Origin of the sequence: Pseudoprimorskyibacter insulae, from assembly GCF_900302505.1 — a bacterium.
In the GTDB taxonomy this organism is placed as follows: domain Bacteria; phylum Pseudomonadota; class Alphaproteobacteria; order Rhodobacterales; family Rhodobacteraceae; genus Pseudoprimorskyibacter; species Pseudoprimorskyibacter insulae.
The window spans coordinates 1-57,671 of the sequence record NZ_OMOJ01000015.1 but is presented as its reverse complement, the minus strand read 5'-3'; the positions used below and the strand labels follow the sequence as shown (position 1 = coordinate 57,671).

Below are 57,671 nucleotides of genomic sequence, written 5' to 3'. Positions count from 1 at the left end.
TGGATCGCGTGGGTTCCGGGCGGGTTGGCCGTTTCGACCGTCTTCGCCACGGCGGGCTTTGCGGCGGTGTCGGGCGCTTCGGTGGCCACGGCGGCGGTGTTCGCCCGTGTCGCCATCCCTGAGATGCTGAAGATCGGCTATGACAAACGCTTTGCGGCGGGGGTCGTGGCGGCGGGCGGTACGCTTGCCTCGCTGATCCCGCCTTCGGCCATTCTGGTGATCTACGCCATCATCGTTGAACAGGACGTGGGCAAGCTGCTGTTGGCCGGGTTCATTCCGGGCGCATTCTCGGCGGTGATCTACGGTTTGCTGATCATCGGTCTGGCGCTGACGATCAAAGGCTTTGGCCCGCCGGTGCGCGGCTTTACGTGGAAGCAGCGCTTTGCCTCGCTGCCGCCAGCGCTGCCCATCGTGGCGGTGGTCGTGATCATCATCTTCTTCGTCTACAACCCGTTTGGCGGCGACGCTTGGGGCACCCCGACAGAAGGCGGTGCGATCGGCGCGTTCATCGTTTTTGTCATGGCGGTCGCACGCGGCATGCGTTGGGCCGAGTTCAAAGACGCCATCGTTGAAACCGCGCGTCTGTCGGCGATGATCTTCACGATCATCTGGGGCGTGCTGATCTATGTGCGCTTCCTTGGCTTCGCCGATCTGCCCCATGCCTTTGCCAACTGGATCACCTCGCTGCACTATTCGCCGATGCTGATCTTGGTGTGCATCCTGCTGGCCTATGCGGTGCTTGGGATGTTCATGGATGCAATCGGCATGCTGCTTCTGACCCTGCCGGTGGTCTATCCCGCCGTCATGGCCCTGAATGGCGGCGAGATGGTCAGCGCCGCCGACAGCACCTTTGGCATGTCAGGGCCAATGTGCGCGATCTGGTTCGGGATCTTAGTGGTGAAGATGGCCGAGTTCTGCCTGATCACGCCGCCAATTGGCCTCAACTGCTTTGTTGTGGCGGGGGTGCGCGATGATCTGAGCGTTCAGGACGTGTTCCGCGGCGTGACGCCGTTCTTCATCGCCGATGCGGTGACAATTGCCCTGCTGGTGGCGTTTCCGTCCATCGTGCTCTGGCTGCCGTCACTGGCGTAAAACAATGGCCCGCGCTGCGTTTTGCGGCGCGGGCCCTGCCTTGGGCGCACCCCAAGGCTTGCGCTTGGCCGCGCGGGCTGGTCTGCTGGTGAGAGAAATGTCTCGGAGCGATAGCCATGGCCGATCTCGATAGCCGTATTTCACAGGGGCGCGGCGATGCGCCTGCCGATCTTGTTCTGCGGGGCGGGCGCGTGTTCGACCTGATCACCGGCGAGATGCTGACCGGCGACGTGGCGATCTGCGGCGACACCATCGTGGGCATCTGTGATGATTATGTCGGGCGCGAGGTGATCGACGTCACCGGCAAGATCCTTGTGCCGGGGTTCATCGACACGCATCTGCACATCGAAAGTTCCTGCATCACGCCCTATGAGTTTGACCGCTGCGTCGCCCCGCGCGGCGTGACCACGGCGATTTGCGATCCGCATGAGATTGCCAATGTGATCGGCGCGGCGGGCATCCGCTATTTCCAGAAGGCGAGCGAGCATACGCTGATGGATATCCGTGTGCAGCTATCGTCCTGCGTGCCCTCGACCCATATGGAGACGGCGGGTGCCGAATTGCTGGCCGAGGATCTGGCCGAATTGCGCGGGCATCCCTCGGGCATCGGGCTGGCCGAGTTCATGAATTACCCCGGTGTGATCTATCGCGACCCTGAGGTGATGCGCAAGCTGGCGCTGTTCGAAGGTGGGCATATCGACGGGCACTGCCCATTGCTGTCGGGCAAGGATCTGAACGCCTATATCGCCGCCGGGATCCGCACCGAACATGAGGCGACCAGCGCAGACGAGGCGCTTGAAAAGCTGCGCAAGGGAATGCGGGTGCTGATCCGCGAAGGCTCGGTCTCGAAGGATTTGCACGCGTTGCAGCCGCTGCTGACCGAACGCACCGCGCCCTATTTGTGCCTGTGCACCGATGACCGGAACCCGCTGGATATCGCCGAACATGGCCATCTGGACTATATGATCCGTACGCTGATTTCCTTGGGCTGCCCGCCCTTGGCGGTGTACCGCGCCGCCACGCTCAGCGCGGCCGAGGCGTTCGGGCTGAAGGATCGCGGTATGATCGCGCCCGGCAAGCGCGCCGATATCGTGGCGATTGACAGCCTTGAGGGCTGCCATGCCTCGACCGTGCTGTGCGGCGGTGTTGTTTTGACCGATGAGGCCTTTGCGGGGCGGCAGGTGATTGATCCGGTCGGGCGCGGCTCGGTCAAGGCGCCGCGCGTGACGGCGGATGCGTTCCGCACCACCGCCAACCGCGAAGATACGCCCGTCATCGGCATCATCGAAGGCAAGATCATCACCGAACATCTGTCGGAAACCATCGCGATTGAGAATGGTGACAAGCGGCCCGATATTGCCCGCGATCTGATCCGCATCGCGGTGGTCGAACGGCACGGCAAGAACGGCAACATCGCCACGGGCTTTGTGCGCGGGTTCGGGCTGCAACGGGGGGCGATTGCCTCGACCGTGTGCCACGACCATCACAACATCGCCTGCGTCGGTGTGGATTACGACGATATGGCCTTGGCCGCTAACCGGCTGGGCGAGATCGAGGGCGGGTTTGTCGTGGCCGCTGGGGGCAAGGTGTTGGCCGAACTGCCGCTGCCGGTGGCAGGGCTGATGAGCCTTGAGCCCTTTGAAGAGGTGCGCGACCGGCTGGTTGATCTGCGCGCGGCGGCGAAATCACTGGGCGTGGTGCTCGAAGAGCCGTTCTTGCAACTGGCCTTCCTTGCTCTGCCTGTGATCCCAGCGTTGAAGATCACCGATCGCGGCATGGTCGATGTGACCAAGTTCGAAATCATGAGCTAGACAATGCCCACGCTCGGGCGTCCCACCCGGACCCGCCCGAGCCCTCGCGCGGGCATGCGCCAAAGGCGCGGGTTTCGCCCTTGGCGGGGCGGGGCGCACTGGCTACAACAGCGGTCCGAGACCTTGAGGAGAGCCGCGCCATGGATTCGCAAGCCCGCATCACCCAGACCATCGCCACCGAGATCGGCGCCGCCGCGCGGCAGGTGCAGGCCGCCGTAGCGTTGTTGGATGAAGGGGCCACCGTGCCCTTCGTCGCGCGTTACCGCAAAGAGGTGACGGGCGGTTTGGATGACACGCAATTGCGCACGCTGGCCGACCGTCTGGAGTATCTGCGCGAGCTGGAAGCGCGCCGTCAGACAATCTTTGGCTCGATCACCGATCAGGGCAAGATGACCGACGATCTGGCCAAGGCGATTGCCAGCGCCGAGACCAAGGCCACGTTGGAAGACATCTATCTGCCCTATAAGCCCAAGCGCCGCACCAAGGCGATGATCGCCCGTGAAAACGGTTTGGAGCCGCTGTTGCGGGCCATCCAGTCTGACCGCCGCGCAGATCCTGAGGCGCTGGCTGGGGGCTATCTGTCTGAGGCGGTGACCGAGACGCGCGATGCGCTGAACGGTGCGCGCGATATCCTTGCCGAAGAGCTGACCGAAAACGCTGATCTGCTGGGCCGCCTGCGCGGGTTCATGCAGCGTGAGGCGACGGTCAAGGCAACGGTTGTGCCGGGCCAAGAACAGGCTGGCGCCAAATTCTCGGACTATTTCGACCATTCGGAAAAATGGGCCACCATCCCGTCGCACCGGGCGCTGGCCCTGCTGCGCGCCTCGAAAGAGGGCGTCGTGACGCTGGACATCGCCCCCGAGGGCGATGAAGGCGCAGCACGGGCCGAAGCGATTGTGGCCTCGGTGCTGGATGTTCCCGGCACCGCCCCCGGTGATCTGTGGCTGCGCAAGGTGGCGGGCTGGACGTGGCGGGTGAAGCTTTCGACCTCGATGATGCTGGACCTGCTGGGCGATATGCGCGCCATGGCCCATGAAGAAGCGATCAAGGTTTTCGCCCGTAACCTCAAAGACTTGCTACTGGCTGCCCCCGCAGGCCCCCGCGCGACGCTGGGCCTTGATCCGGGCATCCGTACCGGTGTGAAGGCCGCCGTGGTTGATAGCACCGGCAAGGTGCTGGCCACCGAAACGCTGTATCCATTCCAGCCGAAGAACGACGTGATCGGCGCGCAGCAATCCATTCTGGCCATTTGCGCCCGCCACAACATCGAACTGATCGCCATCGGCAACGGCACCGCCAGCCGTGAAACCGAACGGCTTGTGGCCGACACGTTCAAGCACATCCCCGGCACGCGCAAACCGACCAAGGTTGTGGTGTCCGAGGCGGGCGCGTCGGTCTATTCTGCGTCGGAACTGGCGGCGCGTGAATTCCCCGATCTTGACGTCAGCTTGCGCGGCGCGGTGTCCATCGCCCGCCGCCTGCAAGACCCGCTGGCCGAACTGGTCAAGATCGAGCCGAAGTCCATCGGCGTTGGTCAATACCAGCATGACGTGGACCAATCGCGCCTGACCAAAGCGCTGGAAGGCGTGGTTGAAGATGCGGTGAACGCGGTGGGCGTGGATCTGAACACCGCCTCGGCGGCGCTGCTGTCGCATGTTTCGGGACTGTCGTCATCACTGGCCGAGGCCATCGTGCTGCACCGCGATCTGAACGGGGCCTTCCGCAGCCGCAAACAATTGCTGGACGTGACCCGCCTTGGCCCCCGCGCGTTCGAACAATGCGCCGGTTTCCTGCGAATCCCCGAAGGTGATGAACCGCTGGATGCGTCATCGGTTCACCCCGAAGCGTACGGCGTTGCGCGCCAGATTGTCAAAGCCTGCGGGCGCGATCTGCGCAGTCTGATGGGCGACACCAAAGCGCTGCAATCGCTGCGGGCAGAACAGTTCGTGACCGATCAATTCGGCCTGCCAACGGTGCGCGATATCCTGTCCGAGCTGGAAAAACCCGGCCGCGACCCGCGCCCCAGCTTCAAAACCGCGACTTTCACCGACGGCGTTGAGGATATCAAAGACCTTAAACCCGGCATGGTGCTGGAAGGCACTGTAACCAACGTCGCCGCCTTCGGGGCCTTCGTCGATATCGGTGTGCATCAGGACGGGCTTGTGCACGTCAGCCAGTTGGCCGACCGTTTTGTCAAAGACCCGCATGAGGTGGTCAAAGCGGGCGATGTTGTCAAGGTGACGGTGACTGAGGTGGACGTGCCGCGCAAACGCATCGGCCTGACCATGCGCAAGGACGGCGGGGCCTCGGCCAAGGAGGAACGCAACGCGCGCGGCCCGCAGAACCGCCCGAACCAGCCGCGCGGTGGAAAAGATCAACCCCCGCGCGGAGGTGGCGGCGGTGGGCGTGGCGGCAAGCCGCAACAGCCCAAGTCCGATGCGCCGGGCGCGCTGGGGGCGGCGCTGCTGGATGCGATGCGCAAACGTTGAAACGAAAAACGCCGGGCACTGCCCGGCGTTTTTGTTTTGTTAGTACTTGGGGCGGCGGGGCGGGGCGTCACCGCCAAAGGGCCGTTTGCCACCGGGTTTGCCGCCCGGATTCCCGCCGGGTTTTCCACCTGCCGGGCCACGCTTTGCACCGCCGGGGCCGGAAGGTTTGCCGCCAAAGCCCGAAGGCTTACCGCCGGGGCCGGAAGGCTTGCCAAAGGATTTGCGCGGTTTGTCATCGTTGCCACGCGGCTTTCCCGGACGGTCGAACCCGCCATCGGTTTTGCCGAAAGTCTTGGGCGTGCGCGGCTTGCGCGGGGCGTCGCCCTTGGCGCCGGGGGCCGACATCCGCTTGGACGTATCCGAGGCCGAGGCGCGGGCCTTCATCGGGCGATGCACGGCGTCATCGCGTACCGGCATGCCATCGTTGAAATCGTCGCGCTTGGCCTTGGGTTTGAAATCACGGTCTTTTTTCGGCTTGGCCGGACGGTCATCGCGCGGGGCGAAATCACGGTCGGCTTTGGGCTTATACTCGCGCGGTTTGTCGTCCCGTGCCGGACGGTCTTCGCGCGCGGGGCGGTCGCCAAAGTCACGCTTGGGGCGGTCATCGCGGTCGCCCTTGGGCTTGAACGGACGGTCGCCCTTGGGTTTGTCGTCGCGGTCAAAGCGTTTGCCACCGCGCGGCGGCTTGCCGCCCTGACGCGGGCCGGGGGCGGGCGGGGCGTCTGCTTCGCGGGCGGTGATCCCGTCTTCCAACAGGCGCTCGGTGCCAATCGCGGTCAGGAAGCCTTGGACCGAAGGTTCGGCCAGTTCGACATAGGTTTCGGTATCGGTCACACGGATTGCGCCGATCGCGGTCTTGTCCAGATTGCCGGCGCGGCACAGCAGCGGCAGCAGCCAGCGGGCCTCGGCGCGGTCATTGCGACCGACCGACAGGGCGAACCACTTGCTGGGGCCAAATTCGCGGCGCGGTTCCCGGCGCGGTGCGGTGTCGGGATCAGCCAGATCCTCGGGGGCCGAGAAACGGGCGCGGTAAAGCTTGAGATAAGCCGTAGCCACCTTTTCCGCCGATTGCTGTTCCAGCAGACGGCCAGCGAAGGCTGCATCTTCTTCGGTGATCTCTTCGGTCCAGACCGGGTCGGCGAGCAGGCGTTCTTCGTCAAGGCGCAGAATGTCGTCGGCGCCGGGCGCGGTGGTCCATTCAGCGGTCAACTTGCCCCATTTCAGAAGGCGTTCGGCCTTTTTCAGCTCTTTGGGGGGAACGATCAGCGCCGACAGGCCCTTGCGGCCTGCGCGGCCCGTCCGGCCCGAACGGTGTAGAAGCGTTTCGGCATTGGTCGGCAGTTCGGCATGCACCACCAGATCAAGGTTCGGCAGGTCGATCCCGCGTGCGGCCACATCGGTGGCCACGCAAACGCGGGCGCGGCCATCGCGCATGGCTTGCAGGGCATGGCTACGCTCGGTCTGGCTCAGCTCACCGGATAGGGCCACAACCGCAAAGCCACGGTTGGCAAAACGGGCCGCCAGACGCGACACCGAGGCGCGGGTGTTGGCAAACACGATCGCGTTCTGCGCATCATGATAGCGCAGCACGTTCACAATCGCGGTTTCTGCGTCCTGCTGGGCCACGCGCAGCGCTTGATAGGTGATGTCGGTATGCTGACGCGCTTCGCCGACGGTCGAAATCCGCTGGGCATCGCGCTGGTAGTTCTTGGCCAGTTTGGCGATCATCGGCGGCACGGTGGCCGAGAACAGCAGCGTGCGGCGCTCTTCGGGCGCTTCGCTCAGCATGAATTCCAGATCTTCGCGGAAGCCCAGATCCAGCATTTCATCCGCTTCGTCCAAAACGACAGCGCGAATGGCGCTCAGATCCAAAGACCCGCGTTCGATATGGTCGCGCAGACGGCCGGGGGTGCCGACCACCAGATGCGCGCCTTGTTCCAGCGCGCGGCGTTCGGTGCGCATGTCCATCCCGCCCACACAGGCGGCAATGCGGGCATTGGCCTTGGCATACAGCCAGGTCAATTCGCGGCGCACCTGCATGGCCAGTTCGCGCGTCGGCGCTACGATCAGCGCCAGCGGCGATTCGGCGGGGCCAAAGGTGCCGTTTTCGTCCAGCAGGGTCGGGGCAATTGCCAGACCAAAGCCAACCGTCTTGCCGGACCCGGTCTGGGCCGACACCAACAGGTCGCTGCCAGCCAATTCCTCTTTGCTGACGGCTTCTTGTACGGGGGTAAGCGATGTATATCCACGCTCAGCGAGCGCATCGGACAGGGTCTGGATCATGAATGGAACCGAAATGCAGGTGCGCAAACCATGCGCACGGGGACGCCGCGACGGCGCGGGGTGAAGGCGACCGCATACAGCAGCTTGCCGCCGTTGTATACCTAAGATTTGCGGAATGACGCGGCTAAAAGGCGAATTGCGCCGCTTTGGCCTGTGTTTCGGCGTAAATATAGTCCGCCACCCGGCGAATGCGGGCCAGATCACGGTAATCCTCGGGATAAAGCAGCCAATAGGTGCGCCGGAACGTCACCGTATCGGGCAGCACTGGCACCAGCCCGGTGCCGCGCGCCATGAAACAGGGCAGCACGCCCAGCCCGACACCCGCGCGCACCGCATCAAGCTGCGCCTTGACCGTCGCCGCGCGGTACACCACCCGCAGCCCGCCAATCTTGCGGTTGAAGTCCAGCTCGTCCGTATAGAGCAAGTCATCCACATAGCCGACAAAGGGCAGGTGGCCCAGATCCTCGACCGCCTCGGGCGGGCCTGCGTGCAGGAATTCGGGCGATGCGTAAAGCCGCAGGTCATAGTCGATCAGCTTGCGCATCACCAAACGGCCAGAACTGGGTCGGTCAAGGCTGATGGCAATGTCCACGTCCCGTCGCCACAGCTTATGCGTCATCGGCACCGGCACCAAGGCCAGCTCCAACCCCGGTTCATCCTTCAGCAGATGTGGCAGGATGTGTGACAGCACCGCATTGCCGATCCCATCGGGCGCACCGACCCGCACCTTGCCCGCCACCGCGCCGCCACCGGTCAGTTGGTCCGACACTGCCAGCGCGGCCTGTTCCATGTCCTTGGCTTTCGGCAAAATGCGCAATCCGGTTTCTGTTAGAACCAGCCCGTCGCCTGTCCGCTCAAACAGCGGCGCACCCGCCGCCGCTTCAAGCCGGTCCAGATGGCGGGCCACAGTGGTATGGCTGACGCCCAGCCGCTTGGCCGCGCGGCTCAGACGGCCCGTGCGTTCGGTTTCCAGAAAAAAGCGCAGATCTTCCCATTGCATGGCGCCATCCTGACAGATCGGCGTGATGGGTGCACGAAAATGTTCGGCCATTGTGCAAAATCGTGCATTCCTTTTCGCCCGTCCCCTTGTCTTTAATGGGTTAACCGGCAGGAGGAGACGCGGCATGGAAGATCTTGGCACATTCGATTACGTCATCGTCGGCGCAGGCACGGCGGGCTGCGTTCTGGCCAACCGCCTTAGCGAAGATCCCTCTGTCTCGGTCCTGCTGCTGGAAGCTGGTGGCAAGGACAATTACCACTGGGTGCATGTGCCCGTGGGCTACCTCTATTGCATCGGCAACCCGCGCACCGACTGGGGCTTCAAAACTGCGCCATGCGAAGGGCTGGGCGGACGCGAGTTGCTGTACCCGCGCGGCAAGATCCTTGGTGGCTGTTCGTCGATCAACGGCATGCTTTACCTGCGCGGTCAGGCCGCCGATTATGACGGCTGGCGGCAACTTGGGAACTCTGGCTGGGGCTGGGACGATGTGCTGCCCTATTTCCGCAAATCCGAGGATTACTATGCCGGCGAAGACGAAATGCACGGCCAGGGTGGCGAATGGCGCGTCGAAGAACAGCGCCTGCGCTGGGAGATCCTTGACGCATGGCGCGATGCCGCTGTGGCCGCAGGCCTGCCCGCCACCGATGACTTCAACCGCGGCGACAACCACGGCGTCGGTTATTTCAAGGTCAACCAGCGCAAAGGCTGGCGGTGGAGCGCTTCGAAAGGCTTCCTCAAACCCGCGAAAAACCGCAAGAATCTTCGCGTTGTCACCTCGGCACAGGCTGAACGGCTGACCTTCGAAGGCCGCCGCGCCACCGGTGTGCGCCTGCTGCGCGATGGCCATCCCGCCATCGCTCGCGCGCGGAGCGAGGTGATCCTCAGCTCTGGTGCCATCGGTTCGCCGCAACTGCTGCAATTGTCGGGCATTGGCCCCGGCGCGCTGCTGCAAAAACACGGGATCGAGGTGCTGCACGACCAACCCGGCGTTGGTGCGAACCTGCAAGACCACCTGCAAATCCGCTGCGCTTATAAGGTGCATGGCGCCCTGACCCTGAACACGCTGGCCGCCACCATGTTCGGCAAGGGCAAGATCGGGCTGGAATATGTGCTGAAACGATCTGGGCCGATGTCCATGGCCCCCAGCCAACTTGGCGCTTTCGCCTATAGCTCGCCCGATGTGGCGACGCCGGATCTGGAATACCACGTCCAGCCCGTCACGCTCGAAGCCTTCGGCCAACCGCCGCATGATTTTCCGGCCATCACCGCCAGTGTTTGCAACCTGCGCCCCGAAAGCCGTGGCCATGTGCAGATCACCAGCCCCGAGGCCCGCCGCGCGCCCGAGATTCAGCCCAATTACCTCTCGACCGAGGGCGACCGTCTGGTCGCCGCCCGTGCCGTCCGCCTGACCCGCAAGATCATGGAGCAGGCTCCGCTGGCCCAGTACCGGCCCGAGGAATTCAAGCCCGGCCCGCAATTCCAGACCGACACAGAACTGGCGCAAGGCGCAGGCCAAATCGCCAGCACCATCTTCCACCCCGTCGGCACCACCCGCATGGGCAATGATCCGGCCTCAGTCGTGGATCCCGAATTGCGCCTACGCGGCATAGACGGGCTGCGCGTTGTCGATGCGGGCATCATGCCGCGCATCACTTCGGGCAACACCAATTCGCCGACGATCATGATCGCCGAAAAGGCCGCTGACATGATCAAAGCATCGGCCCGCGCCTACGCCTGACCCAAAAGGCCCGCCAAGACGCGTCCCACGCCTGATGGGGCAGGGCGCGTCCCCTGCTTCTTCTCTTTCTTAAATACGCAAAAAATCCCAAGGCCAGCCCAGCCCGCAACGCTCAACCCGTCAGGCGCGGCGTAGGCTATTGGCGATCATTTCCGGCACGCGGGGATGCAAGCCGATTGGATCGAGCCGCAGGCCCGCAAATCCCACCGCCTCCAGCGCTTCGGGCAGGTCATCCAAGACATGCCCGCGCCTTGCGGCAAAGAACGGCAGGGACACGGCCATCGCGCCAAGCCCCGCTGCAACATCCGCCAGATAGGGCGCTTCTTCGACAAAGCCGCAGCGGATTTCCTTCGCCGCAAACACCCCGCCCAAGGTGGCGGCAAAATCGCGTGTGACTTCTGCGGGGCGGGGGCTGCGGCCTGACCCGTGCCCCGAGACGAAGACCGACACATCCCGCGCCGCCCATCCTTTGGCGGCGACCTCCGCCATCAGCCAATCCGCCGCCAGTTGCGGCAGCCCGGCATCCAACCCAAAGGGCGGCAGCACCGCGCCTGCATGATCGCCCAATCGGCGCGGCAGGGCGGTTTGGGTGAACCAGCCATCCGCCATGAACATCGGGTAAACAATTGCCCCCGGCACCCGCTCCAATGCGGCCTCAAGCGCGCCATCGGCGGCCAGGGTCGCGCCCTCGATCTGCCATTCCGGCAAATGCGCGGCAACGGCGCGGGCCAAGGCGCGGATTTCGGCCTCTGCCACCTCTGGTTCCGAGGGTTGGCCATGGCTGACGATCAGCGCGTTTGTGGGCGTGCGGGTTTGGGTCATAGGCCAGAGCTAGCGCGGGATGCGTCTGCTGGCCAGAGGCCACATGAAACAAAAGGCGCACCCACCGGGATGCGCCTTGAAAACTTAGGCCTTAGCGCCCGATGCGATGGTTGGAGGGGCGGCGTTGAGCGCGTCAATCGCAAAACCGGCGGCCTTTTTATAGCCTGCCATGAACTCTGCCCGTTCCGCCGGGGGGATGACATCATCGATATTGTCAAACTCACCGCCGCAGCGTTCGTCCACAAGATTCAAAAGTCCAAACGGCCCAGCCCCGCGATTGCGCAGGATCAGCGCCGACACAGGGCCGCAGAGTTCTGCGTCATAGGCGGCCAGCGCCTCGGGCGTCACGCCATGGGCGACGATGTTCTTGCCCAGCACCCGCGCGTCAATCACTGCCTGCGAGGCCCCGTTCGAGCCGGTGGGATACATGGCATGGGCCGCATCCCCCATCAGCGCCACGCGCCCATCCACCCAAGTGGGGATCGGGTCGCGGTCGATCATCGGGTTTTCATAGGCCACATCGGCCCCGCGCAGCATGTCCGGCACATCCAGCCAGTCGTATTTGAACCCATCAAAGTGCTGGGCGAATTCTTCGATCTCAACCGGGCGGAACCAGCCCGACAGTTGCGAGCTGTCGGCCTCATCCAGCGTCATTTCCGCGATCCAGTTGATCGTGGCCATGCCGTCATTGTCTGGGGCCGAGATCGGGTAGATCACCATTCGGTGCTTATGCGTGCCAAGGCCGACAAAGCTCGATCCCGTGCGGATCGGTTTGGCCCGCGTGGTGCCGCGCCACATCAACGCGCCACCCCAATGGATCGGCGGCTGGTCGGGGTGCATCTGCGCACGCACGGCCGAATGAATGCCACCAGCGCCAATTAGCAAGGTGCCGGTTTCTTCGATCTTCGCGCCATCGGCGGTTTCGATCAACGCGGTGACAGAGCCATCGTCATTGTTGCGATAGCCGGTTATGCGGTGGCCAAGGCGGATGGCATCGGCCCCGGCACGCTCGGCAAAGCGGTCGGCCAGCATCATCTGAAGCTTGCCACGGTGCACGGCGTATTGCGGCCAGTTATAGCCCGCCTCCAGCCCGCGCGGTTCGGCATAGACATCATTGCCATTGAGGCCCACAAGCGCCCATTCCAGCGCCGGCACGCCAATTGCGTCCAGATCGTCTGAGGTGAAGCCCAGATCATAAAGTTCGCGCACCGCGTTCGGTTGCAGGTTGATCCCCACGCCCAAGGGCTTCAATTCGCGCACAGCTTCGAACACCGTGCAGCGCACGCCGATTTGGTTCAGCGTCAGGGCAACGGCAAATCCGCCGATGCCGCCACCGGCGATTAGGACATGGGGCTGAGACATGCTTTTCCTCCGCAAGCGAATGTTGAGCCTGCTTACCATCCTGACCGCCAAAGACAACAGGCCACCGGGCGCATTCCGCCCAGTGGCCTGCAGCCCGCCTGATGGGGAGGTCAGACTGTCAAGCGAACGCCGCCCGCATTGGCGCTTTCCGCGATGCGATGGATGACGGCCTCAAAATGCAGGGCGTCGGCAAAGTTCGGGCTGGGCTGGCGGTCTTCGGCGATGGCCCGTAGCAGGGCGTGGGCCTCCATCGTTTTCAGGTCAAGGAACCCAAGCTGATGCCCCGGCGCAGGCACGAACTGCCCATAGGGCGGATGCGCGGGACCGGTCAGAATGGTGCGAAAGCCCGCCTCGGCCTTGTCGCCTTCATTTACGTATAGCTGAAGCTCGTTCATGCGTTCTTGGGAAAAGGTGATCATGCCTTGGGTGCCGTGCACCTCCCAATCCAGCTTGTTCTTGCGCCCCCAAGCCGAGCGTGAGGTCGAGATTGACCCGCGTGCGCCATTGGCAAATGTCACCAGCGCGGTGGCCAGATCGTCGTTTTCGACCGTGGCGCGGCCTGATCCGTCGGGCAGGGGGCGGGTGTCGTGGATCACTTGCAGATCGCCCAGAACCGTGTCGATCGGGCCAAGCAAGCCCGTCGCCATCGACACCAGATGACAGCCCAGATCGCCAAGCGCCCCAAGGCCCGCATCCTTCAGCGTGGCCCGCCATGTCCAGGGCAGATCGGGGTCGGCCTGATAGTCTTCGTCCACCCAGCCACGAAAATGCACCGGCTTGCCGATCCGGCCCGCCGCAATCAGCCGTTTGGCATGGGTGAAGGCGGGGTTGTGGATGTAGTTATACCCCACCATCGTCGCCTTGCCCGAGGCCGTAGCGGCGGCCGCCATCGCCTCGGCATCGGCCAACGTCAGGGCCATCGGTTTTTCGCACCAGACGTGTTTGCCAGCGGCCAGCGCGGCCAGCGCCATATCGCGGTGCATGCCGTTGGGCGTGGTGATCGACACAATATCCACAGCCGGATCGTTGATCAGCGCCTGCCAATCATCCGTGACACGGTCAAAGCCGAACTGGTCGCCGCGCGTTTGCGCATTGGCCAGCGGCATATCGCACAGCAGTTCAAGCCGGACCTCGGGCACATCGCCCATAATGGCCCGCACCGATTTCATCGCCATGGCGTGGGTCTTGCCCATAAAGCCTGTTCCGATCAGGCCAAACCCCAAAGATGTCATATCATTCAATCCCTTGCAGGAAGGCGTCAAATTCGTCGTCCTTGATCGGGACCACATGTTCGGGGGCCGGATAAGCGCCGGTTTCAACATCGCGGCGGAATTCGCCAAAGGCGGCAACCCGGTCGCGTTGTAGGCGGTCATATTCGGCGGCGAAATTGCGGTAGGTCTTGGCGTGGCGCGGTTTATGTCCGCGTGTGCAGCCCAACACGTCCTCGGCGAACAGGTACTGCGCATCCGCGCCAGATCCCGCGCCCATGCCCAGCATGATCAGCGGCGTGCGGCGCGAAATCTCGGCGGCGACGCGGTCCGGCACGACCTCCAACTCGGCCCCGAAAGCCCCGACCTGTTCCAGCGCCTGTACGTGTCGCCAGACGTCCAGCGCCGACGCGGCGGTCTTGCCCACGGCCTTGAACCCGCCGGTCCAGGTGGCCTTGGACGGGATCAGGCCCACATGGCTGACCACGGGGATGCCGTCTTCGGCAAGCTGCCGGATGGTGGTCAGCGACGAGGCGCAATAGACGCAATCCCCGCCGATCTGCATCGCGCGGTGTGCGGCACGCAGGTAATCTTCGGAGGTGACAAGCTGGCCGTACAGCAACCCGACCTGCACAAAGCAATCCCCCGCCGCCTCGCGCATTTCGGGGGTCCAGAGCGGATCAATGATCGACAGCATATCGATCCCGGCCTCAGCCGCCGCTGCGGTCTCTTGCGGGGTTTCGACATAGAGCATGGTCAACTGGCGCTGGCCTTTCAGCGCGCGGATATCGGCGACGGTGGGGCGGGCCATGGTCAGACCTCGATCAGAACGCGGTCGCCTTCGACCTTGGTTTTATAGGTGTTCAGGTTGACGCAAGCCGGGGCGCGCATCGCTTCGCCGGTGCGGTAATCGAAGGTGGCGTTGTGCTTGGGGCATTCGATTTCGTACTCCATCACCAGCCCGTCTTCCAAATGCACCTCTTCGTGGGTGCATAGCCCATCGGTGCAGAAAAACGCGTCATCGGGGCTGCGGTAGATCGCGTAGGTCTTACCGCCGTGGTCAAAGCGGATCAGGTCTTCGGCGTCGATGTCGTCGGTGGCGCAGGCGTCAATCCATGGCATGTCTGAGTGTCCTCCTCACAATCAGGCGCGGGCAGGGCTGCCACGCAGTTGAGGGACGCTACCCCGGAGTGCGCACCGCGCCTATCTCTGGGCCAAAACTTTGCCTCAAAATACATCATTTCCTGAGGGCGTGATTGAGGGAAAAACATCACTCAAATGATGTGTGCAATGCGTCGTGCCATTCAGTCAGCGCGATAGCGACGCCCGACCGGTTTACAACCTGCGTGACATCTATAGGTTGATCAAAAGCCATTTTCGAAACAGATTTCAAATCGGACCTGCCATGATCCCCGCACCATCCACAGATCTTTCGGACTATTTTGAATATTATACCCTTCTTCGCACCGGCAGGGTCATTCCAGACAATTTGTCGGACTGGGACACCAGTGCCGTCACTGACATGAACCGTATGTTCAGGGGGGCAAAGGACTTTAATCAGGACATTGGCCGCTGGGACACCAGCAATGTGCAAGACATGAGTTTCAAGTTTAATGCGGCGCATTCGTTCAATCAGGACATTGGCGGCTGGGACACCAGTGGCGTGACGAACCTTAGGTATATGTTTAATAGTGCAAGTTCATTCAATCAGGATATCGGTGATTGGATCGTCAGCAATGTGAATAGCGTGGAATCTACTTTTATGGCTGCGTCATTCAATCAAGATATTTCCCGTTGGGACACGTCGAATGTTGAAACTATGCAATCAACGTTTTCGTATAACCCTAGTTTCAATCAGCCAATTGGAACTTGGGATACGAGCGCCGTAAAAAATATGTCGAATACGTTTAATGATGCTCGTGCGTTCAATCAAGACATCAGCGATTGGGACACAAGCGCGGTTACCACAATGCAGTCGATGTTCAGGGGTGCCTCGGCCTTTAACCAAGATATCGGTGATTGGGACACCAGCCAAGTGACCACGATGGCCTATATGTTTGACGGCGATAATACCCATTATTATTCCGACCCTGCCCCGACCTCGTTCAATCAGGACATCGGCCGCTGGAATACAGAGAATGTCACGAACATGTTCGGAATGTTCCGAAGTAATCCCGTCTTCAACCAAGACCTGTCAGATTGGGATACAAGCCAAGTTCAGAACATGGCGTTTATGTTCCACGGGGCCAGTTCCTTTGATCACGATCTGGGAAGCTGGGATTTGTCCTCGATCGGCCTTGGTGATCAAAGCGCGAATTATGCACACTTAAGCATGGACCACATGTTGACCAATTCGGGCATGAGCCCGGAAAATTTCGACAAAACGTTGGAGGGCTGGGCGCGGCTGGATCCCGGCGAAACGCGCATTCCGACGGATATTGTGCTGAACGCCACCGATTTAATGTATTCCAATGTCGCGGCCTACACCACCTTGACCGAAACCTACGGCTGGGACATCGGCGCAACCTACAACGCGTTTGGCGTGACCAGCGGTGATGATGTGATCCAATTGCCGGGCATCCAGGCGCATGGGCTTTGGCTGCGCGCGTTTGCAGGCAATGACGACGTGACCGGCAGTGCCTTTCAAGACCAGCTGTTCGGCGATGCGGGCAATGACGCGCTGCGCGGCGGGCAGGGCCAAGACACGATCCACGGCGGTACTGGCGATGACGTCTTGCTGGGCGGGTTGCAGAACTCCGCGCTGGTCGATCTGGGCGACTGGATCTTTGGCGGCGACGGTCATGACAGCATCGACGGCCAAGGTGGCAACGACCATCTGCGCGGCGAGTATGGCAACGACACGATCCTTGTCGGGCTGGGCGTGGATACGGTGATCGGCGGTGCAGGGAATGACGTTCTGTCAGGCGGCGCTTGGTCTGATGCGATCTTTGGCAGTTTCGGCGATGATTACCTGAACGGCGGCTTTGGCTTTGACCGGCTGAACGGCGGCGCGGGCGCGGACCGGTTCTATCACGCGGGCCAAGCCGGGCATGGCACCGATTGGATTCAGGATTATGCGGCGGATGCAGGCGACGTGCTGGTCTGGGGCGGAACGGGCGCCGCCGGTGATTTTCTAGTCCAGCGGGCCGAGACGGCGAATGCCGGCACCGCAGGCGTGCAAGAGGTGTTTATCACACACAAACCCAGCGGGATCATGGCCTGGGCCTTGGTGGATGGCAGCGATCAGACCAGCCTGATGGTGCAGGTCGTCGACGCGACCTTCGACCTGCTGGCCTGACCCGCTTACCGCGTCAGGGTCAGCATCTGCCCGCCCAGATCGCGAAACGCCCGTTGGCGGCAGGTCAGCACCAGGATCTGAAGATCGCTGGCCTGCCGGTGCAGGGCCACGAACATCCGCTCGATCCGGTCGTCATCGGTATAGACCAGTGCGTCATCCAGAATGATCGGCGCGGCGCGGCCTGCATCCGCCAGCATTCGCGCAAAGGCCAGCCGGACCAACAGCGCGATCTGTTCCTGTGTGCCGCCAGACAGGATATCGAGCGGTTCCTTCTGTCCGTCGCGGATAAGCCCGTCTGGCAGAAGCGAGTCCTCGGACCAATCGAGTTCCGCCTCGGGCCAAAGCAGCGACAACAGCGGTTTCAGCGCTTGTGCCACGGGGGCGAAATAGCGTTCACGGGCTTGGGCGCGGGCCTCGGACAGGGCGGTTTGCAGCCGGGTCAGAACGCGCACTTCGTGTTCAATACGTGCCAGATCCTCGGCGGCAAGGGTCAGCTTTTCTTCTGTCTCGGCAAGGCGTTCTTCGACGGCATCGCCTGCGGCATGGCTGATCCGTTCGTCCAATTGGACAAGGGTCTTTTCCAATTGGCTGATCTGGGCATTGGCGCTGTCCACGACCGATTGGGCATGGTCCAGCGCGGCCTTGGCCCCGGCCAGATCCGGCGCGGCGGCTTTGATGGATGAAAGCGTTTCTTTCCACGTTTGCAAATCCTTGCGGTCGATTTCTGATGTATCAAGCAAGGCCGCTTCGTCGTCGCCTGTCGCGGCTAGGGTCGCCGCCGCCTTGGCCTGCGCTTGTGTCGCTTGGGTCAGGTGAGTCTCGGCGCGGACCAAGTCGTTGCGGGCTTCGGCGGTCGTGTCCTTTGCGACCGAGAACGCAGTCTGGGCCGATTTTTCGGCCTTGCGCGCCCGATCGGCGTCGGATGCTGCGGTCTCAAGATCCGGGGCATCCTCGGCATCCACCTGCGCAGGCAGATCCGCCAGTTTGACGCGCAGCGCCTCGATCCCGTCGGGGGCAAGGCCCGAGAGTTTGGCCGCAGCCTCGGCGTGCCGACGCTCTGCTGTGTTGCGGGCGGCGGCTTGTGCTCGCGCGGCGTCCAAGGTGGCCACGCCAGCCTCACTCAGTGCGTTGCGCAGGGCTTGCTGCGCGGCTTCCACCGGGTCCGCCCGATCCGAGGCAGGCGGGCGAATGTCGATCTGACCAACCCCGGCAATGTCGATCTGCATGGGCCGGATGATCGGGATGGCAGCGCCTTCGGCCAAGTCCCCGCCACTGACTTGCATGCGCCGATCGCCCGTATAGGTCACACGTAGCTGCGCAGCCCCGGCATCGCGGGCCATTTGCGCGGCGGCGTGATTGGCCGAAAGCCTTTCCAGCTTGGTCAATCGGTCATCGGTCAGCCCGCGAACGCCCGCCTTGGCGGCTTCCATGTCTTTGCGGGCGGTTTCGGCCTGTTCGATCTGCTTGGTCAATTCTTCGCGCCGTGCGGCGCTGTCCTTGGCGGCTTTGGCGGCCTGAGCGCGGGCAAGCGCGGCCTCGCAGGCCTCAAGCGTTGCGCTGGCTTTGGCCAAAGTGTCCTGAGCCGCGTCCTGCGCTTTGGTCTTGTCGTCCAACGCCTTACGGGCCTGTTCTGCGGCCCGCGTTTTCTCAGCCACCTGCTGCTGGGCAGTTGCGGCCTCTTTCGTGGCTTTGCGCAGATCATCCAGCCGCGTGCGCGAGGCTTCGGCCTTCAACTCGGCCATTTCGACCGCGCGGGTGTGTTTTTCGACGTCTTCGGCGTGGCGCGTGGCCTCCGCATGGGCCTTTTGCGCGGCCTCCAGCCGTTTGGACCGCGTCGCGACCGCATCGGCGTCGGTCAGATCTTTCAACGTCCGACGCTGCGCGTTCCGGGCTTTCAGCGCCTCATGCAGATCGGCGGTTTTGGCGGTCAACTGGTTGCGCTTGGTTGTCAGCGCCTCAACCAGATCAAGCGCGTCTTTCCAGGCGCCGCCCGCCTTGGGCCTGCCGGTCGAGGTGGTGTATTCGGCCAGTTCATCCTTGCAACGACGCAGCGCGGCATCCATGCGCCGCCCGCCGGTCATCGCCTCGACCTCTTCCCCGACCGAGGACATCAGATCGCGCCGGGCCTCAAGCGCGTCGGACTGTTCCGACTTTGACCCATCCGACAGCGCGGTCATGCCCTGCCGCACCCAGATCAGACCGGCGGGGCCGTCGATGGACTGTCCAAGGCTGCGGGCAATCCAATCTTCGGCGGCGTCGGACTGGGCGATCAGCCGGTCGCCCTGATGCACCGTCGCTGCGGGTTTCTGGAACCAGCGTTTTGAGATCTTGAAGTGCCCATCGCTGGTTTCCACCTCGACCGAGATTTCCGGCGCGCCGCCCGCATGGGGGCGCAGGGCCTTCATCACCTTGTCCGAACTGCCATGGGCCTTGAAAAACACCGCTTGCAGCGCGTCGAAGATGGTGGATTTGCCGGTCTCATTCGGCTCGCTCAGCACATTGAGGCCATCGGTGATCCCGTCAATGCGGACGGTGCCGGTGAAGCGCCGGACGTTGGTCAGCTCAATCGCGCGCAGTTTCATTCCACGTCCTCCCGCACATAGGAGAACAGCCGCGCCAGCGCATCGGCGGCAGCGGCGCGGTCCTCGGGCGGGGCGCTGTCATCGCCCGACGCCTCGGCCAGCGTTTCCGCCGCAATCCGCAAGGCCCCGCCGCTGCGGTCGATCTGGTCCAGATCGGCGGCGTCGTGCTGGGTGTTCAACGCATCGGTGCGCAGCTCAAAATGGGCAAACTCGGGCGCAACACCCGTTGCCGCTGCCCGCAGATCCGCCTGATCGGCAAGACCGGCCCAGCCCGATACAGTCAGCCGCAGCAGGATATCCCGCCGCCCGGTTGCGGGCAGGCGCGCGGCCAGCGCCTCGGCGGCGTTCTGGCCGGGGTGCAGGGGCAAAGTGACCTCGGTCCACAGGAACTGGCCGATCTCGACCTCCTCGACCTGTGGGGGCTGGCCGGGGGCGTCCAGCGTGACCGACAGGCAAACCCCGCGCCGGTCGTGCTTGAACTGATCCTGTTCGGGGCTGCCGCAATAGCGGGTGCGGTCGGACACGGTCATACACCCGTGCCAATCGCCAAGCGCCAGATAATCCAGCCGGGCGGACCGGTCGCGGTCGGGCGCGATGCTATTGCCGCTTTCGGTAAAGTCGGTGACGCCGCCATGGGCCAGCCCGATGCGCAAATGCCCGTCCGGCGATGGCATGTTGGGCAGTGCCTCGGTCGGGTCGGTGCCAGCGGTGCGATAGAAGGCGGGGCAGGGCAGCAGGGTCGCGCCATCCGCGATATGGACCGGCGCAGCCTCAGCCAAAACATGGACATTGGCCGGGGCCTTGGCGCGGATCAGATCCCAGAGCGGTTCGGCATCGCGCAGATTGTCGTGGTTGCCCGGCAGCAGCCACCAGATCACCGGGGCGGCATCCTCCATCACCCTCAGCGCCTGCAAGACGATGCTGTGCGACGGGGTGGCGGTGTCGAACGTGTCGCCCGCCAGCAGGATATGGCCCGCGCCTTTGTCTTTGGCGGCGGCGGCCAGCCGGTCCAGCGCGGTGTGGCGCGCCTCCATCAGGCGGCCACGAATGTTGCCGTCATGGGCCTGCGGGATGCTGGCGAATTTCCGGCCTAGGTGCAGGTCGGACGAATGAAGAAATGTGAACGACATAGACACCCTTTAAACCGTCTTGCGCAGGCCGCCAAGATTGCGCCGCAACCGCTGCGTGTGCGCACCCTGACACGGCCTGCCGGGACTGTCACGCGGGCAATTGGCAATTCACCCGGCAGGCAATCGCCCAATTCCGCAAACCTGCCCCAAATGGGTATACGCATAGCAATTGCGCCGCTAAACTGAGGGCAATTCATTTTCAATCGCGTATAGAGGTGACCCATGGCCGAGATTACCGGGACCAGCGGCAATGACAACGGCATCGACAATCCAATTCTGGAAGGCACCGACGGGGATGACGTCATCTCGGGCGCGGAAGGGGATGATATCCTGCGCGGGCTGGGGGGCAATGACGTTCTGTCGGGCGGCACTGGCCAGTCCACGGTTGAGGGCGGCGACGGCGATGACCGTATCCTGCACGGTGTCCAGTTCGCTGTGGCGGATACCAGCCGAACAGACGTTCTGGACGGCGGCGATGGGTTCGATTGGCTGGTCTTGGATGCAGAGGCCTTGGGCGCGTTCAACGCCAACCTGCGCGATATGACGATCCGCAATATCGAGGCGATTGATCTGAGCGGCAAACACGCGGCCTTCGGCGACAATCAGTTGGACAATATCCAACACATTTCGGGTTTCGGCGAAAGTGCAACGCTGCAATACTTTGGGTCTGCCGATCTGTCGCTTGGGCATATTCAAGTGGTGAGACCAATAGCGGCACCGCCCGAGTTTATTCCACTGAGAATACAGCCAAGACATATGACCTGACTGGCGCTTCCGCAAATTGGGTGATGTCTATTCATGGCACTGGTGCGGACACTCTGATCGGCGGGGCTGGCAATGACACGATTATTGGTGGTTCTGGTGATGTGGTCCAAGCAGGCGCGGGAAATGATACTCTTCGCGCTTCTATACCCGCTTATAGTTCTAACTATAACTTAATAACCTTTGCGGGCGGCGAAGGGCGCGATACATTCGAATCCCTAGGAACCAATTATTACTACGTTCAGGTTGCCTTTGATTCAGTCGAAGTTCTGAGAGGCAACGGTGCTTTTACGGTTGCTCAGCTGAACTCTTTTGAAGAGATCCAAGTTGTTTCCAGCATTAGATTGCTTGATTCAGGACGGGTCGATCTGACGAACAAGGTCACCAGCGCCACGAACACGCGCGATTCAGGGGCCAAGTACTTTATTCTGAATGGGACCAATGGTCCGGATGAGTTGATAAAGTTGGATGCCAAAACGCAAATTTCTCTTTACGGCGGAAACGGGAATGACACACTGATCACCGGCGTTGGGAATGACTATATCGACGACAATGGCGGGTGGGTTGGCCAAAACAATGACAGCATCAATAGCGGCGATGGCAACGACACGATCTATGGCCAGGTAGATGACGATATCATCATCGCCTGGGGCTCTGAGGCCGATGGCAATGATCTTGCGGTTGGCGGCGGTGGGAACGATTATATCGAAGGAGGCGCGGGGAATGACCATCTCTATGGGCATGAAAGTGGGTCTCCGGTGTGGATCAATGGCGGTGCATTCTTCTCTGACACTCTTGACGGCGGGGCTGGGCAGGATGTTCTGTACGGATCAGCGGGCGGGGATCTGCTGATCGGCGGGTCTGAAGCGGAAGGCGCGGACAAGTCCGACACGATCTACGGCAATGACGGCAATGACACGATCTTTGGCGGGTCGGGCAATGACACGGTGCATGCCGGGGTTGGCGATGACCTGGCCAATGGCGGGCTGGGCGCGGACACCATCGCCGGGGGCGACGGCAATGACAGCCTGAACGGGCAGGGCCTGTCGGACTACCTATTCGGCAATGCCGGGGATGATTATCTGAACGGCGGGTTCGGCTATGACCGGCTGAATGGCGGGACCGGGGCGGATCAGTTCTATCACCTTGGCAATGTCAATCACGGCTCGGACTGGATTCAGGACTATACCGCCGCCGATGGCGATGTGCTGGTCTGGGGTGGCGGCGCGGCTGCGGAGTCGGATTTCCTTGTCCAGCGCGCCAATACCGCCAGTGCCGGAAGCGCCGATGTTGATGAGGTATTCATCACCCATGTTCCCAGCGGTCTGCTGGCCTGGGCCTTGGTGGATGGCGACGCGCAAACCGCGCTGAATGTCCGGGTGGGGGATGCGACGTTCGACCTATTGGCCTGAATGCTTAAGGCCCCTCATGCCATGCGCGGCAGAGGGGCCTTTGGGCACTGCTCAGTTGCCCCCGCGCCTTAACGGTTACGCGCTTGCCGAAACGCTCAGCAATTCATGGGCGTATTTGTCGATATAGTTGAACGGGATCACCCCATAGCCCTGCGCGGGCGGGCGCGGCTGATCTTCGCCGACCCAATGGACATGTTTGCCAAAACCCGTGCCCCAGCTGTTGCGGAAGGTGAACCAGCCGTTGGTGCTTGGATCGTCGGATTTGATGAACCCGGTCAGGCAAAAGACGTGGCTGCTGAAGAAATCCAGCTTGTCTTGGGTGAACTGGCCATTTTCGAACGGGCCAAGAAACAGCTCCGGTTCCATAAGCGGGGTCAAGATGCGCCCGGTTGAGGCGACCGAGGCCGCGGTGAAATTGTCGTAGCCCGGATTGAACAGCCGGAACATCGCCGTGGCCACCGCCACCGCGCGACCTGCCAACAGCTCATCATAAGCGGTGATGGCATAGCCTGCTTTGTCGCCATTCACATAGTCCAAGGATTTCTCAATCGTGAACTTGTACTTGCCTGCGTCCGCTTTGGCCGCATCGCTGGGATGATCGGATTCCATCTGCATGGTTTGGTAGGGCAGCAATGACGCTGTGCACAGGCCTTGCTGGCTCAGGACATTTGCGGCTTGGGTCAGTTTTGTGGCGCCAAGGTCGTAGTCGGGAACGGTGTCCGCGCTCATGGTGAAACTGGGGTTTTGCCGCATGCTCCAATACAGAAATTCTGGCGACAGGGGCGCGTGGTCATGGCCCGCCGCCACCCGCGCCAGTTCCGCGCAACTGGTGGCCGCGAAGGCCACGCAAGTGCCGCGCCATTTTTGGTTTCCGACGGTCCAGTTCGGGATATGCCTCGACAGATCCGCAACTTCCATGCGGGCGACAATGCCGCCGCCGTCTTTCGGGGGCAGGTAGTCAAGGCTTTCGAACCGCTGGATGACATCAGGGCTGGGCGATGCCGCGCCGGTGCCTGGCAGGGCGTTTTCCGTTTCGGTTCCCATGGCTTATGACCCTTCCTCCGAGGGCGGTGCCTTCGGCTTGGGATCGACCACCCCTTCGGTCTTCAACGCCCGAACCAACTGACGCACCAGCGATGGCGGGCCGTCCACCTCGGGGTCGCGGGGCAGCGAGATCGACGCGCCAGTGTCTGCCCATTCCGCTTTGGCGGCGTCAATCTGGGCCTGCACGGTCCCGATCTGGCTGAGGAAGCCGTCGAATGCGACCTTGGCCAGATGTCGCCCCTCGGCGCTGTCCGACGGGTAGTGAACCCCGGCGATTTCCCGGTTCTGGGCAATGCGTTCGGCCATGGCCCGGACATAGGGGGTCATTGGGTTGCTTTCACCGCCAGGCAGAGCCTCGGTGATCAGGTGCATGACCAGGAACGCCTGCGTGGCGTGGCCACTGGGATAGGACGGATGCGCGGGCGTCGGGATGGCGGGCATGATCGCCGGAAAGACCTGCACCGGGCGGGCGCGTTTCCACTTGGCTTTGAAGTGCATCGCAACCATCTGGCCAATCGCCATACCCGTCGCCACCAGCTGTTCTGTCGCCGGGCGGTTGCCGGCACCCGCCATCAGCAGGTTCGACCAATACAGGGCGCTGTTATCCACCTGCGCCTGAATTTCGCCCAGCCGCGCATCGCGGGCGTAGTTGCGGAACTGGATCAGGGTCTCGATCTCATCCCGAAGGCTGTCGGGGCTGGCAGGTGGCGCATTGCCAGCGATGCCACCTGTGTCATCGTCCCAGCCGGTCTTTGCAAATTCTTGAACGACCAATTGCGCCTTGAGCTGCGGCGACCAAGCGTCATCGGGAAACTCGGCGATGCTGATCGCGGCAAAGGGCGGATCGCCTACGGCAGACAAAGGTTCAGCGAAAGGCACCTGAAGCGGCGCGCCCGCAACGCTAAACGCGCTGACCGAGGCGGCGCCGCTTAGACCGCCGTTCAGACCGCCGTTCAGACCCCCGTTGAGCCCGCCATTCAGGCCACCATTGAGGCCCCCGTTCAGACCGCCATTCAAACCACCGTTCAAGCCACCGCTTTTGTTCCAGGACATGATCTTCCCCACCTATTGCTTGTCAAAAATATACATTTGCGAGCGTCGATTCACCGTCAACCCAATGTCAAACCTTGCGCCCAAGCATCACTCTGGGATGCCTGCCTTGGTCAGACTTTGGGCGTAGCGCTGACCGATCTGCTGTTCGTGAAAAGGTTGGTTCGGCAAAAACCGTTCGACCCGGAAGGCTGGATCGCGCTGGATCGCTTCCTGCGCCAAGGCACGGGCCTCATCCGCGCGGCCCGCCTCCCATAGCGCGGCGACGGTCAGGCGCAGGTTTGACGTATAGCCGGGGTTCAGATCGTAGGACCGTTTGGCGGCATTGGCCGCATCCGAAATATCGCCTTGGGCATACAGCGCCATGGCCAGAAAATGTTCATATCGAAACAGGTAGGGGTCGCGCGGCGATAGGGAAATGGCCGCATTGGCATTGTCGACCGCCTGACCCACATTGCCCGAATAGGTCAGCGTCGGGACCGACCACATCAGCGTTTCGGAGTCGCTTGGCGCCAGTTCCAGCGCCTGCCGGACCACCCCGGCTGACCGCTGCGCCTCACGCCGGTAAATAGTGCGATTGTGGGCATAAAGCGCCAAGGCCCGCCCGCTATCGCCGCTGAGGCGCACAGCGTCTGATGCCGCCAGTTCCAAGGCCCGAACATCCTGATCGCTCTGCTGTGACCAGCCTTGCCCCAGCAGGACCGAATACCAATCGGCCAGCGCCACATGCGCCGGGGCAAAGGTCGGGTCGCGGGTGATGGCGGTTTGCAGCAGATCCCGCGCCTCAGTGAACGTGTCCTCGCGCAGCGCAAAAGCCAGATCTCGGGCGTGCAGGGTCAGGTGATAGGCCGTCAGATCGCCCGGCTTGGCCCCAAAAGTGCGCCGCAGCTCGACCCCATGCAGCGACGGCACCAGCGTATTGGCGATGCTGCGGGCGATATCGGCCTGAACGTCGAAAAGCGTGGCCTGTTCGGCGGAATAGGCCCGCGCCCAATGGACGACTTTGTTCGACAATTCAACCAATTGCGCCGATAGGTGAAACCGCCCCCGCGTCGCGCGGATGGACCCCAGCACCGCATATTGCGCCCCCAACGCCTCGGCCGCGCCATGGGGGTAATCCGTCTGAACGAACCCGGTGGAATTGGTCGAGATCACCTGCACATCGCGCAGCGTGGCCATCATGCAGACGATATCATCGGCGATCCCCTGCAGCAGAAAATCCGGCGCATCATCGGGGCCTAGGTTTCGGAAGGGCATCACGGCAATCTTGGGCGCGCCGGACTGCATGGGCTGCATGATCGGGCTGGCGGGCACTGGCGCCGGGGCGGGCGGGGCAATGCCGCCCGTCTTGATCCGAACGGCCAGATCCTGCGTCTGTTCTGACGGCTCCATCCCCAGTTCGTCGTCCAGCCGGTCATAAAGCGCGGCATAGGCCTGAAGAGCCGCGCCGGTTTCCCCGCGCTCGGCATAGATCTGCATCAGCCAGCGGCAGCCTTCTTCGCTGAACGGGTCCAACTGGATCAGGGCGCGGGCGGCGTCGATCCGTGCATCGGCAGGCTTGCCAGTGTCGGCGGCAACCTCCGACAGGGCCGCCTTGAGACGCGCCTCAGCGGTCGCCCGAAATTCGGCGATCCACTGGTCATAGGCGTCGCTGATGCCGATGAACTCTTCCAGCAACCGGTCGCACAGGGCTTGCCGCCCCAGCAAATCCGGGCTGACATCGCCAAGTCGCGCGGCTGCGATGATCTCATCGAAGTCGGTTTCAAATTCGGTGGGGCTCAGCACGATGTCCTGACGGCCAATCTCAACCGGGCCGGACCCATCCGGAATGGCGCGGCGGATATCCAGTAGCGTCTGCCGGAGCGAGCTCATGGTCTGCGCGGCGCTTTTGTCTTGCCACAGAAGCGCCGCCAAATGCGCCCGCGTTTCGCGATGTGGGGGGCTTTGCAGAAGGTACACGAGCAACGCCAAGGCCCGCTTCTTGCCTGCAAGTATCGGCCCATCCGGTCCGACCAAAGCAATAGACGACACCAGCGTCACGCGATGACGTGCCTGCATCTTCCTAACCCCAATTCCCATGCTCAGAACAATTTATAGGACGGTGTCGGTATTGCAACGTTTCAGAAGGACGTGGCGGGCAGACCCGGTGCTTGGCCGGGCCTCAGGGGGCGGGCTACATGTGCTTCCAGACCCCTACGGGACTAGCGTGGTGTGCGGCAGGCCACAATGGCCTCAGCCGCGGCCGCCAGAGCTGCGCCGCTATCGGATATGAATTCGCATTCCAATCGCCCAAATCAAAAGCGTTGCGTCAAAGTGGTATTGCCGATTGGTCAGTAAATTGCGCAAACCAGTGTATTGCCGTCCGACACGTCGCGAACTATTCCGTCTCTATAACGAACATGCAAAAATCGCACATCGCCATTGCTGCTATATGAATAGGTGTCGCACCCGCCGTTTTTGCTTTGAATGTTGGCGGGTCATGTTGATCTATAGGGGGCTCCGAGTTTCACAATGACTTGCGCTTCGGTCATTCCTGCATGGATTTTTGAAATTGGGCTATTTTCATCGGAGATGGTCTGATCCTCAGTGCATCCGATCAATAGGGAGAGCGAGCGAGGCATATTGCTTTATCGTGCTTCATTTAATTGCCCTAAGCAATATCTGTGAATAATTCAATCGCCTTCCACGATTAACCAGCAACGGATTTGCCGTCACAATCAGCAGCGACCCCTTAGGCCAACAGATCGTATGTCACGCCACCCAGCAGCAGGTTGATCTGCGATTGCGCCGTGCCGTCGACCAGGGCCCAGAGGATCTGGCCGGTGGGTTGATAGGTGACAAAGGCCTCGGCCACGCCGGATTGGCCCGCGCCTTCGGTCTCGGCCAGTTGGACGATGAATTTATCGCGGGTGGCCGTGCCTCCGAACTGCAAAACGTCGCCATCGGCTGCCGAATAGTCCTGAATCCAGTCCGACCCATGCCCCTCGACACCGACATGAAAGAAGCGGTCCGCATCCGCACCGCCGTTCAGCAGGTCATGACCAAAGCCACCGTTCAGGAAATCCGCGCCCGCGCCGCCAAACATCAGGTCGCCGTATTCCGAACCGGTCAGCGTATCGTCGCCGTTGCCGCCAAACACGGAGTCCGCGCCGTGGCCGCCCTCTAGCGTGTCATTGCCGTCATCGCCGCGCAATTCGTCATTGCCAAAGCCGCCGTGTGCGCTGTCATCCCCCGCGCCGGCAAAGATCCAATCCGCCAGATCGCCGGCGGGGTCGCTGTTTTGTTCCGAACCGAACAGAACATCGTCGCCGTTGCCCCCTTGGATCGTGTCCCGGCCAAGCCCGCCGACCAAGGTATCTGCGTCATCGCCGCCAAACAGCTGGTCATGAAAGGCGCCGCCGGTCAGGAAATCGTCGCCCGTGCCGCCGTAAAGCTGCACACGTTCCGTCGCCGAAGATTAGTCTATCACGTCATCTGGATCGACCTCCAAAGTTGCGCCATCAATCGTCCAATCATAGGTTTCTGTAAGCTTTTGAAACGCTTGCACTTTAGAATAGGTAAGCCCTTCAGCCCCGAGGTAGATACCAGTCGGAATGCGCGCCTCGCCCGGATCAAGGCGGGCCCATCCTTCAAGCGTGGCGTCGAAGTTTTCCGTGCTCATGCCCGAACCGTCAAACATTCGGATCATGCTTCTAACACTGCTGATGTCCCATGCGCCCAAATCCTGGTCGAAGGCCAAAGCGTTTCTGAACATTTCAAATGTGCTTGTGACTTTGGCCGTATCCCAATTGCTTAGGTCTTGATTGAAAACCGCGGCGTCTCGGAACATGTAACTCATGCTTACCACGTTAGAGGTGTTCCAAGTGCCAATGTCCTGGTCAAAGGCTTTTGCTCCTTGGAACATAAAACTCATTGATTCTACATCGCCGGTGTCCCAATCGCCGATGTCCTGATTGAAAACTTGTGCATTGAAGAACACGCCGAACATGTCATGCATGTTGCTGGTGTCCCAGCCGCCGATGTCCTGATTGAAGGCCCTTGTCCCTTTGAACATGTTCCCGATTGACGTCACATGCCCAACGTCCCAATTTCCAATGTCTTGGTTAAAGGCCCAGGCGTTGCTGAACGTGCCGCTCATCTTTGTCACATTGCTGGTGTCCCAACCGCTGATGTCTTGGTTGAAGGCGCGCGCACCGGAAAACACATTGGACATATTTGTGACACGGCTGGTGTCCCAGCCGCCAATGTCCTGATTGAAGCTCTCCGCACCGGAAAACATGGCGGACATATCTTCAACGCTGCTGGTGTTCCAGCGACCAATGTCTTGGTTGAAGGCTTTGGCGCTGGCAAATGCGCTTTTCATGTTGGCGACATTGCCGATGTCCCAATCACCAATATCCTGATTGAAGGTCTCAGCCCAAAAGAACATCTGCTCCATATTGGTGACACTGCTGGTGTCCCAATCGGTGATGCCATCGGGGATCAGACGCGAGCCGGTGAATTGGTTAAAATAATTGCTAAGGTCGGTCGACGGGGCGGTTGTCATTTGGGCGGCTTTCGAAAACTCTTCAAGTCGGAAATTGAAATGCAGTTTTTAAGCGAGTCTATACGTAGCCAAAGCAGTTCGCAAACAGCCGTGTCGCAAAAAAGTAATCAACCGAAGCTTGGATCAATCGCTATGGATACGGCTATTCCAGCCCTTCTAACCAAAGCCCGCAGGGCTGTGCGGCTGGACCGCATCAAAGGCCGACCTCACGCTCCCACGCTATGCAATAGCTGGTCAAAACGTCTCAAAACGGATCGCGACCGATGAACAAATGCACAAGTCAATGGATCTAACGTAACGAGGACAGACCGACCACAAGTCAATGATCCCAAGCGCTTTTCCCGCCAAGTCCATTGGAACAGTGAGTTTTCAAAGCTTGCGGATTTTGCCAATTGCCTCGAGAGGCATTTGGCTCCGGCGGTAGGGATCGAACCTACGACCAATTGATTAACAGTCAACTGCTCTACCGCTGAGCTACGCCGGAACATGGGGCGGTGTATAGCGGCGGGGAATCCGGGCGGCAAGGGGGTTTTGACAGAAAAATGAAAGTTTTTTTGCCTCGCCTTAAATGAGGTGAAACGCGCCGGTCGCGGAGAGCGATTCAACGGGGGAAACTCGGGATTTTCCAGTCAGATCAATCAGGTGCGCAAGGACATTACGCTCAGCCGCGGACAGCAGGGCGGCGGGGACTTGGGTGTAGATCCGCTCGGCCAGGGTGCGGGCGGTTGCCGGACCTTGGGTCAAGGCGGCGAGGATCTCGGCCTCGCGGGAACGGCGATGATCCAGCAGCCAGCGGGTGCGGGCGGCGGGATCGGTGACGGGGGCACCATGACCGGGCAGGTACTGCGCCCACGCGCCGGTCAATAGCCGTTCACAAGAGGCCATAAAGTCGGTCAGATCGCCATCGGGGGGCGAAACCAAGGACGTCGCCCAGCCCATCACCAGATCGCCCGAGAACAGCAGATCGCCCAATCCAAGCGCGATGTGATTGCCCATATGGCCGGGGGTGTGCAGCACATCAAGGCTCCAGCCGTCGCCCTCGACGCGGGCACCATCGGCAAGCCACTGATCCGGGCGGAAGGCCAGATCGACCCCTTCGCCGCCCGCCAGCAGACCGGAGGCGGCGAGTTGCTCCATCGCGGGGCTTCGGCCTGACAGAGCGTCGCCAAAGGCCAGGATTGGGGCACCGGTGGCGGCCTGAAGGGGGGCGGCGAGGGGTGAGTGATCCAGATGCGCGTGGGTCACAATGATATGCGTGATGCTTTGACCGGGCTGCACAGCGGCCAGAATCGCCGAGAGGTGATTGGGCAGGGTCGGGCCGGGGTCGATCACGGCAATCCCGCGCGTGCCGACCAAATAAGTGTTCGTGCCGCGAAACGTCATCGGCGAGGGGTTGGGCGCGACAATGCGGCGGACGCCCGCCGCGATTTCCTCGGGCTGTCCGGCGATAGGGCGAAAGCTGGGATCTGGGTCTTGCATCGGTCTCTCTTTCGGCATGGCGTCTGGGCGCGGCTTTGGCTAGCCTTAGCGCATGTTCTTCAAATGGCTCAAACACTATATGCCGCGGGGCCTTTATGGGCGGGCGGCGCTGATCCTGATCCTGCCGGTTGTGACCTTGCAACTGGTCGTGTCGGTCATTTTTATCCAGCGCCATTTCGAGGACGTGACCGAGCAACTGAGCGGCGCGGTCGTGCAAGAACTGTCCTTGGTTCTGACGACCGATGCGATGGAATACGATCTGGCCCAGCAGCTTGGCTATGACGTAGAAGAGATCGGCCCCGATGCTGTGCCACCAGCCAATTCGCGGCGCTGGTTTGACCTGTCGGGGCGGCGGGTGACGCGGACCTTGCTTGAGGGGCTGGAAGGGGCTTTGCGTGTGGATCTGCCCGATGATTGGACGGTGCATGTCTATGTCGATGCCGAAGCCGGGCTTTACCGGGTGACGTTCGACCGGCGTCGGGCCTCGGCGTCGAACCCGCATCAGTTGCTGGTCAACATGCTGTTTTTTGGCGGGTTTATGACGGTGATCGCCTTCTTCTACCTGCGCAATCAACTGCGTCCCATCACGCGGCTGGCTTTGGCGGCCGAGGCGTTCGGGCGGGGGCGGTTCCTGCCGTATTCGCCATCCGGCGCGGTCGAGGTGCGGGCGGCGGGCAATGCGTTCTTGGACATGCGCGCCCGGATCGAACGGCAGATCGAACAGCGCACGATGATGCTTTCGGGGGTGAGCCACGATCTGCGCACGCCGCTGACCCGGCTGCGGCTGGCGGTGTCGATGCTGGACGATGATGACCGCACCGAGATGGAGCGGGACATCAACGAAATGCAGCAATTGCTGGATGCCTTTCTGGATTTCGCCCGCAGTGATGCCGAAACCGGCGAGACAGAGACGGTGGACGCCATGCCCTTCGTGCGCCAAATCGTTGAGGCAGCGGCCCGAAGCGGCAAGCCCGTGGTGATCGGTGATTTGATCGGCAGTGGGCAGGTGCAACTGCGCCCCTTGGCGGTGCGCCGCGCGGTTGAGAACCTGATCGGCAACGCCATGCGTTACGGCACGAATTGCCGTGTTTCGGCCCGGCTGGGCGAACGCAGCCTGCGTATCCGGGTCGAAGACGATGGCCCCGGCATCCCCGAGGCCCGCCGCGAAGAGGCGCTGAAGCCCTTTGTCAGGCTGGACCCGGCCCGCAATCAAGACAAAGGGTCAGGCGTTGGGTTGGGGCTGGCCATCGCCGCCGATATCGCGCGGTCGCATGGCGGTGTGCTGCGTCTGGGCGATAGCGATACGATGGGCGGCCTATGCGCCGATCTGGTTCTGGCACGCTAGAGATTTTCTGAAAATCGGCGGGAAAGGTCGCGGCTTTGCCATGTTTGCGGCCCGCCTTCGGGCATCGGCGGGGCGCATTCTTTGGCCGTACAAGTCAGGAGACCGCCATGAAACGATTGCTATCCACCATCGCCCTAGTATCAGCGGCCTCTGCCGCATCCGCTGCGGTGCCGGGTCGGGGCCCAGGTCAGGTCTGGCCGATCAAAGACACCGGCGCGATGCATCTAGCGCAGGCCGCCCCAGCCTTGGGTGCTGAATTCTACACCACGCCCGACAATTGCACCTATCGGCGCACGCAGGCTCCCGGCTATCCGCCGATGTGGATCATCATTCGCAATCCGCATCACATTGGCCGTCCCGACGCGCCGCGCCATTGCCCCGGCACGTTATGAACTGGGCCGCATCGTTGAGGCTTGGCTTAGGAAACTGGCCAATTGCTGGCGGTCGATGGGTTTTAGCATCAGCCCAATGCCCAGATGGTCACAGGTGTCGCGCAATTCCTGCGACCGGTCCGCCGAAGCGATAGAGCAGGGCAGAAGCCCATATTGCGCGGTCAGGTGCTCATATAGTTCGGTTCCGGTCATGCCCGCGCCAAGCTGCTGATCCAGCAAGAGCGCATCCGGCACGATGCCCAGATCGTCCAGCAGTTCCAACGCTTCTTCGCCGCTGCCCGCGACCAGCACTTCGATCCCCCAGCTTTCCAGCAAAATGGTAATCGCGCGGCGCAGGGGCGGGTCGTTTTCCACTGCCATCACCAATAAGGGCGATCCTTCGATGCTCAGGTCATGGCTGTCGCGCGGCACATCGGGGCGTTTTGGCTCGGTCCGGCTGGCAATGGGGACGGTGACCATAAAACAGCTGCCTTTGCCGGGAATGGACCGCAGCTCTAGCGGGTGACCAAGGCGCGTGCAGGCCCGTTCGACAATCGCAAGGCCAAGGCCCAGACCTTCGGACACCCCGGCGGTCTTATCCAGCCGGCGGAATTCTTCGAAAATCGCCGATTGATCCTCTTCGGCGATGCCGGGGCCGGTGTCCCACACCTCAAGCCGCAAGGATTTGCCATCGCGCCGCCCGCCCACTAGGACGCGGCCCGATTGGGTATATCGAATGGCGTTGCCCATCAGGTTTTGCAGCACGCGGCGCAGATAGCCGGGGTCGGTTTCGACCACCAGCCCGGTATCCACGATCCGCAGATCCAGCCCTTTGCGATTGGCCAAAACCTCCATTTCGTCGCGCAACGTGGACAGCAGATCGCGCAGCGGCACCGGGCGCACGTCAAATTTCAGCCCGTCGGAATCAAGCTTGGAAATGTCGAGAAGCGCATCAATGATCTGTTCGGCACTGATCAGCGCGCTTTCGGTCTTGGCCAGAACGCGGGCGGAATCCTCGTCTTGGCACCGGTCGGTCAAGGAGGACACAAACAGCTTGGCCGCCGTCAGGGGCTGCAGCAGGTCATGGCTGGCCGCGGCAACAAAGCGCGATTTCGACGCGTTCGCCCGTTCGGCGGCATTCAGCGCGTCTTCGAGTTCCAGCGTGCGTTCCAGCACCCGTTGTTCCAGCGCTTCGTTCAATTCGTGCAATTGCCGAGCGGCTTCGCGTTCGGCGGTCATGTCCGTGCAGGACATCACAAAGCCAAGGTCCGGCATGCCGCGCCCGAAGATTCGCAGGGTTTGACGGTCATTGCGCCGGATCTCAAAGGAAATCGGCCCGCGCGTGCCTGTCTCGGCGCTCCAATCAAGGAACATCGCCCGGTCAGAGGCCGGGGAAAACGCCAGATCATCAAGGCTTTGTTCCAGTAACCCCCGGAACGACGCCCCAAGCCGCCAGTGCACGGTCGGAATGCCCAGCAGATCGCCGATTTTGGCATTCCACGTCAAAAGCCGCGCGTTTTCGTCGAAAATGCAAACGCCCTGATCCAGATGATCCAGCGTCGCGCGGATCATGCGGGCCTGTTTGTCCTTCAGCCGGTTCCGTTCTTGGCGCTCCAGCCGGATAATCTCGGTCACGTCGGTTTGCAGGATCACCGTGCCACCGTTGGCAGTGCGGTGTTCAGACACTTGCAACCAGCGGTCCCCGGCAATTTCGACGTTAAACATCACATGCCGGTCCTGATGGCGGCGGATGCGGCGGGCGGCCCACGTGGCGTGCGTGTCATCGGCGGGCAATTGCAGATGCTTCGACCGGCTGACCAGATCGACATATTCGCGGAAGGGCAGGCCCGCCCGCAGGCGCGGCACGGTATCGCGAAACCCCCGGCAAAAGCGCGAATTGCACATCACCAGAATGTCGTCGGGGTCGAATAGGGCAAAGCCTTCGCGCACGGTTTCAATCGCATCGGCAAGGTTGCGGCGTGCGGTTTCGGTTTCGCGGTGCGCTTTGGCCAATTGGTTGTTGGATTCGTGCAGCAGATCCAGCGTGCGTTCAAAATCCAGCGTCCGCTGCTGCACCATCTTTTCCAGCAGGGCCGAGCGTTCGAAATGCGCATAGGCGTCATTGCTGGTCGAATTGCCGTATTCCACCCGCCGCATCAGGGATTCGGCGATGCGCAGCAGCTTTTCGTTCTGCCGTTCCAACGAGTCGTTTGGATTGACCAGCATCATGGACCTAGCCTTTGGACGAAGAGGGCGGATAGATCGCCACGCCTGTAAAGGTTTGATTTACGTGCAAAGACCCGATCTGTTCGCCATAGGTCGAAAAGCCCACGACCCGGTGCTTGGTCAGCATTTGGGACATGGCGCGGCCTTGCTGGGTTTCCTCGGCGGCGATGCGGCGGAACAGACAATCGCAGCCGATGATCCGTTCCGGCGCGACCGGGGCGGCCAGATTGGTCAGCCCGTCGTCGAGATTGCGGATGATGTCATCATGTTCGGCCAAAGACAGGACCATGCCTTCGTCGATGGCCGAAAAGAACTGCAATGCGCCGTTCGGTCGGACCTGCTGGATGGACCGCGCGTGATGGGTATCGGCCAGCCGCACCAGCACCGGATGCGCCGCAAAGACCGAGGAATTGAGCTGGCTGGCATCGCGGCCCAGCAGGCGGGCGTATTCATCCGCCGCAGGTTCGGCGTTGATCTCATAGACAATGCGTTGGGCCGGGTCGGCGCGGGTGACCACCATGCGTGTATCGGAGGGCATGAAGTGGTCGATGCTGAACACTTTTACCGCGCAGGCGCTGCGCACGAGGGCGATAAGCGCTGCGTTTTCATAGGTTTCGCCGTTGCGCGCCAAAAGCGTCTGGCGGAAGGCTGTGCCGTCGCCCGACGATCCGCCAAACAGGGGCATCGGCCCCAGACCCGACGACAGATGCGCGGTCAGGCGTTCTTCTTGCAGCGACAGCCCGTCGATCAAGGTCAGGGCGAATTCATGCTGAAAGCTGGGCGCGGCCTGCATCATCAGGAACCGCGATTGGATCATCGCATCCATCAGCGCCTTGCTGTTCAGATTGTCGAGCCGCGGAATGACATAGGTCGCCGATTTGAACCATCGGCGCGGAAACCCGACCGCAATGATCTGGCCATCCTGATAGCCCAAGTTGCCGATTTCGCCCGCTGTGGTGCAGGCCAGAACATCGGCATCCCCGAATTGCCCAGACGCCTGCCGGGCCAAAGTGCGAAAGTCGCAGCGCGGCGAGGCGAAGATGCAGACCAGATCGAATACGGTATTGCCCAGTTGCTTCTTCAGGGAAGCGACCGGGTTACGGGTGTCAGAGGCCACTTGGGCCGTCATGATGGCGGGTCCGGTCGTCGTCTCCTCAGGCGCGGCCGGTTGCGCATCTACCTCCAAGAACTCCTCCCTCCCTGGCAAGGATCGACGTTACTGCGGCTCGTCCGGCAATGGCAAGACCTTGTTGAACCGGGCCTCTTGCGCGATCAGAACCGCCTGTGTTCGGCTATGCACGCCCAATTTCCGCATAATCGCGGTGACATGGGCCTTTACCGTCGTTTCAGCAATCGACAGATCATAGGCAATTTGTTTGTTCAGTCGCCCTTCGCATAGCAGCGACAGAATGCGGGCCTGTTGATTGGTCAGCGAGGCCAGCCGGGTCACAGCCAGCCGCGCGGCCTTTGATCCGGCGTGGTCTTCGCCCGTGTCGGGTTCGACATATCCGCCGGGCAGATAGATGTCGCCTGCAACGACGCGTTCGATGGCTTGGCGGAACACGGTGCGCTGCGAATGTTTTGGAACAAAGCCATTGGCCCCGGCCTGAATCGTGCGGGCAATCATCCGGTTGTCGGCCATCGAGGACACCACAAGAACAATCGCATCTTTCGCCGCATTGCGCAGGCGCATCAGCCCATCCAGCCCGTCCACATCGGGCAGGTTCAGATCGAGCACGATAAAGCCGACGCCGCTGCCACCCTTCAGATGCTCTAGCGCCTGATCCAGCGTGCTGGCCGTGTCGATCGTGCGGAAGTCCCAGATAGACCGAAGCGTCAGGATCAGCGCGTCGCAGAACAACGGGTGATCATCCACCACCAGAACATGGTCGGCTGCCGGAGGGATCTGAAGTGCGGCCTGCTCGGTCATACGCGAAATCCTTGTTACGTCAAAACAGCATATCCTTTTGGGCAGATGCGGTCATTGCCCCAAAAGTCTAACTTTCCGATCAACCCTAGGTGAACGATTGTCCCGCTCAAATCGGGGGCAAATCGGGTTGCCGCAACCCCTGATGAGGCGCATGCTCGTAATCCATTGGTCTAATAGACCCTGCGGGCCTACGCCCTAAGCTGCAACCAGGAAAAGGATATATTGCCATGCAGATGAGTGATTCCCGACAGATCAGCGCCGCGCCCGAAACCGTATGGGCGGCTTTGATCAATGCTGACGTGCTCATGCAATGCGTGCCGGGCTGCACCGAGATGTCGGGCAGCCCCGAAGAGGGTTTTGAGGCGACCGTCGTTCAGAAGGTCGGCCCGGTCAAAGCGACCTTCAAAGGTCAGGTGACCATGTCCGATATGGATGCGCCAAATGTGCTGACGCTTTCGGGCGAAGGCAAAGGCGGCGCGGCGGGCTTCGCCAAGGGCGGCGCGACCGTTCGGCTTGAACCGGTCGATGGCGGCACCTTGCTGCACTACGACGTAGAGGCGAAAGTCGGTGGCAAGCTGGCACAGCTGGGCAGCCGCATCATTGATGGCTTTGCCAAGAAGATGGCCGATCAGTTCTTCGTCAACTTCCAAGAGGCCGTAGAGGGCCCCAAGGATGCAGACGCAGCGGAAGACGCCAGTGGACAGGACGGCAAGAAGAAGGGATGGTTCCGTAAGATCGTGTCGTAACGGCACCCAATCTGACCGAACCAGCCAGTCAAACAGACAAGTGACATCGACGGGAGGAAATTGATGGCAAACGTATCGATGACCGTGAACGGCAAGACCGTTAGCGGCGAAGTAAAGGGCAACACTCTGCTGGTGGATTTCCTGCGGCAGAACCTGCACCTGACCGGAACCCACGTTGGCTGCGACACCAGCCAGTGCGGCGCCTGCAACGTTTCGCTGAATGGCGATGTCGTGAAGTCCTGCACCATGTTCGCCGCAGAGGCAGATGGCGCAGACCTGACCACGATTGAAGGCATGGCCAATGAAGACGGCTCGCTTGGCGTTATTCAGGCGGCGTTCCAGGAATACCATGGCCTGCAGTGCGGTTTCTGCACCCCCGGCATGGTGATGGCGGCCCAGGATCTTCTGAAGAAGAACCCCAAGCCGACCGAAGCAGAAGTGCGCCACCATCTGGAAGGCAACATCTGCCGTTGCACCGGCTATCACAACATCGTCAAGGCGATCATGGCCGCCTCGGGCCAGGACGTCGGTGCGATCGCAGCCGAATAAGCGCCGCGCCCGCCGCAACCGGTGCGGGTGAGTATTTATTGGAAAGATGAAGAGGGGGCGGGCTGCCGCCCTTGGAACGCACTCATTGGCGGGCTTGGCCCGCCGTCCTTAGGGAGGACTGCACATGCCGAAGGATCATGGCATTGGCGCAAGCCAGAAGCGGCGCGAAGACGTCCGCTTTCTGACCGGGGCCGGTCAGTATACGGATGATATCAACGTACACGGACAGGCCTATGTCTACTTCCTGCGCTCGGATGTGGCGCATGGCAAGATCAACAGCATCGACACCGCGGCGGCTTCGGCCATGCCGGGCGTCGTGCGCATCTTCACTGGCGCGGACTTCGAAGGCGTAGGCGGTCTGCCCTGCGGCTGGCAGGTGACCGACAAGCACGGTGAAGCGATGAAAGAGCCGGCACACCCGGTACTGGCGCAAGGCAAAGTGCGCCACGTGGGCGACCCGATTGCCGCCGTTGTTGCCGACTCGCTGGAACAGGCGCGCAACGCGGCCGAAGCCATTGATGTGGACATCGAAGAGCTGCCCGCAGTTGTTGACATGAAGGCAGCGCTGAATGCCGGCGCCACCAAGGTGCACGACGATCTGTCGGACAACCTGTGCTATGATTGGCAATTCGGCACCGACACCGAGACCGTGGACGCGGCCTTTGCTGCCGCCGCGCATGTCACCAAACTGGAGCTGCGCAACAACCGTCTGGTGGCCAACCCGATGGAACCGCGCGTCGCGCTGGGTGAATACAACCGTGCCAAAGATGAAAGCACGCTGTACACCACCTCGCAGAACCCGCACGTGATCCGCCTGCTGATGGGGGCCTTTGTTCTGGGCATCCCCGAGCATAAACTGCGCGTTGTGGCCCCCGATGTGGGCGGCGGTTTCGGCACTAAGATCTTCCATTATGCCGAAGAAGCGTTCTGTACATTTGCGTCCCGTAAGATCAACCGCGCGGTCAAATGGACCTCGTCGCGGTCTGAGGCGTTCATGTCCGACGCGCATGGCCGTGACCACGTGTCGACGATCGAACTGGCGCTGGATGCAGACAACAACTTCACCGCGCTGCGCACAGACACCTATGCAAACATGGGTGCCTATCTGTCGACCTTCGCATCGTGTACGCCGACCTGGCTGCATGGCACGCTGATGGCCGGCAACTACAAGACGCCCGCGGTTCAGGTGAACGTGAAAGCCGTGTTCACCAACACTGTTCCGGTTGACGCCTATCGCGGCGCAGGCCGTCCCGAGGCGACCTTCCAGCTGGAGCGTGTGATCGACAAAGCCGCCCGCGAACTTGGCGTCGACCCGATCAAACTGCGCCGTCAGAACTTCATCACGTCGTTCCCTTATGCAACCCCGGTTGCGGTTGAGTATGACACGGGCGATTACAACGCCACGATGGACAAGATGGAAGAGCTGATGGACATTCCGGGCTTTGCGGCACGCCGCGCGGCATCGGAAGCCAAGGGCAAACTGCGCGGTCTGGGCATCAACTGCTTCATCGAGGCTTGCGGCATCGCGCCGTCGAACCTTGTGGGTCAGCTTGGCGCACGTGCAGGTCTTTATGATGCTGCCACCGTTCGCGTGAACGCCACCGGGTCGATTTCGGTCATGGTGGGGGCACATTCGCACGGCCAAGGCCATGAAACGGTGTTCCCGCAGGTGGTTGCCGAAATGCTTGGCATCGACGAGTCGATGATCGACATCGTGCATGGCGACAGCTCCAAGATCCCGTTTGGCATGGGCACCTACGGGTCGCGCAGCCTCGCGGTTTGTGGATCGGCCATGGTGCGCGCAACCGAGAAAATCATCAACAAAGCCAAGAAGATCGCGGCGCACCTGATGGAAGCCTCGGAAGCGGATATCGAGCTGAAGGACGGTCAGTTCAGCGTTGCAGGCACCGACAAATCGGTTGCTTGGGGCGATGTGACCCTTGCCGCCTATGTGCCGCACAACTACCCGCTGGAAGACATCGAACCGGGTCTCGAAGAGACCGCGTTCTACGATCCGGCCAACTTCACCTATCCCGCAGGCGCCTATGCTTGCGAGGTTGAGGTTGACCCGGACACCGGCAAGGTCACCATCGAAAAGTTCGTCTCGGCGGATGACTTCGGCAACGTGGTGAACCCGATGATCGTAGAAGGTCAGGTGCATGGCGGTATCGCCCAAGGCATCGGTCAGGCGCTGCTTGAAAACTGTGCCTATGACGAAAACGGCCAGCTGCTGAGCGCGTCCTACATGGACTACGCAATGCCGCGCGCGTCGGACCTGCCGCATATGGCGAATTACACCGTTGACCATTCGTGCCAGACGCCTTGCACGCACAACCCGCTGGGTGTGAAGGGCTGCGGCGAGGCTGGTGCCATCGGCTCGCCGCCGACGGTTGTCAACGCAGTGCTGGACGCCCTGAATTCGGCAGGCCACAAAGTCGCTCATATCGACATGCCGGTATCGCCGTCGCGCGTCTGGGAAGCGATGAACAGCTAAGTGTGAGGCTGGGGGGCGACATGCCCCCCAGGTTCCCGAAGTTATTTCTAGTCAGAAAATACAGTGGTATGCTGACTTAGGGAGGAAACGAGAATGTACGCATTTGACATCGAGCGGCCGACGACTGTGGCCGAAGCTGTGGCGGCGCTGAAAGACGAAGACGCGCAGGCCCTGTCGGGCGGTCAGACGCTAATCCCGACGCTGAAACAGCGTCTGGCGTCGCCGTCGAAACTGGTAAGCCTGTCGGGCATCGCGGAAACCAAGGGCGTTTCCGCGGATGGCGGCACGGTCACCGTTGGCGGAGGAACAACCCACGCAGCGGTTGCTGCGGGCGCATCGGCCTATCCGGCGCTGGCGGCTTTGGCTGGCGGCATTGGTGATCCGGCGGTTCGCAACCGTGGCACCATCGGCGGCAGCGTTGCCAACAACGACCCGGCGGCCTGCTATCCGGCGGCTGTTCTTGGCTCGGGCGCGACCGTTGTGACCAACGCGCGTGAAATCGCAGCCGACGACTACTTCCAAGGCATGTTCACCACCGCGCTGGACGAGGGTGAGATCATCACCGCCGTCAAGTTCCCGGTGCCGGAAAAGGCCGCTTACATCAAGTTCGAACAGCCCGCGTCGCGTTTTGCGCTGGTGGGTGTGTTCGTGGCCAAATACGCCGATGGCGTGCGCGTGGCTGTAACCGGCGCGTCCGAAGAAGGCGTGTTCCGTTGGACCGAAGCCGAAGCGGCCCTGTCGGGCAACTTCTCGGCGGGCGCTCTGGACGGTCTGAGCGTTTCGGCCGATGGCATGATCAGCGATCTGCACGGCACCGGCGCCTACCGCGCGCATCTGGTGGCCGTTCTGACCAAACGCGCCGTGGCCGCGGCTGGCTGATCTGATCGGGCTTGAATGACAAAAAGGCCTCCGGCACTGCCGGGGGCCTTTTTTGTTGCCACACTGTCGCCAGCTTCCGGTGTTAGCCAACCGCCCAAGGAGATCGACAGATGAATGCAGACCAAATCATACGGCTGATTATGCGGCAGGTCATCGGGCGGCTTGTGGGGCGCGGTGTGGACGCAGGCATCAATGCCATGGCCCGCCGCAGCGGCAACCGTGACGCCCCAGTGGATGAGGCCGAGGCCCGCAGGCGCGCGAAATCAGCAAAAACCGCGATGCGTCAAAGCAAATCGGCCATGCGCATGGCCCGAAAGATCGGACGGTTCTAAGCGGATTTGAAGTGCTTTGACAGCTTCAGACCCTGGCCCTGATAGTTGGACGCAATCTCGCGCCCGTAAAGGCGGCTGGGTTCTTTCGCCATGCGTTCATAGACCAAACGGCCTACGATCTGCCCGTGTTCCAGCACAAACGGCGCCTCATGGCAGCGCACCTCTAGCACGCCGCGCGCGCCGCGCCCGCCCAGCCGGGCATGGCCAAAGCCGGGGTCAAAGAACCCGGCATAGTGCACTCGGAATTCGCCCACCATCGCCAGATAGGGGGCCATTTCAGCGGCAAACAGCGGCGGGATGTGCACGGCTTCGCGGCTGACTAAAATATAGAACGCATCGGGGTCCAGAATGATCTGACCCTTGGTGGTGCGCAGTTCTTCCCAGAAATCAGCGATCTCGTAATGGCCGATCTTATCCAGATCGATCACCGGGGTATGCGGCTTGGCGCGATAACCGACCAGATCGCCGCGTTCGGGACGCAGATCGACGGAAAAGCCCAGACCTTCGTCAATCACCGCCTTACCGCCGGTCACCAGCGTTTGGTTGCGATGCAGGTTGGCCAGTTCATAATCGCTCAGAACCGCCTGACCATCACGGAACCGGATCTGATTGAGGCGCATACCGGGGCGCACCAGCACCGAGAACGAGCGCGGGCAAATCTCGGCATAGAGGGGGCCGCGATATCCCATTGGAATCCGGTCAAATTCGGTGCCGCCATCAATGATTGTCCGGGTCAGAAGATCAACACGCCCGGTAGAGCTTTTGGCATTGGCCACAGCGCTGACATCGGGCGACAGGGCCAGTTCTTCCATCAGCGGGACAAGATAGACACAGCCCTTTTCCAGCACGGCCCCATTGCTAAGGTCGACGCGGTGCATCTCAAATTCTTCCAGCCGTTCGGCAACGGTGCGGCCACGGCCCGCCAGAAACGAGGCGCGGACGCGGTAAGCCACGGTGCCAAGACGCAAATCAAGGCTGGCAGGCTGGATCTGTTCGGGGATGATCGGAGAGGCCGCGCGCAACTGACCATTGGCAATCATCGTCTCGATTGTCTGACTTGGTAGTACACCGCTCATGATCGTCCCTCCAAATGCACGAAACCCGCCCTGGCGAAAGGCCGTGAGCGGGTCTTTTTGGTCAGGTTACGCGAAATCATTGTTCAATGGTTTCAGTGCGTTGGCCCGATTTTGCCGCATCCCACGGACGCTGAAAAAAGCAAAGTGCAGGTGCGTGTCCGTTGCCGTCGGGTTTAACTTGAAGATGGATGGGGTTCAATCGTTATATTTCCTTGGCCGAGCGCGGGGGACGAGGCGAAAACCGTCATGGTTCGCGCAGATTTCGCAGGGGCAAAAGGTGTCGGGGCTGGATCGGTGGCACACCGAAGCTGGCCACCACCTGATTTGGCTTTCCGAACACTTTTGACGAAAGGTCAGATTTTAGGATGGGCCGCAGTTGGTCGGGAAATTACTCAAAGTTCTAACAAAACCCCAACGCTCCAATTGCGAGAGGACCATCAATGCACCGACCGATCAAGAAAGCCGTATTTCCCGTTGCTGGCTTGGGAACGCGGTTTCTTCCGGCCACCAAAGCAATCCCGAAAGAAATGCTAACAGTCGTTGACCGGCCTGTGATCCAGCTGGCGGTTGATGAAGCGCGCGAAGCCGGGATCGAGCATTTCATTTTCGTGACCGGGCGCAACAAAGGGGTCATCGAAGACCATTTTGACCGTCAGTTCGAACTGGAAACGACGCTGAAACTGCGTGGCAAATCGGTCGAACTGAGCATTCTGGATGCAGACCTGCCGAAAGCTGGCCAAACCAGCTTTACCCGCCAGCAAGAGCCGCTGGGGCTGGGCCATGCCGTTCTGTGTGCACGCAATATCGTTGGGAATGATCCCTTTGCCTTGCTGCTGCCGGACATGGTGATGCATTCGCAGCCGGGTTGCCTGCGCCAGATGATGGATGTCTATGAAAAGCACGGCTCAAACATCGTGGCCTCGGAAGAGGTGACGTGGGACACCGTGCATCGCTACGGCATCCTGTCGCCGGGCGAGAATTGGGGCAACACCTTTGAGATCGACCGCATGGTCGAAAAGCCCAAGCGTGAAGAGGCTCCGTCGAACAAGATCATCTCGGGCCGGTATATCCTTCAGCCGGAAATCTTTGCCGAGATCGATCAGCAAAAGCCCGGCGCTGGCGGCGAGATTCAGCTAACCGACGCCATGATCCGCCTGATGGACCGTCAGAAGTTCTACGGCATGATGTTTGACGGCGCGACCTATGACTGCGGTGACAAGATCGGTTTCCTTGCGGCGAACGTGGCCATGGCTTTGGAACGTCAGGAAATTGCCGGCCCGTTCGTAGAAGCGCTGAAGGGCGTTCTGGCGGCTAGTTCGCACCCCGAAGCCAGGAAACTGGCCGAGAAACTCAAGAATTGATCGTCAGAACTTGCCTTTGATGGGCAGGCGCAAAAAGGAAAATGGCAGGCCGATCAGCCTGCCATTTTTTATGTCTTACTGCTCGGGGCAGGCGACGGTTTGCGTCATGGTATAGATCTGATGCTGGCCGCGTTGGATGTTTACCGTCATCACGCATTCGCCCTCATCGGCTCGGGCTGGCAAGGCTACAACTGGCTGTGCCGGTTGAACCATGATCGTTTGCGTTACGGGCGCGGCGTCGCGCAAGTTGGCCGTAGAAGACGGGGCCTCGATCTGTGCCACTGAAGCTGTCCGCGTTGTTTGGGGAGCGGGCACAATCCGAACCGTTTGAACGTTGGAAGCCGTAGGTCTGACGGGCCCCGGCTCGGTTGTTTGGGTGGCGCAAAGATAGGCGTCCAGCTTTTGGATCGCGTCTTTGACGTCAAGGCGGCCGCGCTGATCCGTCCAGATCTTGCGATAGGCCAATACCGTTCGGCGGCCAAGAATGCCATCCAGAACGCCGGGGTTTTCCCCCGCCGCGACCAACAACCGTTGCAACGTCAGAACGTCCGGGCCTTCGGGTTGCGCCGCGAGGCCGCACAACGCACGTTTGACCCGCGGCTGGGGCACGGTGTCGTTGCGCAGAACAAACACACGGTCCTGCGCTGGCGCAACCAGTCTCAGGGGCTGCTGCGGCGCGGATTGGGCGATTTGGACGGCTGGTGACGGGTCAGTTGCGACAACCTTGGCCGATGCTTTTGGGGCGGGCCTGTTTTCAAGTGCCAAAAGCAGGTCGCTCAGGCGAATGACCGGTCCGGGGGGCCACGGGGACTGCTCGGCTGCTCGGTAAGGGGGGCGCGCGTCGGTCTGGCTCGGTTTGACAACGACCGCTTGCGCAGGGGCTGCGGTGACCAACTGTGGGGCTGCGGGCGCGGTGACAACTGTTGCCGCCGGTCGGGCCAGCGGCGCGGTGCTGGGCTGGATCACGACGGTTGCAGGCGCTACGGCCTGCGGGGCTGTGGTGATGAACTGCGGGGCGGCGAGGGCGGTGGCAACCGTTGCCGCCGGTCGGGCCAGCGGCGCGACGGAGGTGACTGATGCTGCTGGCTTGGCTGGGGCTGGCTGCGCTTGGGCGACGGGTTCGGGAGCAGGTTTGTAAGGTTTGACGATGTCGACGATCAAATGACCGGCCTCAGGGGCCTTCAGCTGCGCGATCTTCCGGGTCTCTTCGCCGCTGACCCAGTCATCCTCAAATCCTAGCGTCGACTTGGGCGGATGCTGCGCCAAGGCGCGGGCTGAATTCGCCTGCCGGTCAATGTCTGCGATGACGCCATCTGCTGCCATCGTGGTGTCGGCTTTGGCGGTGGCCAGCTGTTTTTGCGCCTCAAGGACGTCTTCTGCCGGAAGAGCCATCGCCCGTGCGGTATTGGCCCGTTGGTCGATGTCGATGATCAAGCCGTTGCCGACCTCGATCTCGTCATCATTTAAATGCAGCATGGCATCCAGTTCGGCCATGGTGGTTTCGGCTCCGGGTGCCTTGGCGGGCATCATCGGTAGCTGCGTGGCCGTAACCGTTGTTTTGCCACTCTCGCCTTGCGGATAATCGGGTAGCGCGCCGTGCACGATTGTTCTGGGTAGGTTGGCCTTAACGCCAGCTCGCAACCCTGCGTCCGGGGTCATCGGAATGGTCGAAACGGCTTTTTTAAGCGCGTCAAGATCTGGGCTGTCTGCTGGGGGGCTTTCGCTCTCTGCGGTATTTTCTTCGGCCTCGTCCGTTGCCTTTTCTGGATCGCCTTCCGTCGCATCCTCAGCGCTTGCGGCTTCAGCCGCGGTTGGGGGCGGGTCTTCTCGGTCGAAGCTCCTCGACGGGTCGAGGTTCACGGGCATCGAGAAGGGTTTGTAAACAGGCTTTGCCGGGGCAGCCTCGGCGATTTTATCCCCCAGCAGGCACGCCCCCAGCATGGCAGCGGTGTCAGGCGCATCCTTTGGTAAGAACCCGTCTTCGGTGGTGCTGCAAACCCTGTCTTCGAAGTTGCAAATAACTTCGATCTTCCAAGCGGCCTGCGACTGACCCGAGGCCAGCAGGGCATAGCCGTTCGGGTATAGCTCATAATAGAACCCGTTCACCCAGCCAGTTTGCCAGAAGGCCGGGAACAGGGCGGTGGGCACATCGGCCTGATTGTAGGCCATCCCCTGAGAGCCGGGCAGCGGTTCGTCAAAGGATTCTGTGACGCAAGGGGTGGCCCATGCCGGGCCAACCAGCCCGGCAAAGGCGCAGCTTAGAAAGGCCGCCGCCCGTTTCATTTGCCCACACGGTGGAGCGGGCCAAAGACCGTGTACGAAATTGAGGCCAGAACCAGCGCGTTGGTATTGGCCGTAACCGAGGCGTTGGGCTGGCCGCTTTCATACAGGCCCTCGGGGAAGCCGCGCTCGGTCTCGACATGCGGGATGATCGCATCGCGAAGCTTCTGCGTGTATTCCGTCGCGAACAGGGCATTCCAGGCAAAGGCGGCCTTGGTCGCCATGGTCCGCTTGCTGTCAAACCGCTCGCCGGGGAAGCTCATGACCGCCCAATCGGCACCGCCGCCCCAGATCGTCGAATAGACGAAGTACGGCGCGCCCTTGACGTGGGTTTCGGTGACTGCCGTCAGAATGCCGGTCTCATTGTACCGCGCTTCCTGCGCCATAAATAGCGCGCTGGCAAAGCGGTGAGACCGTGCATCGAAGCCGAACTCCACCCCGTCGAACAGATATGGCTCTGAGGTGGCAAAGGCGGGCGTGATATTGCGGTGCAGACGGTTGTCGACCGGGATCGGGACGCCTTGGACCTCTTTGACCATCAGGTTCGCGGACGCGTCATAGGACCTGTACATATCAAAGCCGAACAGCATCATCGCCTTGGCGGCATATTGTTCATAGCCGACGCGACCTTCCTGATCGACGCGGAACGCGCCATCGGCAAGGTTCCCGCCCATCAGCTCGCCATCGCGGACCAGACGGTTCAGCGGCCAACGGCCCATCAGATTGCGCACTTGGGGGGCCATTTCGGGGTGATAGAGCTGAACCAGATCCAGCGTGCCGATGATCCGGGCCATATCCAGCGCCGACCAACCGATGCCCAGTTCGACCGGTTTGTTGGCATAGTCCACCACCTCGTTTGAGCGGGTGTCATAGGCTTTGTTCGGGAAGGCGTCCTCGACCAAGCGCTGCGCCGTCAGGGCGGTGATGACTTTGGTCAGACGGCCCTTTGCATCGTCCGAGGTGATGATCCCCAGACGTTCGGCCGAAATCGTCGCGATGATGTAGGATCCGGTTTCCCACATCGTGGTCGATGGGTATTTGTCGGCTGAGTTGCACAGACCGGTGTCGGGGTTTGTGTTGTTCTCGAAATAGCGCCAAGCGATCTTGGCGTATTCCAGCTCGTCTGCGGTTGCGGCGCGCGGTTCAGCCAAGGGCACCGGGGTCAGTGCCTCAAACGGTGCCATCATGTCACGCTCCTTCTGGAACTGCTCTTCTTTTTCGGCGTCTTGAACACCCGGAGCGTTTGTCAGATTTTCAAGGAAGATGACAAGGCCGAGCCCGCACAGCAGGGCCACCACAAAGACGATGTGGCTTCGCGCTTTGATGAGTCCCTCACGAAAGCTCATTTCTCAATTTCCTCTTCATCAGCAGGAGGTTGCCACATGGCGGCGGCGATGATGCCGGCCATGGCAATGCAATTGTTCAGGCCCCAAAGGACGTTGGTGACAACGCCCGAGACATTGTGATCAGTGCCGCCAATCAGCAGCGCGCCGATGCCCCAGACGGCGCCAAGGGCGGTCAGGGCAACGACGGCGATCTGCGGGCGCACCAGTGGTAGGAAGTTGCCGGTCTGGCGCACTTTGGGCGTCACCGGGAACGAGATTTTCTTGCCGCGTGCCACAGTCCAGATGGCTTTCAGGCCGACGGGGAAGAACGACAGGTAGCTGGCCTTGGACGTATAGCCAGATATCCCCCACGACCCGACCATCATCGCCAGTTCAAGCGTGATGAGAAACGGGATGATGTGCAGGAAGAAGTCCGACGAATAGGCGCTGACCGGGGCAATGCCGGTGAACAGATAGAAGGCCGGTGCCAGCAGAAAGACCACGTTCCAAAGGGGCGCGAGGTACGAAAAGAAGGTCATACCGTACATCAAGCGCTGGCTTAACGACAGGCCTGGGCGAAACAACGGGTTGTCGTTCACCATGATATCAAGGCTACCGCCCGCATATTTAAACCGCTGGATCGTCCAGGTCAGCAAATCCTGCGGCGACAGCATCTTGCTTTCGACATAGGGATGCAGAACCGATTTCCAGCCGCGTTCCTTGTCCGAATGCAGCACGATGGAGGTATAGATGTCCTCGGACACATGGAAGCGGTAGGGGGTCAGAACCTCGGCCGTGGCAGCGTCGGCGCGGAAGACGTCCATCAGCGCCGGATCAATCGTTCGTTCCTTGGTCGAGATGGTGTAATTTTCTTCGATTTCATGCACGCGTTTGTCGACATTGGCGGCAAAGCTGCGCAGCGCGGCTTCCATCACGGCTTCGCGGCGGTGAATAGAGCCAGCGCCGCAACAGAAGGACGCGTTGGCCCAGTTCCGGCGGCGCAGGATCACGTCATAGAACATCTTGGGGTCGTTCACGAAGGGATCGTCCCCAACCTGAATTGGCCCCACGACCTTTTCCAGCTTCTGCCCCCAAAGGCCAAACTTTTCGCCAAAGCGGCGCGTCAGCGCTTTGTGCAGCGGCTCGCCCTCGGGCAGGTCATAGAACCATTGCGGGGTCTGCACCCAAGCCATCTTGGGATCGCTGAAGTGACCAAGCGTGTGTTCGACCAGCGTCGGGAAGGGGCGTGTGTCGGCATCGCAAATGACGATGAAATCGCCCGAGGTCTGCTCACGCGCGTTGCGCAGGTTGCCGGCCTTGAACCCTTCGTTCGTGGTGCGCGAGATATAGTTCACGCCCTCTTGGTCGCAGACGGCTTTCATCTCGGGGCGGCGCCCATCGTCCAGCACGTGCACACGAATGTCGATCGGATGCGGGTAGGTCATCTTCTTGGCGTCGATCAAGCCAAGGCGCACCAGATCGGGGTCTTCGTTATAGGTGGCGAACATCACGTCAACGATGATCTGGCGGTCGGGGTCCGGTTGGTTCGGGTCCACATCGCCAATCGTTGCGGGGGCCGTCGGGATGGTCGGTTCCTGATCGCGCCAGAGGTTGAACATGTAAAGGATCAGCCCGATGAAAGAACAGGTTTCCGCAATCACCAACGCCAGCGAAAACCATATCGCGTCATGGTTCAGCGAATGCGTCCAGCGCCACCAGATATACCAGCCCCCAAGCACCAGCACGAGGACGGCCAGAAACTGCCAGAGGCTTTCCCGCGTCATCGAATAGGGCAGGGGCGGCGGCGGGCGGCGGTGTTCGAATTGTTCGATATTGTCAGCCATGGTTACGATCCTGCCTTTCCGGCAGGTTTCCGCCAGTTCCACGGGGTCGGGCCAAGGCCAATGGTCCAAGCGACAAGCTTGATCCGCGACAGGGCAACGGCGGTGGCAAAGGCCAAGGGAAGCGCGATGACATAGCGCGAGGTGACGATCAACGCGGGGTCCATCATCTTGCTCAGACCGCTTTTGACAACGGCGATGTCGTAAAGGTCGATCACCATCGGGTGCAGCAGGTAGACGCCGAAGGTATAGCGCGCCAGCTTGGACCAGATCGGCGACCAATCGCGATATTGCCCGCCAAGGAAGATCAGCATCATGAAGATCGGCATCAAGAAGTGGCCGTAGAAATCCCAGCCTGACCGATAGCCCCATGACCCGCTGACGATGGAGGCGCCATAGAAGGGCAGGGTGGCGATATAGGCCATGGCGGCAAAGTAGAAACTGCCCTTGCGGATCAGCTTGGATTCCCCGCGCGGAATGCCGTCGTTCCAAAGCCCATAGATCGCAAAGGCCGCAAACCCATAGCCGACATAGCCGAAGATCTTGATCAGGCGGATCACATATTCACGCAGCAGCGGATCCAGATCCAGCGACCAGATATACCCCTGGGCCGAGTTCATCGCCCCCAGCGTCGCGAAAACTGTCAGGCCCAGCAAAGGATAGCGTGTGGCAAGCCGCATCACCGGATAGAACATGAACAACGCGAACAGCGTCGGCAAGAAGTGCATATGGTACTGGGACCGGCCCAGCACGAAATATGACACCCATTGATTGACGTCGGTCAGCTGGTTCAGAATGTACGGCGCATAGCCAAAGGCATCGGCCTTTACCAACCGGAAAAAGGCATAGAACACTGTCCAAAAGGCAAAGGGCACCAGCAGGCGTTCGGCCTGTTGTGCGATTGCGGTCGAATAGGACGGCATCTTTTTGTTCACCCGCATCGCCATCAGGAACAGCGAGAACAGGAAGAACATCTCGGACCCGGAAAATTCCGCGATTGACCGCAGGGCAACAGGGAAGATCCGTTCGCCCTCGGTGAAGTCCTTGAACGGCTGGCCTCCAAAGTCGGTTGTCGAATGGATCAGGACAACACCGAAGGCGGCACAGACGCGGTTGGCGTCGAACCAGACGAGTCTAGGTTTTGAGTTTTGTGTCATAACTTCCCTGACGGGCTCGTGCATTGACGGGGCAGGTACAGCTCCGGTTTCGGCGCCGCGAGATTGTGCTCTTCGGTCGAGCAATCGACTGCGCCGATATCTGGGCCGCCAAAGACCGGGCGGCAGAATTTGAACTGATCGGCGGTGACGGGCGGTTCGTAATCAGGCAAGTCAGCGCAATTGCAGCAGGTGACTTCTTTGCGCATGGATTTGGGGTGGCACTTGTTGTTGCGGATATTCTTATTCGCAAACGAGGTGTCCCAAACCATCGTATTGTTGTTCAGCCGTTGCAGAACCGGCCCCTGCACTTTGTACAGCAGGGCCGCCAGAATAACGCCGTTGTTGTTGGCGGTTTGCAGCGGGATAAAGCCGTTGCCGTTTTCATAAAGGCCCTCATAGAAGCCGCGCTCGGGGTCGCGCAGGTCGGCCACGGTATCATACAGAAGGTCGGTATAGGGCGTGTCCCACAGCGCCCAGAGGCCAAGCGCGGCTTTGGCAGCAACGGCGGCACGGTCAGGCTGATAGGTCTGCGTCGGGTCCAGCGTGTTCCAGGCATAGCCATCGGCGAAGATGGAATCGTAGACGAAGAACGGCTTGCCATCGACTTGGTGTTCGGAACGGGCCGTGATCATCCCGGTCTGCTCAAAACGGCGCTGCTGGACAAGGTAAATCCGGTTGGCAAATTCGGCGCGCCAGCCGTGGCTGGCGACCATGCCATCGTTGGACTTGTCATAGGGCATATCCCAGCCCATTTCGAGCCCATCAAGGATGTAGCCTTCGGTCAGAACGTAGTTCTGGTTGTGGAACACCCGCGGGTCGCGCCCGTCATAGGGCACCTGCACATCGTAGATGGTGGTGTATTCCAAGGGACGCGGATCAAGCGCTCCGGGCACGTCAAACCCCCATAGGGCAAAGCCCTTGGCGGCGTATTCTTCATAGCCCAATCGGCCTTCCTGCAAATAGCGCGGGTTGCCTTCCTTGGTCACCAGCGAGCCGTTCAGGCTCCCGTCGTCGCGGATGATATTGCAGAAATCCCAGCGCAGCGGGATCGCATCGACCGAGTTGGCCAGATAGGGGTAGCGTTCCTTGTAGGCCTTCAGCCAGACCAACATCCGCCCAAGGTCCAGGGCCGAATAGCCGATATCGCCGGGTTTGTTGGCGTAGCTCACCTTTTCGGCGGTCTTGGTGTGATACACCTTGTTCGGGGCTTCCTTGTTGAACAAAACAAGGTTGCGCAGCGTGCGGAACAACTGGGTCGAACGTGTGTCGAAGGTCCGCTTGTCGATGATGCACAGCTCATAGGCCGCCAGAAGCGCGCTCATGTACGACGCGGTGTCCCACATGGTTGTCGACGGGAAGGATCCCACCGCGTTCACAAGGCCCGTGTCGGGCTGATAGAACTTTTCGAAATAGGTCCAGGCCGTTTTTGCCATGTCCATTTCATGTTCGGTCAGTGCACCGTTGCGGCCAAAATGCGGCTCGTTCGACGATGGGGGCGTCCGGCGGCATTCACCGTCGACCGTTTGTTCGGATATTTTGAAAGACAGCGAAACCGGGCCTTTGGACGTCACCGTGATGCCGGTCACATTTTAAGGCAGAGTCATCGTCGTGTTGTCCAAAGATGCAGGCACATTGGATGCGGGTTTGTCACCTGCATTTTCGGATTGCGCAGCCGCGATCCCCGGCACCAAACCGTTGGCGGCAATGAACACAGACAGCAAAGCTGCCTTCGATAGCTTATTCATCCGTGTCTTTCTGTAGTTCCGGGTTCCAGAAACAGTTCGAAAGCCGGTTGCGTCCATTGACCTCGCCGTAATCGATCTCATCTGCACATTCTAAAAGGATGCCAATCCCGCGACCGGATTCAGAATTGAAATCAACTTTGTTCAGATCGATCTGATTGTCGCGCGGATCGAAGGGTAGAACGCCTTCTGGGTCATAGGCTTCAAACACGACGCCCCGTTCGGAACTGGTCACGACAATATCCACGACCGCGTTTTCATCGCCGCCCCTCAGGGCATGTTTGACGATGTTTGTCAGCACTTCTGCATTTGCCAGTTCGAACCGCATGGCGGTTCCGGCATCCAGTTGCAGCATCGCGTCCCGCGCTAGCGAGACAACCATGTTGTCCACGGCTTCCATAGTTCCTTGCATGCGATAGCATTTTGAACTCACGGCCGCTCACTCAAAGTCTGCACCGCAGCATCCATGTTTGGAAAAACCTTAAAGACTTTGTCCATACGCGTGATCTGAAAGCTGTAGGCGATTGCCTCTTCCAAGCCGCACACGACGACCTCGCCTTTGATACCGGCGCGTTTCATGATCCCGACCAATGCGCCAAGCCCTGACGAGTCGATGAACGACACGCCGGAGAAATCGATGATCATGGTCGAGATCGGACCCTCGAACAGGGCGCAGGTCTCTGATTTGAAACTCGGAGAGTTCACAGCCGTCAGACGGTCAGATCCGGGTCGAACGGCTACGATTTGGTTGGGAAACTGGGTCGTATGGATTATGTCAGTGCAGCCCTTTCAAGAACTACGATTGTTAAGTCGTCATCAAAGTCGCGCCGGTTGCGCCACGTTTGGAGTCGTTCAACGAAAAACTGTGGTAGCTGTGATAGGTCGCCTTCAGAAAACTCCGAAATACTTGCCCGCAGGCGGTCCGCCCCGAATTGTTCGTTTTGTTCGTTGTCGGCCTCAATCGCGGCGTCCGAGAACAGGCAGATCGCGCTGCCTGGTTCGAAATGGTAGGTTTCATTAGTGAACTCAGCGTCTAGCAGCATGGCCACAGGAAACCCGCCTTCTCCGAGCGTTGACACATTGCCCTTGTTATCCCGCACCAAAGGCGACGGGTTCCCGGCCTGGCAAAACGTCATCTGCCCGGACTGAACGTTGGCAATGGCACAAAACATGGTGAAATAGTCGTCACTGTCTTCGTGGTAGAAACGATCGTTCAGGGCCTTCACCAATCCCGCAGGGTCGTGTGCCCCGTCCGGGAGTGTGGCTTTCTTACGGAAATATTCGGGTGTGATCAGATGCCCGACCGCCACCGACATCAGCGCGGCATGAACCCCATGGCCCGACACGTCCAACAAGTAAAACCCGATCAGATCTTCGGACACCTTGAACACGCCGAACATATCGCCCGACACGCTGGCAGAAGGCACAAAGACTGAATGCACATTGCAGTCGCAATCGGGCAACGTGTCAATTGACGTCACGCTTTCCAATAGGCGCCGCTGCGCGATTTTCGCGATCGCCATGTCATTGGCGATCTGCTTTTGCGCAAGGTTCAAAGCATGGTTCTTTTGCGCCATCATGGACTGGTGGTGAACAAGCCGCGATGCGGTGCGCAGCTTGGTTTGCATCATCGCATTGTCCGGGCCTTTTTCGATGAAATCATCAGCCCCGACATCCAGCGCCCGTTGCCGACTGGTCGCGTTCCAGTTCCCTGAAATCATTATGATATGGATGTATTCTTCATGAAGGCGGCTACGGATTTCTTGAGTCATTTCCGTGCCCGACATGATTGGCATATTCATGTCGCACAAAACGATTTGCGCGCCGGTTGAAGCAATCAGGTCAAGCGCTTCTTGACCGTTCTCCGCAGGGATTGCCTCATACCCAAGCCGGTTGACTTGAATACACAGGTGTTTTCGTTAGACAGAGTGATCTTCTGCCGCAATGACTTTCAGACGCAACACCGCATCGGGGCGTTTTCGATTTTTTGCGCAGCTTTGATTTGTTCTTGTATCATCATCAGAGTCGAGGCTCGGGCGGCGTCCTTTTTTGCATGTTCGTGAGGCCGGACAGTGCGGTTTGCACACGTTTGGCGTGTCCACAACCTATGGATATATTCCGATCTAATTGTTTGATCCCCATCGTGTAAGATGGCCCTAAGTATGGATCTCGTGGGCGAAAGATAGTTGACGTGAGGTGTCATTACGGAAGGCCGATCTGAAAACGCGTCTTTTCATAAGCGCTAGAATTTATTCGATTTTATCTTTCGACTTCTTGGAGTTTCCGGCGCAAAATCTGGGTTTGACGACCGTTACAAATTGGTGACAGGGAAGGGGACGAGCGGAAAGCAAATTGGGTGAACCTAAGAGGTTTTCATGTTTCCGCTAACACGTTTTTTCCACCATAGGTGTAAAGGATAGCCGCTGTGAAAGGCTCGATTTTCTTGGAACTTTTGGAAATGGCCGAAGCCAATTTCGGCGAAGAAACCGTGGATCGCATCCTGGATTCGGCAGAGCTGGAAAGCCGCGGTGCCTATACGTCTGTCGGCACCTATTCGTGCAAGGAATTGGTCACCTTGGTGACTGCGTTCAGCGATCATTCGGGCATCGCCCCAAACGAACTGCAACGCCTGTTCGGGCATTGGATGATGACCTTCTTCACCAAACGCTACGGCGTTTTCTTCGAAGACAAGCACTCGGCCTTTGATATCCTTGAGGCGATTGAGGGCGAAATCCATGTGGAAGTTCGCAAACTCTACCCCGAGGCGGAACTGCCCTCGTTTTCGACGCAGCGCATTGGCGGGGAACAGCTGGAACTGGTCTACACCTCGCCGCGTCCCTTGGCCCCATTCTGCAAAGGGCTGATTGAGGGGTGTCTTGAAATCTACGACCAGAAAGCAAGCATTGCAGCCAGTGCGGTGCCCGATGCCCCGCAATCGACCAAGTTCCTGATCTCCCTTGAAAACCAGACTTGAGTTGTCGCGCGTTCAATGAGCCAGACCCCCGAAAAATCAGACACGGTTTCCCGCAGTCGCTATGAACAGGAACGCGCCGCGCGTGAACATGCCGAGCATTTGCTCGAAGAAAAAAGCCGTGCGCTTTATCTGGCCAATGAAGCGTTGAACAAACATGCTTCTCAGCTGGAGCATGCGGTTCAGGATCGCACGGCTGAACTTCATGCAGCCCTGAAAAAGGCCGAGAAAGACGCAGCGATCAAGTCGCGGTTCTTTGCCACGATGAACCATGAAATCCGCACCCCGCTTGGCGGGCTTTTGGGCATGATTGATCTATTGGCCATGGACGAAGAAAGCCGGTCCAAGCAGGAATTGCTACGCAACGCCAAGGCATCTGGTCTGGCCCTGTCGCGGATCGTGAACGATGTTCTGGATTTCTCCAAGATGGAGGCCGGGGTTTTCGCGTTTGAGGAAGACGAGGTCGACCTTCGCGCTTTGCTCGAAAGCGTTGGCAGCGTGGCGCGTGCAGATAGCAGAATGGCCGAGCGTCACTTTTTGTCGTCAGTTGACACATCGGTGCCAAAGCGGTTTTTCGGCGATGCAACGCGCATTCGGCAGGTCATTTCGAATTTTGTGACCAACGCGATCCGCTATTCCCACAACGGCCCCGTGATCATTCGCGCCCGCGCCTCAGGGGACATCGGGCAGGAAACTCTGCGCGTAGAGGTCGAGGATTTTGGAGTCGGCGTCGAAGAACACCGGATCAAGGATCTGTTTCAGGACTTTTCGCAGGTTCCCAACTCCCTGACCGCTGCGGCGCAAGGCACTGGGCTTGGTTTGGCCATCTCTCGCCGGATCATCGAAGGCTTGAAGGGGCAAATCGGGGTCGACACCGAATTCGGCAAGGGCTCGGTGTTCTGGTTCGAAATTCCTGTGCGCACCATCCATTCCATGGTCGCGCCCAAAGCGACCAGCCCGACGCAGGGCGGGCGGCCTATCGAAGGTCTGCGCATCCTGTTGGCCGAAGACAATGCGATCAACCAAAAGTTGCTGGTGACCTTTCTGAAACGGATGGGCGTAAAAGTGGACTTGGCCGAAGATGGCGCGGTCGCCCTCAAGAAATTCAAGCCGCACAAATACGATCTGTTGCTGATGGATGTGGCCATGCCCGAGGTTGACGGCTTGGAAGCGGTGCGCCGCCTTCGCAAGGACTGGCAAGCCGATCAACTGCCGCCCATCGTCTTTCTGACCGCACATGAAATCCCGGTGATCCGCGAAGATGCCATGACCCTTGGCGCGGCAAAGGTGCTGACCAAACCGGTGCAATATGACACGCTCGAAAGCGAAATCAGTACGATCATCGGGCTGGGCGCCCAAGCGAACGGCAACACACTTGAAGGCGCAAGCCCAGCCAATGACGAAGGCGCGGAAAGTCGGCTCAGCAAGTTGCTCTCCGCCGAGGCAATCAAAAGCCATTTGATGTCCATGAGCGTCGACGAGCTTTGTGAGCTTGTGGATGATTATGTCTTGGATGCCCTTGGCATCGTGGATCGTATTCAAACCAGCTATGACAAGGGCGATCTGGATCAGTGCAGCAATGACGCGCATTCGCTGGTAGGCTCATCCAGGATCGTCGGCTTTGATGAGGTCGCAGATCAGGCGAGGCGGATCGAAACCGGCATCCAAGAACTGGACGCAAGCCAACTTGCGATCTTGCTGGCCGGAATTGGTCTCAGCCTACGCCAGATCCATGATTTCATGAAGGTGTAACGGCGCAGGTCTTAAACTTGGGGCAGGTGTGACGCCGTACAGACCATGACTGTTTCCGGTGACCTGCCACTGAACTTTCATCCAGCCGCGACCGGAGTCCGGTTGGTGTTTACGCCGATCGGCGCAGGTTGAGCAATCGCCCGACGCGCGGAGCTTTCATTTCGCGCAGCGGGGCGGGCGATTGCG

At 60.6% G+C, this 57,671-nt stretch carries 45 protein-coding genes and 1 tRNA gene (1 of these 46 running past the window's edge); 17 read left to right on the top strand and 29 right to left on the bottom strand.

Features of this window, described 5'->3' with window-relative positions:
- The 3 genes from PRI8871_RS18310 to PRI8871_RS18300 form a co-directional block, all read left to right on the top strand.
- On the top strand, positions 1-1,092 hold the 3' portion of the coding sequence (locus PRI8871_RS18310; RefSeq protein WP_108887650.1) for a TRAP transporter large permease. 309 nt of this gene lie to the left of the window's left edge; only the last 1,092 of its 1,401 coding nucleotides appear in the window; its start codon lies off the left edge, out of view; its stop codon occupies positions 1,090-1,092.
- Positions 1,093-1,208: 116 nt separating this feature from the next.
- Positions 1,209-2,903 carry an adenine deaminase gene (gene ade / locus PRI8871_RS18305; RefSeq protein WP_108887649.1) on the top strand — a complete coding sequence of 565 codons (1,695 nt, stop codon included), beginning with the start codon at positions 1,209-1,211 and terminating at the stop codon, positions 2,901-2,903.
- A 140-nt stretch (positions 2,904-3,043) separates the two neighbouring features.
- Positions 3,044-5,392: a Tex family protein gene (locus PRI8871_RS18300; RefSeq protein WP_108887648.1), complete on the top strand. Its 2,349-nt coding sequence runs from the start codon at positions 3,044-3,046 to the stop codon at positions 5,390-5,392.
- 39 nt (positions 5,393-5,431) lie between these two features.
- Here the strand turns inward: PRI8871_RS18300 and PRI8871_RS18295 are convergent, their stop codons facing one another.
- Positions 5,432-7,675 carry a DEAD/DEAH box helicase gene (locus PRI8871_RS18295; RefSeq protein WP_108887647.1) on the bottom strand — a complete coding sequence of 748 codons (2,244 nt, stop codon included), beginning with the start codon at positions 7,673-7,675 and terminating at the stop codon, positions 5,432-5,434.
- Between the two features lie 124 nt (positions 7,676-7,799).
- Entirely contained in the window at positions 7,800-8,726 is a 927-nt protein-coding gene (locus PRI8871_RS18290; RefSeq protein WP_181389528.1) for a LysR family transcriptional regulator, read from the bottom strand.
- A gap of 73 nt (positions 8,727-8,799) precedes the next feature.
- Between PRI8871_RS18290 and PRI8871_RS18285 the strand changes: the two genes are divergently transcribed.
- Positions 8,800-10,413 (top strand): GMC family oxidoreductase, encoded by a 1,614-nt coding sequence (locus PRI8871_RS18285; protein ID WP_108887645.1) that lies wholly within the window; start codon positions 8,800-8,802, stop codon positions 10,411-10,413.
- A 120-nt stretch (positions 10,414-10,533) separates the two neighbouring features.
- Here PRI8871_RS18285 and PRI8871_RS18280 read toward each other — a convergent pair whose 3' ends face one another.
- The 5 genes from PRI8871_RS18280 to PRI8871_RS18260 form a co-directional block, all read right to left on the bottom strand.
- Positions 10,534-11,235 (bottom strand): sirohydrochlorin chelatase, encoded by a 702-nt coding sequence (locus tag PRI8871_RS18280; protein WP_108887644.1) that lies wholly within the window; start codon positions 11,233-11,235, stop codon positions 10,534-10,536.
- Between the two features lie 84 nt (positions 11,236-11,319).
- Entirely contained in the window at positions 11,320-12,597 is a 1,278-nt protein-coding gene (locus tag PRI8871_RS18275) for a flavin-dependent oxidoreductase (protein WP_108887643.1), read from the bottom strand.
- Between the two features lie 110 nt (positions 12,598-12,707).
- Positions 12,708-13,829, bottom strand: coding sequence for a Gfo/Idh/MocA family protein (locus tag PRI8871_RS18270; RefSeq protein WP_108887642.1), 1,122 nt, complete (start codon positions 13,827-13,829; stop codon positions 12,708-12,710).
- Between the two features lies 1 nt (position 13,830).
- The gene (locus PRI8871_RS18265; protein WP_108887641.1) at positions 13,831-14,616 is read right to left on the bottom strand and encodes a 3-methyl-2-oxobutanoate hydroxymethyltransferase; all 786 of its coding nucleotides are present in this window, start codon (positions 14,614-14,616) and stop codon (positions 13,831-13,833) included.
- 2 nt (positions 14,617-14,618) lie between these two features.
- Positions 14,619-14,927 carry a MocE family 2Fe-2S type ferredoxin gene (locus PRI8871_RS18260; RefSeq protein ID WP_108887640.1) on the bottom strand — a complete coding sequence of 103 codons (309 nt, stop codon included), beginning with the start codon at positions 14,925-14,927 and terminating at the stop codon, positions 14,619-14,621.
- A 283-nt stretch (positions 14,928-15,210) separates the two neighbouring features.
- On the opposite strand from PRI8871_RS18260, the gene PRI8871_RS18255 reads away from it, so the two are divergent.
- Positions 15,211-17,103 carry a BspA family leucine-rich repeat surface protein gene (locus tag PRI8871_RS18255; protein WP_108887639.1) on the top strand — a complete coding sequence of 631 codons (1,893 nt, stop codon included), beginning with the start codon at positions 15,211-15,213 and terminating at the stop codon, positions 17,101-17,103.
- A gap of 5 nt (positions 17,104-17,108) precedes the next feature.
- Here the strand turns inward: PRI8871_RS18255 and PRI8871_RS18250 are convergent, their stop codons facing one another.
- Together PRI8871_RS18250 and PRI8871_RS18245 are read right to left on the bottom strand one after the other, a co-directional pair.
- Entirely contained in the window at positions 17,109-19,685 is a 2,577-nt protein-coding gene (locus PRI8871_RS18250) for a chromosome segregation protein SMC (protein WP_108887638.1), read from the bottom strand.
- Positions 19,682-20,815 carry a metallophosphoesterase family protein gene (locus tag PRI8871_RS18245; RefSeq protein ID WP_108887637.1) on the bottom strand — a complete coding sequence of 378 codons (1,134 nt, stop codon included), beginning with the start codon at positions 20,813-20,815 and terminating at the stop codon, positions 19,682-19,684. The genes PRI8871_RS18250 and PRI8871_RS18245 overlap by 4 nt, the downstream gene beginning before the upstream one ends.
- A gap of 222 nt (positions 20,816-21,037) precedes the next feature.
- Here PRI8871_RS18245 and PRI8871_RS19725 point away from each other — a divergent pair, with 222 nt between their 5' ends.
- Together PRI8871_RS19725 and PRI8871_RS20160 are read left to right on the top strand one after the other, a co-directional pair.
- Complete coding sequence (locus PRI8871_RS19725; protein WP_181389527.1) at positions 21,038-21,580, top strand: calcium-binding protein; 543 nt, start codon at positions 21,038-21,040, stop codon at positions 21,578-21,580.
- 341 nt (positions 21,581-21,921) lie between these two features.
- Positions 21,922-22,989, top strand: a complete 1,068-nt coding sequence (locus PRI8871_RS20160; RefSeq protein WP_281258646.1) for a calcium-binding protein — start codon at positions 21,922-21,924, stop codon at positions 22,987-22,989.
- Positions 22,990-23,064: 75 nt separating this feature from the next.
- Here PRI8871_RS20160 and PRI8871_RS18225 read toward each other — a convergent pair whose 3' ends face one another.
- The 7 genes from PRI8871_RS18225 to PRI8871_RS18195 all read right to left on the bottom strand — a co-directional run bounded on the left by PRI8871_RS18225 (position 23,065) and on the right by PRI8871_RS18195 (position 31,108).
- Entirely contained in the window at positions 23,065-24,033 is a 969-nt protein-coding gene (locus PRI8871_RS18225; protein WP_108887633.1) for a C1 family peptidase, read from the bottom strand.
- A gap of 3 nt (positions 24,034-24,036) precedes the next feature.
- On the bottom strand, positions 24,037-25,086 hold the full coding sequence (locus PRI8871_RS18220; protein ID WP_108887632.1) for a phosphatase PAP2 family protein: 1,050 nt from the start codon (positions 25,084-25,086) through the stop codon (positions 24,037-24,039).
- Between the two features lie 87 nt (positions 25,087-25,173).
- On the bottom strand, positions 25,174-27,141 hold the full coding sequence (locus PRI8871_RS18215; RefSeq protein WP_181389526.1) for a BTAD domain-containing putative transcriptional regulator: 1,968 nt from the start codon (positions 27,139-27,141) through the stop codon (positions 25,174-25,176).
- 673 nt (positions 27,142-27,814) lie between these two features.
- Positions 27,815-28,522, bottom strand: coding sequence for a calcium-binding protein (locus tag PRI8871_RS18210; RefSeq protein ID WP_108887630.1), 708 nt, complete (start codon positions 28,520-28,522; stop codon positions 27,815-27,817).
- 18 nt (positions 28,523-28,540) lie between these two features.
- The gene (locus PRI8871_RS18205; RefSeq protein WP_108887629.1) at positions 28,541-29,629 is read right to left on the bottom strand and encodes a BspA family leucine-rich repeat surface protein; all 1,089 of its coding nucleotides are present in this window, start codon (positions 29,627-29,629) and stop codon (positions 28,541-28,543) included.
- 409 nt (positions 29,630-30,038) lie between these two features.
- A tRNA-Asn gene (locus PRI8871_RS18200) sits at positions 30,039-30,113 on the bottom strand.
- 80 nt (positions 30,114-30,193) lie between these two features.
- Entirely contained in the window at positions 30,194-31,108 is a 915-nt protein-coding gene (locus PRI8871_RS18195) for an MBL fold metallo-hydrolase (RefSeq protein WP_108887628.1), read from the bottom strand.
- 52 nt (positions 31,109-31,160) lie between these two features.
- Here PRI8871_RS18195 and PRI8871_RS18190 point away from each other — a divergent pair, with 52 nt between their 5' ends.
- Both PRI8871_RS18190 and PRI8871_RS18185 read left to right on the top strand, forming a co-directional pair.
- A complete protein-coding gene (locus tag PRI8871_RS18190; protein ID WP_108887627.1) occupies positions 31,161-32,453 on the top strand; it encodes an ATP-binding protein in 1,293 nt (430 codons plus the stop codon).
- A 107-nt stretch (positions 32,454-32,560) separates the two neighbouring features.
- The gene (locus PRI8871_RS18185; protein WP_108887626.1) at positions 32,561-32,845 is read left to right on the top strand and encodes a hypothetical protein; all 285 of its coding nucleotides are present in this window, start codon (positions 32,561-32,563) and stop codon (positions 32,843-32,845) included.
- On the opposite strand, the gene PRI8871_RS18180 is transcribed toward PRI8871_RS18185, so the two are convergent.
- From PRI8871_RS18180 to PRI8871_RS18170, 3 genes are all read right to left on the bottom strand, one after another.
- The gene (locus tag PRI8871_RS18180) at positions 32,840-35,053 is read right to left on the bottom strand and encodes a hybrid sensor histidine kinase/response regulator (RefSeq protein ID WP_108887625.1); all 2,214 of its coding nucleotides are present in this window, start codon (positions 35,051-35,053) and stop codon (positions 32,840-32,842) included. The two genes, PRI8871_RS18185 and PRI8871_RS18180, sit on opposite strands and share 6 nt — an antisense overlap.
- A 4-nt stretch (positions 35,054-35,057) precedes the next feature.
- A complete protein-coding gene (locus PRI8871_RS18175) occupies positions 35,058-36,179 on the bottom strand; it encodes an FIST N-terminal domain-containing protein (protein ID WP_108887653.1) in 1,122 nt (373 codons plus the stop codon).
- Positions 36,180-36,266: 87 nt separating this feature from the next.
- Complete coding sequence (locus PRI8871_RS18170; RefSeq protein ID WP_108887624.1) at positions 36,267-36,980, bottom strand: response regulator; 714 nt, start codon at positions 36,978-36,980, stop codon at positions 36,267-36,269.
- A gap of 227 nt (positions 36,981-37,207) precedes the next feature.
- Between PRI8871_RS18170 and PRI8871_RS18165 the strand changes: the two genes are divergently transcribed.
- The 5 genes from PRI8871_RS18165 to PRI8871_RS18145 all read left to right on the top strand — a co-directional run bounded on the left by PRI8871_RS18165 (position 37,208) and on the right by PRI8871_RS18145 (position 41,980).
- Positions 37,208-37,726: an SRPBCC family protein gene (locus PRI8871_RS18165; protein ID WP_108887623.1), complete on the top strand. Its 519-nt coding sequence runs from the start codon at positions 37,208-37,210 to the stop codon at positions 37,724-37,726.
- A gap of 63 nt (positions 37,727-37,789) precedes the next feature.
- A complete protein-coding gene (locus tag PRI8871_RS18160; RefSeq protein ID WP_108887622.1) occupies positions 37,790-38,275 on the top strand; it encodes a (2Fe-2S)-binding protein in 486 nt (161 codons plus the stop codon).
- Positions 38,276-38,399: 124 nt separating this feature from the next.
- Positions 38,400-40,769, top strand: a complete 2,370-nt coding sequence (locus PRI8871_RS18155; RefSeq protein ID WP_108887621.1) for a xanthine dehydrogenase family protein molybdopterin-binding subunit — start codon at positions 38,400-38,402, stop codon at positions 40,767-40,769.
- Between the two features lie 93 nt (positions 40,770-40,862).
- Positions 40,863-41,648: an FAD binding domain-containing protein gene (locus tag PRI8871_RS18150; protein ID WP_108887620.1), complete on the top strand. Its 786-nt coding sequence runs from the start codon at positions 40,863-40,865 to the stop codon at positions 41,646-41,648.
- A 110-nt stretch (positions 41,649-41,758) separates the two neighbouring features.
- Positions 41,759-41,980 carry a hypothetical protein gene (locus tag PRI8871_RS18145; RefSeq protein WP_108887619.1) on the top strand — a complete coding sequence of 74 codons (222 nt, stop codon included), beginning with the start codon at positions 41,759-41,761 and terminating at the stop codon, positions 41,978-41,980.
- On the opposite strand, the gene PRI8871_RS18140 is transcribed toward PRI8871_RS18145, so the two are convergent.
- A complete protein-coding gene (locus tag PRI8871_RS18140; protein WP_108887618.1) occupies positions 41,977-43,056 on the bottom strand; it encodes a 2'-deoxycytidine 5'-triphosphate deaminase in 1,080 nt (359 codons plus the stop codon). The two genes, PRI8871_RS18145 and PRI8871_RS18140, sit on opposite strands and share 4 nt — an antisense overlap.
- A gap of 440 nt (positions 43,057-43,496) precedes the next feature.
- On the opposite strand from PRI8871_RS18140, the gene galU reads away from it, so the two are divergent.
- Positions 43,497-44,417 carry a UTP--glucose-1-phosphate uridylyltransferase GalU gene (gene galU / locus PRI8871_RS18135; protein WP_108887617.1) on the top strand — a complete coding sequence of 307 codons (921 nt, stop codon included), beginning with the start codon at positions 43,497-43,499 and terminating at the stop codon, positions 44,415-44,417.
- 75 nt (positions 44,418-44,492) lie between these two features.
- On the opposite strand, the gene PRI8871_RS18130 is transcribed toward galU, so the two are convergent.
- Genes PRI8871_RS18130 through PRI8871_RS18095 form a run of 9 tightly spaced genes read right to left on the bottom strand, consistent with a single transcriptional unit; the run spans position 44,493 to position 54,666 of the window.
- The gene (locus tag PRI8871_RS18130) at positions 44,493-46,700 is read right to left on the bottom strand and encodes a peptidoglycan-binding domain-containing protein (RefSeq protein WP_108887616.1); all 2,208 of its coding nucleotides are present in this window, start codon (positions 46,698-46,700) and stop codon (positions 44,493-44,495) included.
- A complete protein-coding gene (locus PRI8871_RS18125) occupies positions 46,697-48,043 on the bottom strand; it encodes a DUF3131 domain-containing protein (protein WP_108887615.1) in 1,347 nt (448 codons plus the stop codon). Before PRI8871_RS18125 ends, PRI8871_RS18130 begins: the two co-directional genes overlap by 4 nt.
- On the bottom strand, positions 48,040-49,866 hold the full coding sequence (locus tag PRI8871_RS18120) for a glycosyltransferase (protein WP_108887614.1): 1,827 nt from the start codon (positions 49,864-49,866) through the stop codon (positions 48,040-48,042). The genes PRI8871_RS18125 and PRI8871_RS18120 overlap by 4 nt, the downstream gene beginning before the upstream one ends.
- A gap of 2 nt (positions 49,867-49,868) precedes the next feature.
- A complete protein-coding gene (locus PRI8871_RS18115; RefSeq protein WP_108887613.1) occupies positions 49,869-51,020 on the bottom strand; it encodes an acyltransferase in 1,152 nt (383 codons plus the stop codon).
- Positions 51,017-52,606, bottom strand: coding sequence for a DUF3131 domain-containing protein (locus PRI8871_RS18110; RefSeq protein ID WP_108887612.1), 1,590 nt, complete (start codon positions 52,604-52,606; stop codon positions 51,017-51,019). Before PRI8871_RS18110 ends, PRI8871_RS18115 begins: the two co-directional genes overlap by 4 nt.
- A 3-nt stretch (positions 52,607-52,609) precedes the next feature.
- Entirely contained in the window at positions 52,610-52,765 is a 156-nt protein-coding gene (locus PRI8871_RS19720) for a hypothetical protein (RefSeq protein ID WP_181389525.1), read from the bottom strand.
- Positions 52,758-53,174 (bottom strand): ATP-binding protein, encoded by a 417-nt coding sequence (locus tag PRI8871_RS18105; protein ID WP_108887611.1) that lies wholly within the window; start codon positions 53,172-53,174, stop codon positions 52,758-52,760. Before PRI8871_RS18105 ends, PRI8871_RS19720 begins: the two co-directional genes overlap by 8 nt.
- Before the next feature lie 17 nt (positions 53,175-53,191).
- On the bottom strand, positions 53,192-53,506 hold the full coding sequence (locus PRI8871_RS18100; RefSeq protein ID WP_370742184.1) for an STAS domain-containing protein: 315 nt from the start codon (positions 53,504-53,506) through the stop codon (positions 53,192-53,194).
- Positions 53,507-53,532: 26 nt separating this feature from the next.
- On the bottom strand, positions 53,533-54,666 hold the full coding sequence (locus tag PRI8871_RS18095) for a PP2C family protein-serine/threonine phosphatase (protein ID WP_281258648.1): 1,134 nt from the start codon (positions 54,664-54,666) through the stop codon (positions 53,533-53,535).
- 521 nt (positions 54,667-55,187) lie between these two features.
- Here PRI8871_RS18095 and PRI8871_RS18090 point away from each other — a divergent pair.
- Both PRI8871_RS18090 and PRI8871_RS18085 read left to right on the top strand, forming a co-directional pair.
- Positions 55,188-55,736, top strand: coding sequence for a heme NO-binding domain-containing protein (locus PRI8871_RS18090; RefSeq protein WP_108887608.1), 549 nt, complete (start codon positions 55,188-55,190; stop codon positions 55,734-55,736).
- A gap of 15 nt (positions 55,737-55,751) precedes the next feature.
- Positions 55,752-57,485 (top strand): sensor histidine kinase, encoded by a 1,734-nt coding sequence (locus PRI8871_RS18085; RefSeq protein WP_108887607.1) that lies wholly within the window; start codon positions 55,752-55,754, stop codon positions 57,483-57,485.
- The last annotated feature ends 186 nt before the right edge of the window (positions 57,486-57,671 follow it).

Bases quoted from the DNA above. Each gene is read 5' to 3' on its own strand.
- PRI8871_RS18175 (WP_108887653.1), bottom strand. From the start codon at position 36,179: ATGACGGCCCAAGTGGCCTCTGACACCCGTAACCCGGTCGCTTCCCTG.
- PRI8871_RS18270 (WP_108887642.1), bottom strand. From the start codon at position 13,829: ATGACATCTTTGGGGTTTGGCCTGATCGGAACAGGCTTTATGGGCAAG.
- PRI8871_RS18290 (WP_181389528.1), bottom strand. From the start codon at position 8,726: ATGGCCGAACATTTTCGTGCACCCATCACGCCGATCTGTCAGGATGGC.
- ade (WP_108887649.1), top strand. From the start codon at position 1,209: ATGGCCGATCTCGATAGCCGTATTTCACAGGGGCGCGGCGATGCGCCT.
- PRI8871_RS18085 (WP_108887607.1), top strand. From the start codon at position 55,752: ATGAGCCAGACCCCCGAAAAATCAGACACGGTTTCCCGCAGTCGCTAT.
- PRI8871_RS19720 (WP_181389525.1), bottom strand. From the start codon at position 52,765: ATGAATAAGCTATCGAAGGCAGCTTTGCTGTCTGTGTTCATTGCCGCC.
- PRI8871_RS18180 (WP_108887625.1), bottom strand. From the start codon at position 35,053: ATGATGCTGGTCAATCCAAACGACTCGTTGGAACGGCAGAACGAAAAG.
- PRI8871_RS18205 (WP_108887629.1), bottom strand. From the start codon at position 29,629: ATGACAACCGCCCCGTCGACCGACCTTAGCAATTATTTTAACCAATTC.
- PRI8871_RS18295 (WP_108887647.1), bottom strand. From the start codon at position 7,675: ATGATCCAGACCCTGTCCGATGCGCTCGCTGAGCGTGGATATACATCG.
- PRI8871_RS18155 (WP_108887621.1), top strand. From the start codon at position 38,400: ATGCCGAAGGATCATGGCATTGGCGCAAGCCAGAAGCGGCGCGAAGAC.
- PRI8871_RS18215 (WP_181389526.1), bottom strand. From the start codon at position 27,141: ATGCAGGCACGTCATCGCGTGACGCTGGTGTCGTCTATTGCTTTGGTC.
- PRI8871_RS18105 (WP_108887611.1), bottom strand. From the start codon at position 53,174: ATGCAAGGAACTATGGAAGCCGTGGACAACATGGTTGTCTCGCTAGCG.
- PRI8871_RS18255 (WP_108887639.1), top strand. From the start codon at position 15,211: ATGATCCCCGCACCATCCACAGATCTTTCGGACTATTTTGAATATTAT.
- PRI8871_RS18115 (WP_108887613.1), bottom strand. From the start codon at position 51,020: ATGACACAAAACTCAAAACCTAGACTCGTCTGGTTCGACGCCAACCGC.
- PRI8871_RS19725 (WP_181389527.1), top strand. From the start codon at position 21,038: ATGGCCGAGATTACCGGGACCAGCGGCAATGACAACGGCATCGACAAT.
- PRI8871_RS18250 (WP_108887638.1), bottom strand. From the start codon at position 19,685: ATGAAACTGCGCGCGATTGAGCTGACCAACGTCCGGCGCTTCACCGGC.
- PRI8871_RS18225 (WP_108887633.1), bottom strand. From the start codon at position 24,033: ATGGGAACCGAAACGGAAAACGCCCTGCCAGGCACCGGCGCGGCATCG.
- PRI8871_RS18280 (WP_108887644.1), bottom strand. From the start codon at position 11,235: ATGACCCAAACCCGCACGCCCACAAACGCGCTGATCGTCAGCCATGGC.
- PRI8871_RS18275 (WP_108887643.1), bottom strand. From the start codon at position 12,597: ATGTCTCAGCCCCATGTCCTAATCGCCGGTGGCGGCATCGGCGGATTT.
- PRI8871_RS18265 (WP_108887641.1), bottom strand. From the start codon at position 14,616: ATGGCCCGCCCCACCGTCGCCGATATCCGCGCGCTGAAAGGCCAGCGC.
- PRI8871_RS18260 (WP_108887640.1), bottom strand. From the start codon at position 14,927: ATGCCATGGATTGACGCCTGCGCCACCGACGACATCGACGCCGAAGAC.
- PRI8871_RS18285 (WP_108887645.1), top strand. From the start codon at position 8,800: ATGGAAGATCTTGGCACATTCGATTACGTCATCGTCGGCGCAGGCACG.
- galU (WP_108887617.1), top strand. From the start codon at position 43,497: ATGCACCGACCGATCAAGAAAGCCGTATTTCCCGTTGCTGGCTTGGGA.
- PRI8871_RS18185 (WP_108887626.1), top strand. From the start codon at position 32,561: ATGAAACGATTGCTATCCACCATCGCCCTAGTATCAGCGGCCTCTGCC.
- PRI8871_RS18165 (WP_108887623.1), top strand. From the start codon at position 37,208: ATGCAGATGAGTGATTCCCGACAGATCAGCGCCGCGCCCGAAACCGTA.
- PRI8871_RS18120 (WP_108887614.1), bottom strand. From the start codon at position 49,866: ATGGCTGACAATATCGAACAATTCGAACACCGCCGCCCGCCGCCGCCC.
- PRI8871_RS18190 (WP_108887627.1), top strand. From the start codon at position 31,161: ATGTTCTTCAAATGGCTCAAACACTATATGCCGCGGGGCCTTTATGGG.
- PRI8871_RS18245 (WP_108887637.1), bottom strand. From the start codon at position 20,815: ATGTCGTTCACATTTCTTCATTCGTCCGACCTGCACCTAGGCCGGAAA.
- PRI8871_RS18150 (WP_108887620.1), top strand. From the start codon at position 40,863: ATGTACGCATTTGACATCGAGCGGCCGACGACTGTGGCCGAAGCTGTG.
- PRI8871_RS18170 (WP_108887624.1), bottom strand. From the start codon at position 36,980: ATGACCGAGCAGGCCGCACTTCAGATCCCTCCGGCAGCCGACCATGTT.
- PRI8871_RS18160 (WP_108887622.1), top strand. From the start codon at position 37,790: ATGGCAAACGTATCGATGACCGTGAACGGCAAGACCGTTAGCGGCGAA.
- PRI8871_RS18140 (WP_108887618.1), bottom strand. From the start codon at position 43,056: ATGAGCGGTGTACTACCAAGTCAGACAATCGAGACGATGATTGCCAAT.
- PRI8871_RS18145 (WP_108887619.1), top strand. From the start codon at position 41,759: ATGAATGCAGACCAAATCATACGGCTGATTATGCGGCAGGTCATCGGG.
- PRI8871_RS18220 (WP_108887632.1), bottom strand. From the start codon at position 25,086: ATGTCCTGGAACAAAAGCGGTGGCTTGAACGGTGGTTTGAATGGCGGT.
- PRI8871_RS18195 (WP_108887628.1), bottom strand. From the start codon at position 31,108: ATGCAAGACCCAGATCCCAGCTTTCGCCCTATCGCCGGACAGCCCGAG.
- PRI8871_RS18130 (WP_108887616.1), bottom strand. From the start codon at position 46,700: ATGAAACGGGCGGCGGCCTTTCTAAGCTGCGCCTTTGCCGGGCTGGTT.
- PRI8871_RS18125 (WP_108887615.1), bottom strand. From the start codon at position 48,043: ATGAGCTTTCGTGAGGGACTCATCAAAGCGCGAAGCCACATCGTCTTT.
- PRI8871_RS18300 (WP_108887648.1), top strand. From the start codon at position 3,044: ATGGATTCGCAAGCCCGCATCACCCAGACCATCGCCACCGAGATCGGC.